The sequence below is a fragment of the Rhizorhabdus sp. GW822-FHT03C02 genome, from assembly GCF_058801765.1.
The window spans coordinates 86,350-142,934 of the sequence record NZ_JBXANN010000004.1; the positions used below are offsets into that span (position 1 = coordinate 86,350).

The following is a 56,585-nucleotide window of genomic DNA, read 5'->3' on the forward strand; positions in this document are numbered from 1 at the left end:
TGTGTATAAGAGACCGCCACAGCGTATCCTGAGTGGGAGGTCGGGCGGGGGAGCGGGCTGGTGCCGCATGCGCCGACAGGCGCATCTCCACGATTACCGGGCCTGGAACTCGTCATAGCTGAGCACGCCGTCATGGTTGCGGTCGAGCTGGTGGAAGGCGGCACGGTCGTTCGGTGCCGACTGGGCGAGCGACGGCGCCGCCGCCCCGATGCCGAGCGCGGCGCCGACGACCCCGGCGGCGACGATCCGCCAGTGCGGGATGCGCCGGCGGGGACGATCGGCGGACGGGGCGATCTGCGCGTCGATGAACAGCCGGATCGCCTCGCTGGCGGTGCGGCCATCCTGCCGGCAATGCGCCATGAACGAGGCCTTCACCTCGTCCGACAGCCTGATCTCGATCGTCTCGTTCTTCTTGGAAGGCCTGGTCGAAGCCATCGGAACTCTCCGCTGTTGCGGGCCGGTTCCTAGCGCATTTGCGGTGCGACGGCTACTCCGTGACGCCGTCTGCCGATATCCCGAGCATCGATCCGGTTGCTACTCTTGCCACGATTCGACGAGCCGCTCTAATTGCGATCATGACCCTCGACGATCTCGGACCGCGCATCTGCATCATCGGGCCGTCGAACAGCGGCAAGTCGACGCTGGCGGTGGCGATCGCGCGTGCCCGCGGGCTGGTGCCGGTTCATCTCGACCAGCTTCACCACAAGCCGAACAGCGACTGGGAGCCGCGGCTGATCGAGGAATTCGTCGCACTGCACGACGCAGCGATCATGGGCGAACGCTGGGTGATGGACGGCAATTATTCGCGCTGCTTTCCGCAGCGCTTCGCGCGGGCCACGGGCATCATCCTGCTCGACGTGCCGACCGCGACCAGCCTGTGGCGCTATGCCCGCCGGTCCTGGCTCGAACGCGAGCGCCATGGCGCGCTGGAGGGCGGCCAGGACAGCGTCAAATGGCTGATGATCCACCATATCCTGTTCGCCACCCGGCAGAGCCGGCGGCGCTACCGGACGATGTTCGCCGACGGCAGCCTGCCGGTGATCCGGCTCGGGACCGCGCGCGAACTGGCGCGCTTCTATCGGGTGGAGGGGCTGGAGCGGTAGCCGCGTGCGGCGCTCGTTAATTCGGTGACAGTGCACTTTTAGCGATGGCGGTCGCTAAAAGTGCACTGTCACCGAATTAAACTGTCACCGAATTAAATGGCCTATCGAGGCATGTGGCCACAAACCCACATTTGTGCTAATGTGTGATCTCACAATCACGCAAGGTGATCCGTGAGCCGCTTGACCATCGACATTACCGACCAGCAGCATCAGACCCTCAAGGCGATGGCGGCGTTGCAGGGCAAGTCGATCAAGCAATATGCCGTCGAACGCCTTTTCCCCAGCCAGGCCGGAGAGGACCAGGCGTGGCAGGAGCTCAAGACGCTGGTGACGCAGCGGATCGCGGACGGGCTGGCGGGGGCGGTTTCCGACAAGGACGTCGATAGCATCGTCGACGAGGAACTGGGGCGGGACAGCCGGGCTTGACCGCCGATTATGTCCTGACGTCCACGGCGGAAGCCGATCTGCGGGATATTGTCCGCTACACGCCCGATCGATGGGGCAGCGCTCGAATATCCGCTGCCATCGAGTTGAGTATAGTGTCCGCGTGATACGTCGCATCAGCGAAGGCTGATGTCATAGCTCTATCCTCGCGCTATACCGCTGGTGACGACAGACATGGGCACCAGCCTTCGCTGGCGCGACGATGTTTCAGAATCGATAGCGCCGCCTGATCCCTTCGAACCGGGCGTGCATCTCGGCGAGCCGGTCTTCGGGGCGTACCGTCGCGCTGTCGGCGGGGAGGGCGGCGGCGAGGGCGGTGCGCTTGACGAGCCGGGAGTCGATCGGCGCCGGGCTGCCGGCGAGCATATGGCGATAGGTGAGGTTGCCGCGTTCGAAGCCCTGGGTGTCGATCCAGTTGGCGAAGCCCGGATCGTCATGGGCGAGCACCAGCCGGACCTTGCCGTCGCTGTCGACCGCGGCGCGGCTCGGGGTGTAGCTGACCGGGCGGTAGAGATAGTCCATGCTGTTGAAGAACACCCCCATGTTCGACAGCATCCAGAGCCCGTCATGCCGGTCGAAGCTGACGATCAGCGCCTCGTCGGGGGCGAGTTGCCAGTGCATGTTGGTCGCCGCGCGGCCGCGCTTGCGGTCATCGTCGGTGTCGGCGCCGGCCGGGAAGCGGTTGGGGTTCGCGGCATCGACCCCGCCATGCGCGAACGGCCATTCGGGCCAGTCGTCCATCAGCCCGGTGACGAAATCGCCCGCCCAGCCCATCGCCTCGATCATCGTCGCAGGCGTCGGCGGCGGCTTGGGACCCTCCATGCCGATCCGCTCGATCAGCATCGTCGCCGGGACTTCGTCCCAACGGTCGAAGCCCTGGCGCAGGAACAGCTTGCGCGTGCCCGGCGTGGTGGGGAGCCAGTTGGGGCCGCGCTCGGGGCCGCCGATGAAGAGCTCGAAACCGCCGTCGGCGTCGGTCTGCAGCTGGTGCCCGAATAGGTTCGCCTCGGGCACGTCGCCGAACGGTTCGTGGAGCGGGGCGAAGCCGCCCGCGGTCAGCGCCGGGCGCGGGCCCTGGACGGTGAAGTTGAGGAAGGGCGCGGTGCCGCGGGTGCCGCTGATCCGATAGGTCGAGCGGCCGTCGATCCACGCCTGGAGATAGACGAAGTCGGCGGCGTCGCCGCCCAGCTTGCGGGTCGGGCCGCAAAAGGCATGGAGCGCGGGATAGCGCGTGTCCCTGGTCTCGAGCGCGAGGTCGAAGGCCTGGCCGAGATTCTGGGTGAGGAAGCGGAAGGCGTCGGCGCGGTGGAGCGGGGTCGCCGGATTGGGATCCTTGAACGCGCGGTCGCCGGCCGCCTGCAGCCGGGTGCAGAAATCGCCCCAGGCCGCGCGCAGCGCCGCGTCGTCACTGCCGTCGCCGAACGCCATCGTCTTTCCTTCCCTAAGCGCCCAATTCGCGCAGCAATTCGCTGACATACAGCCCCGCCCGGCGCACCGCCTCGAACCGGCCCTCCTGGTCGATGCGCGGGCCGAGCAGTTCGAGGTCGAAGCCTCCGGCATAGCCACCGGCGAGCGCGCGGCCGAGGATGTGGCGCAGCGGGATCGCGCCGTCGCCCGGGACCGCGCGCGACGGCAGCGAGCGGTCGCCGAGCACATGGTCGCTGACCTGGATCAGCACGGTGCGCGGCAGTGCCCGGTCCACCAGCGCGTCGAACCCGGCCTCGGTCCAGCAGCCGAACAGGTCGATGCACACGCCGATTCCGGCGACCTCGGCGAGGGTGATGGTGTCGCGCAGGCTGTGGGCCAGATGGATGTCGGCATAGAGGAAGGGCGCATTCTCGATCGACAGGGCGATCCCGGCGGCCTCGGCATGGGCGACGCAGGGCGCGATCGCGGTGGCGAAGGCCTCGGCGGCCTGTTCCCACGGCATCGCGCCGCGGCCGCCGGTCAGCATGTAGATCGACCGTGCGCCGATCGACACGGCGATGTCGATCAGCCGGCACAGCCGGGCGCGGGCCTCGCCCGCATCGTCGCCGCACACCGGCAGCGGCCCGGGGTGGAAGATGTGGGTGAGCGTCTCGACCCGATATCCGTTTTCGGCGATCAGCGCCGCGATCGCGTCGGCATCGCCGTCGAGCAGTTGCGGACTCAGGAAGCTGATCGTCCGCGCGCCCAGATCGCGCCAGTGACCGGCGATCGTCGCGATGTCCGCGCCGGGAAAGCACAGGCTGTTGAACGAGACGCGATCGTGCATCGTCCGGCCCCTATTTGCGCTTTTCGATGTCGATCCCGAACCGTTCGCGGAACGGGGCGAACTCGCGGTGGAGCGTGTCGATATCCTCGCCGATCAGGTCGGTCGAATAGACGAACTTGCCGTGGCGGTCGCCGCGATTGTCGCGCAGATAGGCGCGCATCGCGTCTTCGGCCTCCGCGGTGAAGGGCTTGCCGCTCTTCTCGTAGAAGCCGCGCACCGTGCCGACCGGGTCGGCGACGAAGTCGCTGTAGCGAATATGGTGGATGCGCGGATCGTCGATCAGCGGGTTGGCGAGGGTACCGGCGAAGCTCGCCCGGCTGGCGGCGAGGTGGATCTTCGCCTGTTCGGCCCAGTCGACCTGGCCGGTCATCCCCTCGACCAGGTCGCCCGCCATCTTGATCCGCGACGCGACGATCTGCACCGGGTCGCGGTGGATCCAGGCGATATGGGCGTCGGGATAGGCGTCGAACAATTGCTCGAGGCGCGGGCCGTGGAAGCCCTTGAGCACCCAATATTTCGGTTCGCGCGCATATTGGAACTGCTGAAGCATCATCTTGTGCAGCCGGATCTGCGCCGCGGGATCGATCGGGAGCCCGGCGATCTTCATCCCCATCGGCACCCGCCACCAAGCGGTCGGGGTCATTACCCGGAAATCGAACGCCCAGGTCCGCTCGCATTCGGGCAGGCCGTCGCCGAGCATGTCGTTATAGGGATGGCTGAGCAGCCAGTTGGGGATGGTCGCGATGATGTCGCGCCAGTCGTCGTCGGCCTGCGCGCGGCGCGGATCGTCGGGACCGGCGAGCCCGGGCGGCGGCGACGGGCGCATGATCTCCCAGAAGCGCAGCGAGCGGCCATTGGGATCGACCGACATCAAGGCGTGGAACAAGGTGGTGCCCGAGCGGGGCTCGCCGGTCGCGAACAGCGGCCGGTCGATCACTTCGTCGCCGATCGGATAGCGGTTGCGGTCCTCGAAAAATTCGAGCCGTGAGGTCAGCAGCCCGTGGCAGACCATAGCAGCCTTGCGCTGGCCCTCGGCATCCATGCCGATGCTCTGGAGATAGTCGGCGGCCAGCGCGAAGCGCGCGCGGAAGCTGTCGTCGCCATAATCGTCGAGCCCGGTTTCGGCTTCGGCCGCCGCCAGCATCCGGCCGGCATCGAGGATGTCGCCGCCGATCGTGATGCTCATGCGGCGTCCTCCACCAGCGCCAGCAGTTCGTCTTCGGCCTCGCGGACCTTCGCCGCCGATTTCGCGCTGTAGGCGAGCCCGGCCATGCCGCCATAGTCGAGGATCTTGGGAACCCTGAGCCCGGCGTCGACGAACTGCTTCACCCGCTTTGCGACCTGTTTCGGGGTGCCGTGCGGCAGGATCGCGAGGATCGATTCGGGCACGACCTTGTCGAGCATCGCCAGGATGCGCTCGCGGGTCAGCACGCCGGGGTCGATGTCCTGATAGCCGCGCCAGCTGTCGCCCATCGGATGCTCGTAGCCGAAGGCGCGCATCGTCTCGGCCGAGATCTGCAGCACATAGGCCTTGATCAAGGGCGCCTCGAGGATCTCGGCCAGTTCGGCATCGTCGCCGATCAGGCAGGTCTGGATGAAGGCGGGGACGATCGCGTTGGGATCGCGGCCGGCGCGGTCGGCCGAATTCCTGATGATCTGGAGCTTGCCGGCATAATCCTCGGGGGTCCAGGCGCCCGCCGGCCACCAGCCATCGGCATAGCGGCCGGTGATGTCGAGCATCCGCGGCCCGCCCGCGCCGACCCAGATCCGCGGCGCGCGGCCCTGGTAAAGTTCGGTGTCCATCCGGGCGTGGTGGAGCTTGTAGAACTGGCCCTCGAAATCGACCGGGCCGTCGCTCTCCCACAGCATCCGGATGACCTTGAGCGATTCCTCGAAGCGGCCGACCGGCTTCGAGAAGTCGAACCCATAAGGCACGGTGTTCTCGGTCTCGCCGCTGCCGACGCCGAGGATGAAGCGGCCGTTCGAGAGATGGTCGAGGGTCAGCGCGGTCTGGGCGAGCGAGGCGGGGTGACGGCGCACCGTGTCGACGACGCTGGTCGCGATCGGGACATTCTTCGTCAGCACCGCGGCGGCGCCGGCGACCGCCATCGCGTCGAGATGGCGGTGCGGCGAGGGCGAAAGGGTCGCGAGATCGGTGAATTCGGGGGTCCAGATCGAGTCCGGCCAGAAGCTCACCATATGATCGGGCAGCCAGATCGAATGATAGCGGCCCGAATCGAGATTGGGCAGCGCGGACATGTCGATCGGCAGGGTCGTGCGCAGGAAGGCGGCCGGCTGGACCTTCATCGGGAAACTCTCATCGGCATCTCTCCGGTTCGTGGCGTTTGCCGCCATCCGCCGCGCATGATCGCTGTCGGGATCAGGGCGCGCAGACGGGTGTGGGGGCGGGGGTTGGTTCGGGATCGTCGAGCAGCTTGTAGAGGGTGGTCCGGCGACGCAGCGGCCGGCCGGCCGAGGCGGCGGCGGCGCGCAGATCGTCGACGCTGACCTCCTGGCCATGCGCGGCGCCGGCGGCGCGGCTGATGCTCTCGTTCATCAGCACCCCGCCGAGATCGTTGACCCCGGCGGCGAGACAGGCGGCGGCGCCGTCGAGGCCGAGCTTGACCCACGACACCTGGATCGAATCGATCGCGCCGTGGAGCGCGATCCGGCCGATCGCGTGCATCAGCACAGTCTCGCGCCAGGTCGGCCCGCGCCGCGCCTGGCCGCGCTTGTAGAGCGGCGCTTCCATATGGACGAAGGGCAGCGGCACGAATTCGGTGAAGCCGCCGGTGTCCATCTGCAGCCGGCGGATCGCCAGCAGATGGCGCGCCCAATGTTCGGTGCGGTCGAGATGGCCGAACATGATCGTCGCGGTGGTCGGCAGCCCTACCCCATGCGCGGTGCGGACGACGTCGAGCCATTCGCGGGTGTTGAGCTTGTCGGGGCAGATCAGGTCGCGAACCTCGTCGTCGAGGATCTCGGCGGCGGTGCCGGGCAGCGAGCCGAGCCCGGCGTCCTTGAGCCGCTTGAGATAGTCGCGCACGCTCACCCCGAGGGTCTCGGCGCCCGACGCCACCTCGAGCGGCGAGAAGGCGTGGACGTGCATCTGCGGGCAGGCCTGCTTCACCGCCGCGAGGATGCCGGCATAGGTGTCGCCGGTGTAGCTCGGGTGGATGCCGCCCTGCAGGCAGACCTCGGTCGCGCCCTGCTCCCACGCCTCGACCGCGCGCCCGGCGACCTCCGAATCGGGCAGGACATAGGGCTTGTCGCGGGTCCCGGCCTTGGTCGAGGTCTTCGAGAAGGCGCAGAAGGCGCAGCTATAGGTGCAGATATTGGTGTAGTTGATGTTGCGGTTGACGACATAAGTGACGGTGTCGCCCTTGACCGCGACGCGCAGCGCATCGGCTGCGCGCACCACCGCCTGCGCCGCGCCGTCGCGCGCCGCGAACAGGGTGACGATGTCGGCTTCGGAGAGCTCGTGGCCGTCGGCGGCATGGTCGAGGATGCGGTCGAGCCGGTGATGCGCGGCGAGCGCCGGCGCGCCGAGCGGGCGGCGCGGCGATCCGGGCGCGGGCAGGGTCGTGCCGGGATTCCACTGGCCGTCGCGGGCGAGGCCCTCGGAATCGGCGAGCTTGAGGATCGGGGTGCGGACCGCCGGATCGATCCATTCGGTCGGTGCGGCGACGAAGCGCGGATAGATGGTCAGCCGCTCGACTAGCGGCCGGCCGGCCTCGGCGCAGACCGCCGCCAGCCGCTCGATCTCGGGCCAGGGCGCCTCGGGGTTCACATGGTCGATCGTCACCGGCGAGATGCCGCCCCAGTCGTCGATGCCGGCGTCGAGCAGCGCGTCGAACCGGCCCTCGTTGAGATTGGGGGGCGCCTGCACCGATACGGCGTCGTCGAGGATCAGCCGGGCATAGGCGATCGTGCGGTAGAGCGCGTCGGCGCTCGGCTCGGGGGCGCTCGCCATCTTAGTGCCGGGCTTGGCGCAGAAATTCTGGACGATCACCTCCTGGAGATGACCATGGTCGCGGTGGAGGTCGCGCAGCGCGAACAGCGTGTCGATCCGCTCCTGCTCGGTCTCGCCGATCCCGATCAAGATACCGCTGGTCACCGGGACCCGGGCTTCACCCGCCGCGCGCAGCGAGGCGAGGCGGACGGCGGGCACCTTGTCGGGCGATCCGAAATGCGGGCCGCCGCGTTCGCACAGCCGCTCCGACGCGCTTTCGAGCATCAGCCCGGCCGAGGCCGAAACCGCGCGCAGCCGGCGATAATCGTCGGCGTCGAGGATACCGGCATTGATGTGCGGGAGCAGCCCGGTCTCGCGCAGCACCAGCCGCGCGACATGCTCGACATAGTCGATCGTCCGTTCGAACCCCATCGCCGCGAGCGCCTCGCGTGCCGCGGCATAGCGGCGCTCGGGGGCGTCGCCGAGGGTGAACAAGGCCTCCTTGCAGCCGCGCGACGCGCCTTGGCGGGCGATTTCGAGCACCTGCTCGGGGGTGAGATAGGGCGCCTGGAGCCGGCTCGGCGCCTTGGCGAAGGTGCAATAATGGCAGACATCGGCGCAAAGCTGGGTCAGCGGAATGAAGACCTTGCGTGAATAGCTGGTGCGCGCAGGCCCACGCGCGTCGCGCCGGGCGCGCGCCGCGGCGAGCAGCGCCTCGGTCGGCTGCGCCATGAGATCGCGGCTGATCGCCTGATCGTCGGTCATCGTCTCCATCGCTCCTGTCGGCCGGCACCTGCTGCGCCGTCCGGTTACATTTGCGTACCGGGCGGGTCTTGCATAGAGCGAAGCGGGCGAAACCTCCCATTTGGGAACTATAGCTATCGACAGGGCGAACGATCGGAGCGACGATGCCGGGACATGATCTGCTCGCGCTGCTGCCGGCGCTGTTCGAGGGCGCCTATGAGACGCCGATGTGGTCGGGCTTCCTCGATCGACTGCGCGCCGCGGTCGGCGCCGACTATGCCAGCCTGATCTTCCGCCCGCCGGCGCCGTCGCGTCCGACGCTGGTCCATCTCTATGCGGGCCAGGCCTCGCCCGATGTGCTCGGCCAGCTCTACCGCGACCATCTCCATGAGCGCGACCCGCTGCCCTATCATGAGCTCGAGGAGGGGCGGCTCTACCGGATCGACGAACTGCTGCGCGACGACGATCCGGTCCATGCGGCGTTCCGCGACGACATGCTCGAGCCGAGCGGGATGAACGCGCTGCGGCTGATGCGGCTGATCGAGCCGAGCGGGGTCAATATCTGGCTGACCGTGTCGCGCCGCGAGGGCGATTTCGACCCGCCGCACGACGCGCTGCTCGTCGCGCTGGTGCCCTATGTCCGCACCGCGATGCGCGGCTATGTCGCGCAGGAGCGCCAGCGCTTCACCGCCTCGGTCGCCGAGGAGGCGATCCGCCGGCTCAATTTCGGCTGGATGACGCTCGATACCGCGGGCCGGGTGCTCGACGCCGATCCGCAGGGCGCGCGGCTGCTGACCGGCATGGGGCTGTTGCGGCAGGGGCGGGGCGACCGGCTGGTGATGGCGGCGGCGCCGCTGGGCCGCGAGATATCCGAGGCGGTGCGGCTGCTCGCTGGACGGCCCGAGGCGCGGCCGCGTGCGCTGGTGCTCAGCCGCGATCCCTGGCTCGACATGCTGCTGGTGCCGACCAACCGCAAGTCGGTGGCGGGCGCGCCGGCCGCGGCGGTGGTCGCCTATGTCCATGGCGACAGCTGGACCTCGGCCGATCGCTGCGACCAGCTCGCCGAGCTGTTCGAGCTGCCGGCGAGCGAGGCGCGGCTGGCGCTCGCGCTCAGCCGCGGTATGTCGATCGCCGAGGCCGCGACCGAACTCGGCCTGACCGTCGAGACCGCGCGCAACTATTCGAAGCGGATCTACGCCAAGACCGGCGCGCGCGGGCTGCCCGATCTGGTGCGCTTCATCCACCGCAGCGTGCTGGCGATCGCCTGATTGCCAAGCACCCCTTGCGGGGCGTATCGCGGGACATCGCCGCCAATCAGCCTGCAGGCCGGTCGCGACCGGGCGCCGTCATGCGCTCCGCTTGCCCGTCGGATCTGTCCCGTTCCAGCGACCGCCGACCGCATTCCCGAAGGAAGATGATATGGCCAAGGGTCAGCAGAAGAAGAGCAAGGAAGCCCGCAAGCCCAAGAAGGAGGCGCCGGCCAAGGGCAACGCGTCCAACCCGTCGCTCAAGGGCACGCTCGCGAACATCAACAAGAGCTGAGCGTGAAAAGGGCGCCCCCGGCCGATGCCGGAGGCGCCCTCTCTCACCGGGCTGGTAGGAGATCAGCCCGGGAAATTGCCGGCGAACGCGATCTCGTCGATCGGCTTGCGTGGGCTCGCGGCCTTGTTCTCGCGCTGCTGGAGCTGCTCGGGCAGATTCGAGACGTCGCCCTGGCGGCCGACGACCGCGGCGGCGTCGACACGATAGCCCTCGGGCACGCCCAGTTCCTTGGTCGCGGCGGCGAAATCGACGCCGGACATGCCGTGCGCCTGAAGGCCGAGCCTGGTCGCCTGGAGCGCGAGCGACATCCAGGCGGCGCCGGTGTCGAAGCTGTGGGTGTGGTTGGCGCTGTCGCCCATATGGGTCTTCGACACGAAGAAGATCAGCACGCCCGCGTCCTTCGCCCAGCTCTGGTTGAACGGCACCAGCACGCTCAGGAACCGGTCCCAGTTGGCGTCGCCCTGCTCGGCGTAGAGCAGGGTCCAGGGCTGATGGTTATAGGCCGAAGGCGCCCAGCGCGCGGCATCGAACAATGTGCGCAGCTCGTCCTGGCTGAGCTTGCTGCCGTCATAGGCGCGCGGGCTCCAGCGCTCGAGGAACAGCGGGTCGAGCTGGGTGTCGGTGGTGCGTTCGGTCATGTCGGTCTCCTACAGACGGGAAAAAGGGGTGCCCGGGCCGCCCAAAGGGGAAGGCAACCCGGGCCGGGGGAGGGAATATCAGCGCCGTGCGTCGATGCTGTAACGACCGGCGCCGAAGGCGACAATCTGCAGCAGGCCGCCGGCGATCGCGACATTCTTGAAGAAGTGGATGAACTGGTTCTGGTCGCCGAGATTGTTGTGGAAGGCCAATGCGGTCGCGATCGAGAAGAGCGCGATGAAGCCCGCGACCAGCCGGGTGCGATAGCCGGCGATCAGCGCGAGGCCACCGACGATCTCGACCAGCACCGCGATCGCATAGCCGACCTCGGCGAAGGGCAGGCCGACCGACTTGATATAGCCGATCGTGTAGGCGGGGGCGGCGATCTTCGACAGGCCGCTGAGCAGGAAGATCGAGGCGAGGCCGATGCGGCCGATCAGCGGCAGCGCGGCGGTGGCGGCCGAGCTGTCGAGGCCGGTGCGGGGGGCGGAGGCGGTGATGGACTGGGTCATGTGATGAACTCCCTGACGGCAGTTTCACCACCATGGTGTCGCTGCCTTGCCGGACCTATTTGGACCGTCCGAGGCTCGGCAGGGAGCCGAATAAAATCAAACAAATCTTTCTAATATGTTGAAATGTTGGAGGGCCTCTCCCGTCGCCCCAGCGAAGGCTGGGGTCCATGTCTGTTTCCACAGGCAATGGCCGCGCGAGAGGAGATAGCCATGGGCCCCAGCCTTCGCTGGGGCGACGGATATTGGAAGTCGTTCGTTCCCCTCAATCCCCGTCCTTCTTGACGATGCCATAGCCGTTCGGGCTGAGCTGGAGATCATAGGTCTTGCCATCGATCGCGCGGGCGTCGTCGACCTTCCAGATCGGACCGTCCTCGTCATATTCGATCTTGTTCCAGCTCTTGAAACCCTCGGCGGTGAGCTTGGCGGCGATCGCCTGGGCCTCTTCCTTGCTGGGGCCGCGATCAGCGAAGGCGGGGGTGGCGATCACCAGTGCGAGCAGCGGCGCGCAGGCGAGGATGGGGGTACGCGACATGCGGATTCTCCATGTGGTTCCGCACGTCGAACCGATCATGCCGCGACGCGGTTCCCTATTTCACCGAATAGGGGATCGAGATCGTATAGGAGGACAGCGCCGCCATTGCGCCCTGCGGGCGGAAGCGGATGCGGTTGACCGAGGCCCAGGTCGCGGGTGTCCCGAGCGTCGGATAATAGGTCCAGGTCGTGCCGCCGTCGGACGAGAAATCGACATTGTCGCCGGTGTCGGTGGGCGAGACATAGCTCAACGTCAGCGTCGAGGCGGGCGAGCCTTCGCTGGTCTGGACGACCGCGCCGCCGGTGCCGTCGCCGTCGAGCGCGACGATCATCGTCGACGGGGTGGGCAGCACGACCTTGAGGGTGTTGGCCTCGACCGGAACGATATCGGGGTTGGTGACGGTCAGCCGCAGCCGCCTTTTGCTCAGCGGGATCGCCTTGGGATTGCTGCTGCCCTCGACGATGTTCCAGGTCGCGGTGCCGACATCGACGCTGACCGTCGGCGGCTTGGCCTGGACGACGAGGGTGACGTTGACCGTCACCGACTTGCTGCCCTGGTCGGGCGTGCCGATACAGGCGCCGAGCGCGCCGATCCCCGAGCAGAACAGCCAGTCCCATTTGATCGAGAAGCTGCCGCTATAGGTGCCCGGGGTGACGAAGCCGCTGCTCGCCAGCTTGAAATAGACCGGCACGTCGATCGCCCCGTTGCCGCCGAGGTTGAGCAGGTTGAGTATGGTGCCGTTGATATAATAAGCCGACACCCCCGGCTTGAGCTCGTTGGTGCCGGTGTCGTCGGCGTAGAGCTTGTAAGTGACGACGTCGCTGGTGCCCGCGGCGGTGAGCTGCAGGGTGGTGCCGCTGGCGACGGTCGCCTTGAGGAAATTGCCGCTGAGCAGGGTCAGGATGTTGGTGCTGCTGCAGCTGAACCCGCCCAGGGTCTTGGTATAGGGCACCATTCCGGCTTTGATCGCCGATGGCGAGAAGCTGGTGCCGACGGTGACATTGGTCGGGGTCGCCACGTCGCACGCCAGCGCATTCGCCGACCACAGGGCGGCGAACAGGGCCAGGATCATGCGGACCGCCCGGTCGGCCGATATCAGCCTGCAGGGATTGGGGTTCGACGGCATCGTCGACGGGCATGCCGCGCGACCCTTACCAGCTGTTGAACGTCTGGCCGGATGGTGCCCGATGCTAGACCAATGGATGAGGCTTCGCGTGCTGAGGCGCACTCTCGCGGGTCAATGCCAGCGGCACCACCAACGGACCGTCGCCGTCGCGGTCGATGCGCGCGCGGATGCCGTAGACCGTCGCGAGCCGATCGGCGGTCAGCACCGCGTCGGGGGTGCCGTCGCAGACGAGCCGGCCCTGGTGAAGCAGCAGCAGCCGGTCGCAATGGCGCGCGGCCATCGTCAGGTCATGGAGCACCGCGATCACCAGCGCGCCGGCGCGCGCCTGTTCGGCGAGCAGCTCCATCACCTCGATCTGGTGGCCGGGATCGAGCGAGGCGAGCGGTTCGTCGGCGATCAGCACCGGCGCCTCGACCGCCAGCGCACGGGCGAGATGGACCCGCATCCGCTCGCCGCCCGACAGTTTCGTCGCGTCGCGCTCGCGCAGCTTGCCGACATCGGCGCGGCGGATCGCCCGGTCGATCGCGGCGCGATCGGCGTCCGAGATCCGCGAATAAGGCGCGAGGTGCGGCAGCCGGCCGAGCGCGACCAGCCGCTCGACCGACAGCGGCCAGTGGAGCGACTGGCCCTGCGGCAGATAGGCGATCGTCCGCGCGATCGCCGCGCGGCGCATCGCCGCGACGTCGGTGCCGTCGAGCGTCACCCGGCCCGTAGCGGGCGCGACCAGCCCGAGCATCGCCCGCGCCAGCGTCGACTTGCCGGCGCCATTGGGGCCGATCACCCCGACCAGCGCGCCGGGTTCGAGCTGCGCGTCGATGCCGTGGAGCACCGGGCGATGGCCGAGCGCCACGTCGAGAGCTTCGATGCGGATCGTCACCATAGCCGCCGCTCGCGCATCAGGTGGACGAGAAACACCGGGACGCCCAGAAAGGCGGTGACGACCCCGAGCTTCAATTCGCTGCTCGCCGGGATGATCCGCACCGCGACGTCGGCGAGCGTCAGCAATGCCGCGCCGCCGAGTGCCGAGGGGATCAGGATCGCCGACGGGCTGCGGTCGGTGAGCGGGCGGATCAGATGCGGCACGATCAACCCGACGAAGCCGATCGCCCCCGACACCGCGACCGCGCCGCCGACCCCGATCGCGACCCCGAGCAGCAGCCGCAGCCGGGTCGCGCGCAGATCGGCACCGAGCGCCTGCGCGCCTTCCTCGCCGAGGCTGAGCGCGTCGAGCGCGCGCCCGTCCCACAGCAGCAGGACGAGGCCGATCGCGATGCAGGGGAGCGCGATCCGGACATGGTCGAACGACCGGTCCTCGAGCGAGCCGAGCAGCCAGGTCATGATCTCCATCGCCGCGAACGGGTTGGGCGACAGGTTGAGCGCGAGGCTGATCCCGGCGCCGGCGATGGTCGCGACCGCGATGCCGGCGAGGATCAGGGTGAGCGGGCTTTCGGCGCCGCCCGCCAGCACGAACAGCAGCCCGAGCGCGAGCAGCGCGGCGAGGATCGCCAGCGCCGGCAGCACCGCCGGATGGAGCCCCGCCAGCCCGAAATAGAGCGCGATCACCGCGCCCAGCGCGGCGGCGTTCGAGGCGCCGAGCACCGAGGGTTCGGCGAGCGGGTTGCGCAGATAGCCCTGGAGCGCGGCGCCGGCGAGGCCGAGCATCGCCCCGACCGCGAGGCCGAGGATCGCGCGCGGCAGCCGCAGCTCGAACAGGATGATGCGGGCGATCGGGTCGCCATGGCCGGTCAGCGCTGCGGCGATCCGCGTCTCGCCGAGCGGGGCGGTGCCGATGACGATCGAGAGCACCGCCGCGAGCAGGCAGAGCCCGAGCAGCGATCCGATCAGCAACGGCCGGGACGATGTCATGGGGTCTTGCCCTAACCGGCCGGCCCCGCAATGAGAAGCCATGTTCGCCCGTCTGCTCCTCGCCTGGCTGTCGGCGCTGCTGCTCGCGTCGGCGACGGCGGTACAGGCCGCGCCGCGCCGGATCGTCTCGCTCAACATGTGCGCCGACCAACTGCTGCTGCGGCTCGCCGACCGCAATCAGATCACCGCGCTGACCGATCTTGCCGGCGATCGCTGGATGTCGGCCGAGCGCGACCGGGCGAAGGGGCTGAAGACAATCCATGGCGCGGCCGAGGATGTGCTCGCGCTCGACCCCGACCTGATCGTCGCCAGCCCGGGGCGCTGGAGCGGACCGGTCGCGGCGATGGGCGGGCGGCGGACCCCGGTGCTCGAACTGAATTTCGCCAACAGCTATGGCGATATCGTCGACCAGATCCGCATGGTCGCCAAGGCGGTCGGCCATCCCGACCGCGGCGAGGCGCTGATCGCGCGGATGGCCGCCGATCTCGCGGCGATCCCGCGGACGCGGCGCGCGCCGGTCGCGGCTTATTATCAGCGGCGCGGCTATCTGACCGGGCAGGGAACGCTGATCGACGACCTGATGCGCCGGGTCGGCGTCCGCAACCTCGCGACCATCCTCGGCAAGCCGATGCTGTCGCGGATGTCGGTCGAGGAGATGGTCGCGGCGCAGCCCGATTATCTGATCGTCGAGACGACGTCGGACCATGTCGACGACCAGGGCACCGAAATGCTCCACCACCGCGCGCTCGCCGGCATCCCGCGGCTGCGGGTGCCCGAGGCATGGACGATCTGCGGCGGGCCCGCCTATGTCCTCGCGGCGCGGACGCTCGCCGCCCAGTTGCGGGGACGGTGAGGACCGCTCTGTACCGCAGTCGCCGCCAATGCCATGAAAGTCGCATGACCAGCCCGAACCCGTCCTTCGCCATCACCGCCGCCGATGTCCGCGATGCCGCGGTGCTGCTGCGCGGCCATGCGGTGCACACGCCGCTGCTCGAAAATGCCGCGCTCAACGATCGGATCGGGCGGCGGGTGCTGATCAAATATGAAGGGCTGCAGCACACCGGGTCGTTCAAGTTCCGCGGGGCCTATAACCGGCTGGCGCGGATCGCGCCCGCGGCACGGGCGGCGGGGGTGGTCGCCTGGTCGTCGGGCAATCACGCCCAGGGGGTCGCGGCGGCGGCGAAGCGGCTCGGGATGAAGGCGACGATCGTGATGCCGGCCGATGCCCCTGCGATCAAGATGCGCAACACCCGCGATCTCGGTGCCGACATCGTCACCTATGACCGCGCGACCGAGAACCGCGAGGCGATCGCGACCGCGCTCGCCGCCGAGCGTGGCGCGACGCTGGTGCCCTCCTACGACGATCCGCTGGTGATGGCCGGGCAGGGGACGATCGGGCTCGAGATCGTCGAACAGGCCGGGGCGGCCGGGGCGCGGCTCGGCCAGTTGCTCGTCTGCTGCGGCGGCGGCGGGCTGATCTCGGGGATCGCCACCGCGGTGAAGGACAGGCTGCCCGATATCGCGATCTTCGCGGTCGAACCGGCGGCGTTCGACGACACCGCGCGGTCGCTGGCGAGCGGCGTGCGCGAGGCGGTGGCGACGGGCGCCGCGTCGATCTGCGACGCGCTGTTCGCGCCGAGTCCGGGCGAGCTGACCTTTCCGATCAACCGCGCGCTGCTCGCGGGCGGGCTCGTCGTCGACGACGAGCAGGTCCGGGCGGCGGTGCGCTTCGCGTTCGACACGCTCAAGCTGGTCGTCGAACCCGGCGGGGCGGTCGCGCTGGCGGCGCTGCTGCACGGGGTGGCGCCCGAACCGGCTGCCGACGGCGGCGACGACGTGGCGATCGTGATGTCGGGCGGCAATGTCGATCCGGAGATGTTCGCGGCGATATTGGCGGGCTGAAATGTCGATGCTCCCCATCGCAGATGGGGAGGTGGCGCCGAAGGCGACGGAGGGGGGTCTGCGATCCGCGAGCGCCGCGATCGCCGTACGAAGAACCCCTCCACCGCTATGCGGTCCCCCTCCCCATCTGCGATGGGGAGGATCAGAAGGAAGCCGACGAAACGGATATGCGAATGTCATGAGCGGGCAGGAGAGGGACATGATGACACAGGTTGGCGGGCGGCCGGACGGGACCGCGATCGAGGACAGCATCGTCATCGAGGCATCGGCCGAGGCGGTCTGGGCGGTGCTCGCCGACGTCGACGGCTGGGGGCGATGGAACCCGGTCTATTCCGAGGCGCACGGGACGATGGCGCCGGGCGGGACGATCGCGATGACGATCCGGCTGCCAGGCATGAAGCCGCAGAAGTCGGTAGCGAAGATCTTCCGCTGCGTGCCGGGCCGCGAGGTGCAGTTCGGCGCCAGCGTGTTCGGAGGGCTGCTGCGCGCGACCCGCTATATCGAGATCGCGCAGCAGGCGCCCGGACGCTGCACGATTGTCAATGGCGAGGCCTTTGCCGGGCTGCTCGGCGGGCTGATGGCGCGCAGGATCGGCCCGCGGATCGCCGAGGGATTGCGGCTGGCCAGCGCGGGGCTGAAGCGGGCGGCCGAGGCGCCCTGACCGGCCGCGGCCGATCGCCGATTGTCCGAATGCGTCAAGTATCGTCCGGTCGCCACGCCTAGGGTCCGGGCCTGTCCGACGCCGTCATGGCCGACAATGCCCGTGCGATGAATTGCATGGGGGAGGGCCGGGTGCTTTCCTCCGCGCGACGCATCGGTGATGCTGTCGGCCGGCCAGGAAAAGACTCTCGACAGGAGAAGATGTGTGACGACCCCGACGCTCGACTGTTCCGACATCGATCAATATCTCGGCAAGCCGATGCAGCCCGCCCGCATGGTCGAGCCGATCGCCAACAACGATATCCGCCGCTGGGCGCAGGCGATGCATTATCCCAACCGGCTCCATTATGACGCGGGCTATGCCGCGCAGAGCCGCTGGGGCAAGCTGATCGCGCCGCAGAGCTTCCCGGTGACGATGGACTGCGCGCACGGATCGGCGCCGGCCTGCGTCGGCGGCATCCCCAATTCGCACCTGCTGTTCGGCGGCGACGAATGGTGGTTCTACGGCCCGCGGATGAAGGGCGGCGACCGGATCTGGAACGAGCGGATTCCGTTCGACTACTCGATCAAGGACACCTCGTTCGCCGGCCCGACCTGTTTCCAGCGCGGCGACAATTTCTATTACAACCAGGACGGCGACCTGATCGCCAAGCAGCGGTCGACGACGATCCGCTACAGCCAGTCGGCGGGCAAGGAGAATACCCCGACCGAAGGCCTCGAGGATCCGGAGTGGAGCGACGACGAGCTCGAGAAGCTCGAGGATCGCAAGTTCGAGTGGATCAAGATGCTCCACGACCTCGGGCATGACCGCCGCTGGTGGGACGATGTCGTCGTCGGCGACGCGCTGCCCGAGCGGGTGTTCGGGCTTCACACCGTCGCCTCCTTCGCCACCGAGTGGCGCGCCTACACCTTCACCACCTGGGGCGGCACCCATCGCCGCACCGACCTCGACATGGAGGCGCTCGGCTTCGTCAAGGAAATGGCGGGGCACGAGAACGACCCGGTCATGGAGGCGATCAACCCCGAACTGACCGACGGCGCCTATATCGGGCCGTCGCGCGGCCACCTCTTCCCGCGCTGGGCGCGCTTCATCGGCATGCCGCGGGCCTATGGCTATGGTGCGTCGATGGGTGCGTGGATCACCGACTATTTCACCGGCTGGGCCGGCGAATGGGGCATGCTGCGCCACACCGTCTGTTCGTATCGCGGACCAGCGCTGAGCGGCGACATCACGATCCAGACCGGCAAGATCCTCGACAAATATGTCGACGAGGACGGCCGCCACATCGTCGCGGTCGACTGCAAGATGGTCAACCAGCTCGGCAAGATCCTGTCGACCGCCAAGGCCGAGATCGAGCTGCCGAAAAAGCCTGCCTGATCGACGGGCGATAAGAGCCGGCGCCTCCCAACGGGGGCGCCGGCTTTTTTGCGTCTATATGCCGCTGCGCAGTTCGGTTTCCTCGATCGCGACCACCGGCGGCGTCGGCCCGCGCGGCCCCATCCGGATATAGGGCACGACGAACATCATCCCGGCGGCGAGCGCCGCGAAGGCGAGGAACACCGCATCGTAGCTGCCGGTGACGTCGAAGATCCGGCCGAAGATCGGCGGGGTGGCGAGCAGCGCGCACAGCATCACCATGTTGAGCAGGCCGGAGACCCGGCCGACCACCGCGACGCCGTAGATCTTCGGGATCAGCAGCCCCTGCAGCGGCACCATCAGCCCGCCGAAGCCGCCGACCAGGCCGACGCCGAGCGCGATCACCGCATAGCCGGCCTCGGCGCGGGTCAGGCAGGCCATGCCGGTCGCGAAGCCGACCAGGCTGGCGAACATCAGCACCCGCAGATTCACCCGATCGGCGATAGCGGCGAAGCCGAGTTTGGCGACGAAGCCGCACACCGCGAAGATCGAGATCAGCAGCGCCGCGACATTGGCCTGGATGCCCTGGTCGAGCGCGAGCGGAACCAGGTTGGTGACCATCCCCTTCATCCCCGACAGGATCACCGCGAACAGGGCGGTCGCGCACCAGAAGGTCGGATCGCCGAAGATCATCGCGGTGGTCAGCCGCGGCGCGGGGCCATCGGCGCGGACGATCGCGGGCGCCTCGGCGTCGCCGTCGGGATGGAGGCCGCGGTCGGCGGGCCGGGCGACGATCAGCGCGATCGCCACCACACAGCAAACGAAAATGATCAGCGCGAGCAGCCGCATCGCCTCGCGCCAGGCGAAGTTGTCGAGCAGCGCCTGGATTAGCGGCGGGAAGACGAAGCCGCCGACCGCGACCCCGGTGATCGCGAGCCCGATCGCCGCCCCGCGCCGCCGCACGAACCAGCGCGAGATATGGACCGAGGTCGCCATCGGCCCGGTCAGCACATTGGCGCCGGCCATGAACAGCCCGTAGATGATCAGCACCTGGACGATCGAGGTCGCGAAGGAGAGTGCGAGAAAGCCCGCGACCAGCAAAGCCGCGCCGAGCATCAGCAGCCGTCGCACCGGCACCCGGTCCATCAGATTGCCGACCAGCGGCGACATGATCGCGGTGCCGCCCGACAACAGGGTCATCGCCAGCATCAGCACCATCCGGCTCGGATGGAATTCCTTCGCCAGCGGCACGGCGAGGACGCTGAACGCCGAGGCGATCATCGCCCCCACCGCCAGAAATATCGCGCAGGCCGTCACCTGACGCCAGCCGACCCCGAATCCCGTTGTCATGGCTCATCCTCTCTCTGCTTTTATGCGATCTTATCAACCGAACCGGCCGCCGAGGGGAAGCGGTATTTTTCGCACTGGCGAACGGAAGTTCGGAAATTCTGGAGGGGTGGACGGCGAGGCGGGGGCGCATCGACCCGTCACCCCGGATTTGTTCCCATGGTGCGACTTAACCGCGATGGCGCCTCTTCTGCCCCTCTCCCGCTCTTCGCGTGAGCGTGAGGCGGTCGGTTCTGCCCCCGGCAGAACCTAAGTTATGCCGGGGGCATAACTTACCGCTCACGGGGTGAGGGTCTTCTTCTTCTGCTCACTGCGCCGCGAGGAAGAAAAGCAGAAGAAGACCCTCATCAGCGAGCCGGTACGGGATGCCCCCGGCATCCCGTAGGTTATGCCGGGGGCATGACCGGCCGTCTCGCTCTTCTCCCGTGAAGAACGGGAGAAGGCTCAGAAGAGGTTATGTTCGCGCCTGGAAATGCCCGGCAATCCGGAACAGGATGCGCCATACCGGGTTGACGGGGGCGGGCGCGTGGTGCCCGATCGTGAGGATTCCCCGATGTCCAGCGACCCGCCGGCTTCCGGCCCCGGACCGCTCGCTTATGTCGGCACCGCCGGCTGGGGCATTCCGGGCGCGGCGCGGGCGCATTTCCCGCTGGGGGCGACCGGGCTCGAACGCTATGCGGCGGTGCTGAACGCGGTCGAGATCAACAGCAGCTTCTATCGGCCGCATAAACCGGCAACCTATGCACGCTGGGCGGCGAGCGTGCCCGACGGCTTTCGCTTTGCGGTCAAGATGCCGCGGACGATCACCCACCACAAAAGGCTGGTCGATTGCGGGGCGGAGATCGCGCGGTTCGCAGGCGAGGTCGCGGCGCTCGGCGACCGGCTCGGGCCGCTGCTCGTCCAGCTTCCGCCGAGCCTCGCGTTCGACGAGGCGATCGTCGGCGGTTTCTTCGCCGCGCTCGCCGACCGCTTCGCCGGCGATGTTGTCTGCGAACCGCGCCATGCATCCTGGTTTTCGGCGCCGGTCGACGACTTCCTGGCCGGGCGCCATGTCGCGCGGGTGGCCGCCGATCCCGCGATCATGATCGAGGCGGCGCGGCCAGGCGGGTGGCCCGGCATCGTCTATCACCGCCTCCACGGCAGCCCGCGCACCTACTGGTCCAATTATGAGCCCGAGGCGCTGGCGACGCTGGCCGAAACGATCGATCGCGCGCGTGCAGCCGGCGCGCGATGCTGGACGATCTTCGACAATACCGCGGGCGGAGCGGCGACGCCGAACGCGCTCGATTTCGCCGCGATGGCCGGTGTCCCCTAACGCCGCGTGCTGCGCCGTGCGGTGAGTTCGCCTTCGCAGACATGATGGCCGAGCGCCGGATAGGCTTCGGGGTGGAGGATGATCTCGACGACCTTGTCGATCATCGCGCCGATCGGTTGCGAATAGCTGGTGAGGCTCCACCCGTCCCACGCCGATTCCTCGATATCGTCGAAGCCGGCAATGCCGATCTCGCGCCCGATCTCGAGCCCATATTCGTGGCGGGCGACATCGATCGCGGCGAACGCCATGAAGTCGGTGACGCAGAAGATCGCGTCGGGCCTGCGGGGATTCGCCAGGATCGCCCGCGTCGCCGCGATCGCTGCGGGCCGGTCATAGGGGCCGAAAATGCGCAAAGGCGCCGGCAGCCCCGCCGACAGGATCCGGCGGTTGAAGCCGGCCTCGCGCTCGCGGCTGCTCGACGCCGCCTCGGGGCCGCCGATGAAGGCGAGGTCGCGATAGCCCTGGGCGATGAGATGGTCGGCGATCCGTGCGCCGCCGATCTCGTTGGCGCCGGTCACGCTGGCCGCGCCCTCCGGGTCGTTCGGGCGGCGGTTGAAATAGATCAGCGGGATCGCCTCCTGCCGGCACTGCGCGGTCAGCTCGGGCGAGATGTTCGCCGACATCAGCAGCAGCGCATCGACCCGAAAGGCGAGCAATTCCTCGACCTGGATATCGGCATTGTCGTCGGGCCGCGCGGTGAACACCAGGATATGCTGGTTGGCGGCCGCCAGCCGGGTCGACAGTGCGTCGAGCGCGTCGGGGAAGAAGGGGTTGCGCGAATGGCCGATCACCACCCCGACGATCCCCGACCGACCGGTGATCAGCGAGCGTGCGAGCAGGTTGGGACGGTAGCCGAGCTGCTTGGCCGCCGCCGCCACCTTCGCCCGGGTCGCCGCCGAGATGCTCGCGCCGGGGGTGAAGGCGCGCGACACCGCCGCCTGCGACACCCCGGCCACCCGCGCGACGTCATGGGCAGAGGGCAGGGGCTTGCGCTGGGACATCGATGATCCGTTCGGTCGATCGGCCGGGATCGGCTTGCGGTCGGTTGTTGCATAGCTATACATTCCCGGCAATGCGCATGAGCGCGGCGGGGAGGATCGGATGACGGGCGACGAGCAGGCGATCGATCCGCTGCGGCCGATCATCGATCCGCATCTCCATCTCTGGGATATCCTGCCCGCACCGGGTTCTCCGCAGGCGCCGCAGACCTTCCTGCTGCCCGAGGCGACCGCGACGATCGCGCGCAGCGGCCATGCGATCACCCATACGCTGTTCGTTGAATGCCACCAGATGTACCGTGCCGATGGTCCGCCCGAACGGCGCTCGCTCGGCGAAACCGCGTTCGCGGGCGGGATCGCGGCGATGAGCGCGAGCGGCGGCTATGGCCCCGTCCGGATCGCGCACCGCGTCGTCGGCCATGTCGACCTGCGGCTGGGCGATGCGGTGGCGCCGCTGCTCGAAGCGCACCGCGCGGTCGCCGGCGAACGCTTCCGCGGTATCCGCATGGCCACCGCCTTCAGCCCGGCCGGGCTGTTCGGCTTTCCCTGCGATCCCGGGCTGCGCGACATCCTCGCCGATCCGCGCTTGCGCGCGGGCGCGGGGCGGCTGGCGGCGATGGACCTCAGCCTCGACATCTGGTGTCTCCACCGTCAGCTCGGCGCGGTCGCGGCGCTCGCCGACGCGGTGCCCGCGCTGGCGATCGTCGTCGATCATTGCGGCACCCCCGATCTGCGTTCCGGCGACCATGCCGCGATACTTCGCGACTGGGCGGCGGCGATCGCCGATCTCGCGCGCCGGCCCAATGTCCGGATCAAGCTGGGCGGGCTCGGCATGGACCTGTCGCAGCCGATCGCCGATGCGACCGGCACGGCCGGGTCGGCCGAACTCGCCGCCGCGTGGCGGCCGGTCGTCGAGCGCTGCATCGACGCCTTCTCGCCGGCGCGCTGCATGTTCGAGAGCAACTACCCGCCCGATCGTGCCGCCGGCGGCTATGGCGCGATCTGGAACGCGTTCAAGATCATCGCCGCGGGCCATTCGGCTGCGGACAGCGACCGGCTGTTCCGTGGCACCGCGGCCGAAACCTATCTCATCGATCTGGGGGAATAGGATGGATCTGCAGCTCGACGGCAAATGCGCGCTGGTGACCGGCAGCAGTTCGGGGATCGGCCGCGGCATCGCGTTGGCGCTGGCCGCCGAGGGGGCGACGCTGGTCGTCCATGGCCGCGACGCGGCGCGGGCGCAGGCCACCGTCGATGCGATCGTCGCGGCGGGCGGCACCGCGTTCGTCGCGCTCGGCGATCTCGCCACCGATCAAGGCGCGGCGGCGGTGGTCGCGGCGGTGGCGGCGCGGGCCGCCGCGATCGACATCCTCGTCAACAATATCGGCGGCACCGAGTCGACCGGACCGGGCCCGCTGCTCGGCTGGTTCGACGTGAAGCCCGAACATTGGGCGGGCGCGATGGAGCAGAATCTGATCGCGGCGGTGCGGATGATCCACGCCTTCGTGCCGGCGATGCGCGATCGCGGCTGGGGGCGGGTGATCAACATCGCCAGCGCCGGCGGCACCGCGCCGCCGGCCTCGGTCCCCGAATATTGCGCGGCCAAGGCCGGGCTGATCAACATGACGGTCGGGCTGTCGCGCGAGCTGGCCCGCTCGGGCGTCACCGTCAACACGGTCAGCCCGGGCTGCACCCGCACCGAGATGTTCGAACGCACCCTCGCGACGATGGCGGCGGCGCAGGGCTGGCCCGACGATATCGACGCCCGCGAGGCGAGGTTCATGGACCTCGGCATCTTCCCCTGCGCGTCCGAACGCTATGGCCGGCCCGAGGATGTCGGCGCGCTGGTGGCGTTCCTCGCCAGCCCGCGCGCCGCCTTCGTCAACGGTGCCAATTACCGGATCGATGGCGGCCAGGTGCAGGCGGTGAATTGAGCGATATGATCGAAGGAGGATGCCGATGAGCCTGCCGCAGGATCTGCGCGATGCCCTGACAGTGCCGGTGATGGCGGCGCCGATGTTCCTGTGCAGCGGGGTCGACCTCGCGATCGCCTGCTGTGCGGCGGGGATCGTCGGATCGCTGACCCGCAACCATTGCCGCGACCTCGCCGAGCTCGAGGAGCAGCTCAGGGCGGTGCGCGCCGTGCTGGCGCCGATCGCCGATGCCGATCCGCAACGCGTGATCGGGCCGCTCGCGGTCAATATCTCGCCGACCTTCGGCCAGGATCTGTTCCGCGAGCATCTCGCGGTCTGCCGCCGATATGGGGTGCGGATCATCGTCACCTCGGTCGGCGACCCGACCGTCAACGCGCCGCTGGTCCAGGAGGCGGGGATGCTCCATTTCCACGACGCGACGACGATCCGCTTCGCCGAGAAGGCGGTCAAGGCCGGGGTCGACGGCATCGTCGCGATCGGCGCGGGCGGCGGCGGCCATGCCGGGACGATCAGCCATCTCGCCTTCGTGCCGCAGGTCCGGGCGATGTTCGACGGCATCGTGGTGATGGCGGGGGCGATTTCGACCGGGGCGGCGGTGCGCGCCGCCGAGATGCTCGGCGCCGACCTCGCTTATGTCGGCACCCGCTTCATTGCCACCCGCGAGGCGGCGGCGCCCGATGCCTATAAGGCGATGCTGGTCGATGGCGGGGTGACCGACGTGATCTACACGCGCGGGGTCAACGGCCTGCCGGCAAGCTGGCTCAAGGCGTCGCTGCGCGAAAGCGGCCTCGATCCCGACAATCTGGTGCTGCCCGAAGGCCGCTCGACCGACCATCTGCCCGCGGGCAGGACGCCGTGGCGCGACATCTGGAGCGGCGGGCAGGGGGTCGGCCTGATCGACGACATCCCCAGCGTCGCCGATCTCGTCCACCGAATCCAGGCCGACTATGTCGCGGCCTGCGCGGTGCCCGACATGGCCGAGGCGGCCCGCGCCGCGCTGCGCAGGAACCGGGCATGACCGCCGATCCGGTCGTCCGCGCCGATGCCGCCGGCATCTGCACGCTGACCCTCAACCGCCCCGACAAACTCAACGCGCTCGACACGGCGGCGTTCGAACGGCTCGACGCGCATCTTGCCGCGATCGAGGGCGAGGCCGATGCGATCGGCTGCGTGGTGTTGCGAGGCGCCGGGCGCGCCTTCTGCGCGGGCGCGGACCTCGGCGCGATCGGCAAGGCGCCGGTCGACCCGCGGTTCAAGCCCGGGGTGATTGCGCGGCTCGGCCGGCTGCCCCAGCCGGTGATCGCGGCGGTCCACGGGGTCTGCTACACCGGCGCGCTCGAACTGGCGCTCGCCTGCGACTTCATCCTCGCCGATGGCACCGCGCGCTTCGCCGACACCCATGGCAAATGGGGGCTGGTGTCGGCCTGGGGCATGACCCAGCGGCTGCCGCGCCGGATCGGCGTCGCGCCGGCGAAGCGGATGATGATGACGGGTCGCGTCGTCGAGGCGGCCGAGGCCCATGTCCTCGGCCTCGTCGACCTGCTGGCCGCGCCCGGCGCGCTCGACGCGCTGGTCGCTGGCCTCGCCGCCGACATCCTCGCCCAGAGCCGGCACAGCAACCGCGCGATCAAGCGGATGATGCGCGAAACCGACGGCCTGTCGCTCGCCGAGGCGCTCGCTTATGAGCGCGACCATTATCCCGGCAACGCCCCCGACCACCAGGCGCGGATCGAAGGGTTCCGCAAAGCGAAATCCTAACCGCCCCCGATCGCCCCGATCAGCAGCCCGACCGTCCGCCGCGCATCGGCTTCGCTGTCTTCGGGGGGCTTGCCGATCAGCGCACGCCGCTGCCCCGACAGGAAGCCCGAATAGAGCGCGGCGTCGAGCGGCGAGATCGGGCGGTTGTCGCCGAGCATCGCCTGCAGCGCCGCTCGGCTGCTGCGGCCGCGCAGATAGCGCAACTGCGGCGCGAAGGCGCGCAGATCGGGGTCGCGCGCGACCGCAAGCAGCAGTTCGTCCATTGCCAGCAGGAGCGGGGCGGCGATCTGGACGTCGCCCATGCCGGCCAGCGCGGCCTCGCGGCTGACCGAAGGCGGGCCGCTTTCGGCGCCGGGGACGATCCGGCGATAGATCGTCTCGAAGGCGGCACGCGCGAGATCGGCGCTGGTGCGGAAATTATAGGAGACGACGCCGAGCGTGACCCCGGCGCGGGCCGCGACCGCGCGGTGGGTGAGCCCGGCGACGCCGCCATGTTCGAGCGCGTCGGCAGCGGCGGCGGCGATCGCCGCGGTGCCGCCGCGAACCGGCAGGTCGGGCGTCGTCCGGCCGGCTTCCTCGCGGGCGAAGCGGCGCCAGGGGCCTTCCTCGGCGAGCGCGCCCGACAGCCAGCGCCCCCAGCCGCGGCAAAGCTCGTCGAGCGCGCCGCGATCGACCGGCCGGCGCCAGCGCATCATATGCAACACGCTCTCGCCATCGAAGATATGCGCGGTGGCCGTTGCGAAATCGCCCAGGCCGCAGCGCCCGCACAGCTCGGTCCAGAAGCCCGACCACAGCGCGTGCCAGCTTTCGAGCGCGGGCAGGAAATGCGGATCGCGTGCGGCGAGCATATGGCATTCGCGCCACGCGAAGGCGAGCCGGCGCTCGCCCTGCGACCAGTCGTCGATCATCGTCGCGAGCAAAGGCGCCAGCGCGTCGGCCGACAGCGCATCGGCGCCGGCGAGCGCATCGATCCATTGCGCGCACCAGCGCTCGGCCTGGTCGCGGGCGGCGGCCTGCGCGGATAGAAACAACTGTTCCAATCCACCGAAGTGATGATAGATGCTCGACACCGGCAGGCCGGCCATCTGGGCAAGGTTGCGCGCCGACAGCGCGGCGTGGCCCTGGGTCTCCCATAGGTCGAGCACGGCCGCGGCCAGCCGCTCGCGCGAGGATGGCTGCGAAAATTCCCGCAATTTTCCGCGCTCCGCCATGGTCTCTCCCGTTCGCCTCCGCCCCTGTGTCGGGCTGTTTCCGTTTCCAGGCTTAGCCAATTTCGGGCGGCTGCACAGTAGGGAATGGCTGACTTAAAAGCTAGATACAAGTGTCACAGAGTCGAAATACAACCGTTCTACTCCGCGCCCTGACACACACCAAAAAGGGTCCACCATGACGATGATTTTCGCGCGGCGCATGCGCCGCCATGCCCTTGCGGGCAGCCTTGCCTGCGCCTGTTTCCCATCGGCCGCGGTGTATGCCCAGGCGATCGCCGTGCCGGCGGCGGCAGCGTCAGTGGCGCCTGCCGAAGAGGCGGGCGACGCATCGGGCGGCCTCACCGAGATCGTCGTCACCGCGCAGAAGCGCGAGACCAGCCTGCAGCGCACCCCGATCGCGATGTCGGTGGTCGGCGCCGAGGATCTCGCCAACCGCCATGTCGTCTCGCTCGAATCGCTCGGCGACGGATCGATCCCGTCGCTCAAGGTCGCGCCCTTCTTCTCGCGCAGCTCGGCGCTCAGCATCGGCATCCGCGGCATCGGCACGCTCGGCGATTCGAACCAGCCGAGCCGCGACCAGGGTGTCGGCGTCTATGTCGACGGCGTCTATCAGGGACGCGCGCAGGGGCTGGGTTCGGCGCTCTACGATGTCGAGCGGATCGAGGTGCTCAAGGGGCCGCAGGGCTCGCTGTTCGGCCGCAACACCGAAGGCGGCGCGATCAGCATCGTCACTAAGAAGCCGAGCGGCGAATTCCATCTCGATGCGACCGCCGGGATCGGCAATTATGGCGAGCGCCAGGGCACGGTCCATCTCGACCTGCCGAGCGTCGCCAATATCAGCGTCAAGCTCGACGGGCTGATCCGCAAGCGCGACGGCACCGTCGACAATCCGCTCGCCGGCGCACGGGATTTCCACGCCTATGACAAGAAGGGGTTCCACGCCGCGGCGCTGTGGAAGCCGTCGGAGGATTTCAGCGCGCTCTACGCGTTCGACACCTCGCGCGACGACACCACCCCTTATTATGTCCAGCTGCTGACCAAGGGCGCGCTGCCGCTCGCGCCGCTGATCACGCTCCAGCCCGATCGCGCCACCACCGCCAATATCGGCGTGCCGCAGGCGTGGAACGAAGGGCGCACCCATGGCCATATGCTGACCCTCGACTGGCATGCGTCGCCGGCGATCGAGGCGAAATCGATCAGCGCCTATCGCAAGCTCAGCCAGACCCAGCTCGACAATGGCTCGACCAACATCTCGGTGTTCCAGCCCAACGCCAATTTCAGCCGCTACAGCCTCGCGAACGTCTGGCAGGAGCAATATAGCGAGGAGCTGCAGCTGATCGGCACGCTGCCGCAGCTGACCTTCGTCGCCGGGGCCTTCTATTATCATGAGAAGGTCAACGACGACGCCTGGTCGCCGAACACCGCCAAATGGAATGCCGACGGCACCGCCTATACGATCCTGCCGTCGCCGGTCGGCCAGACCCCGTTCCCCGACCGCGCCAGCCGCGCCGAGACCGACAGCGTCGGCGTCTTCGGCCAGGCGACCTTCACCCCGGCGGCGCTGAACGACATCGCCCATCTGACCGTCGGCGGGCGCTATACCCACGACAAGAAGACCGGCTCGCTCGACAAGGTCAACGGCGCGGTGCCGGTGGTCAACGGGGTGACCGCGATCATCCCGCTCGATGCGCGCTGGAACCGGTTCGATCCGACGGTCAACCTGTCGGTCGACGTCACCCGCGACGTCCATGTCTATGGAAAATGGAGCACCGGCTACAAGGCGGGCGGCGCCAATTCGCGCTCGCTCACCTATCGCACCTTCGATCCCGAGACGGTCTCGACCTTCGAGATCGGCGCCAAGACCGAGCTGCTCGACCATCATGTCCGGCTCAACCTCGCCGCCTATACGTCGCGCTACAAGGATGTGCAGATCGATTTCAACGCGGTGATCCCGGGCAGCAACCGCGGCACGATCGAGACCACCAACGCGAAGGGATCGGGCCGCATCAAGGGGATCGAGGCCGACCTGACGGTGAGCCCGGTGCGCGGGCTCAGCCTGACCGGCAGCTATGCCTATACCGACGTCCGCCTGCCCGAGGCGCCCAATCCGTTCGTCACCGGCAATCCGCTGGTCGCGGTCTATCCGGTGTTCACCCCCGACCATGCCGCCAGCGGCGCGATCGACTATCAGCTTCCGGTCGGCGCGACCAAGCTGATGTTCCATATCGACGCCAATTACGCCGCCGCGCAGCACGCGATGGTCAACGATCCGACCAAGGCCGACAGCTCGTTCCTCGTCAACGGCCGGGTCGCGCTCGGCGACATCCGGATGATGGATACGGGGGCGACGCTCCAGCTCTCGGTCTGGGCGCGCAACCTGTTCGACCAATCCTATGCCTTCGTGAAGAGCTTCAACAGCTCGCTCGGTACCTACGGCATCTTCAACGAGCCGCGGACCTATGGCGTCGAAGCCAATCTGAAGTTCTGATCCTTTCCCGGAGTATCCTCATGTTCCATCGTCCCTTGCTGGGCGCTTTCGCCGCGCTCGCCTTGCTCGCCCCGTCGATGTCGACGGGGGCGGCGCAGCCCCCGCGCCAGCCCGCGGTCGCTTCGACGCACCAGCGGCTGCTGCCGCTCGAAGGCGGGCGCAATTTCCGCGATCTCGGCGGCTATCGCGCCGCCGACGGCCGCAGCGTCAAATGGGGGCTGCTGTTCCGCTCGGGCTCGATGCACGGGCTGACCGCCGCCGACCATGCGACGCTCGGCCGGATCGGCATCCGGGTGGTCTGCGACTTTCGCGACGTGCACGAGCGCGCCGCCGAACCGGTCGCCTGGCCCGCGGGTTCGGCGCCCGCGGTGCTCGCCGAGGATTATGACATGATGCGGGTCGGGCTGATGCCGAAGGGCGACATGGCGCACTGGACCCCGGAGCAGGCGCGCCAGGCGCTCGCCGCCAGCTATCCGCAGATGCTGACCAGCTTCGCCGGCCAATATCGGCGGATGTTCGCCGAACTGCTCGCCGGCCATGCCCCGCTCGCCTTCAACTGCTCGGCGGGCAAGGACCGCACCGGGGTGGCGGCGGCGCTGCTGCTTACCGCGCTTGGGGTGCCACGGGCGACGGTGATCGACGATTATCTGCTCACCAACCGCTATCTCGATCCGCAGGGGCTGCTCGCCAAACAGGCCAAGGCGACCGCCGGCCAGCCCTGGACCAAATTGCCGGCCCCGGTGATGCAGGCGTTCATGGCCGCCGACCGCAGCTATATCGAAGCGGCGCTCGACGCGGTCGATGCCCATTCCGGCGGTGCCGCCGGCTTCTTCCGCGACGAGATGAAGCTTTCACCCGCCGACATCGCCCGGCTGCGCGACCTCTATCTCGAGTGACGGTGGGGCGCGGTCCGGTCGATCGTGGCCGGCCCGCGCCGAAGCTTCATTCCAGCCGCCTGCGGATGAACGCGGCGATCTCCGACTGGAGTTCGACATCCTCGGGCGACGATCCGCCGAGACCGCCATGCGGCATCGCCTCGAACACATGGAGTTCGGCGTCGATCCCGGCACGGCGCAGCGCGCGGTGCATCATCACCGTCGGCGACAGCAGCAGGTCGCGGGTGCCGGTCACCAGGATCGTCGGCGGAAAGCCCCTGGCGAAATCGCCGAACAGCGGCGAGACATAAGGATCGCGCGGGTCATGGTCGCCGCGATAGAGCCGCATCGTCTCGGGCTGGTCGGCGCGCAGCACCACGTCGATCACCGCGTTGGTCGCGAAGCTGTCGCCCGAGGCGGTGAGGTCGACCCCGGCGGTGTGGAGCGAGCAGGCGCCCGGCAGCGGCAACCCCTCGTCGCGGGCGCGCAGGATCGTTGCTGCGACCAGATTGGCGCCCGCCGACGAGCCTTCGAGCGCGATCCGCGCCGGATCGTAGCGATCGAGCAGGAAGCGATAGGCTTCGACGCAGTCGTCGAGCCCGGCCGGGAAGGGGTGGTCGGGCGGCATCCGATAGTCGACCGAGAAGGATTTGAGCCGCGCCCGGCCGGCGATCGGCAAGGCGGTATAGGCCGCCGACCGTCCGCCACCGACGATGAAGGCGCCGCCATGGATGTGGAGGATCGCCTTGTCGCCGTCTGTGTCCGCGACGCCTTCGGGGGTGATCTCGTAGAGGGGGGCCGCCGACAGGCGATGGTCGGCGATCGTCGCCGGAAAGGCCGAAGCACGGGCTTCGGCGCTCTTGAGAATATGCCCTTCGATCGCGCCGATATAAGCGCGCCAGGCGTCCTTGTTCTTGTGATCGATCTCGGGTGGCATGATCGGCAGGCCGCGCGCGAGGAAGGCCTGCGCCTGCGGGCTCACCGATGTCGGCACCGGGACGATGCGCGCGGGTACCGCCAATCCTTCGGACATGTCCGACCTCCTCCCTTCTGTTTCGGCCGGCTGTGTGCGGCTCTTGCAGGGATGGCTAACATGCGTTGCATAGCTATGCAACGATGGGTGGTGGTGGGAAGATGGGAAAGGGGGGCGCCATCCTTATCCGTCGCCCCGCACTCGTTGCGGGGTCCATGGCTATAACCGCATAGACCGCCGCCGACGATCGAACGCAGCATGGCCGGCGCGCCCTTTTTCCGGCCGTCGCGTTCGACGCGCCAGCCATGGACCCCGCAACGAGTGCGGGGCGACAGTAAATTTGGGGCGGGCTGACTCTTTTTCCCGAGCGCCGCCGCCCCGCCTCAGGTCAGCGTGCCGCCGTGCGAGCGTGGCGCGCTGTCCTGGCCGGCGCCGGCCTCGAGTTCGATGCCGGTCGCGTTGAACACCAGCGACAACAGCGAATAGGTGCCGATCACGAACATCAGCTCGAGCAGCTGCTTCTGGTCGAGATGGCGCGCGAGCCCGGCCCAGGTCGCGTCGTCGACGGCATGGGTGGTGAGCATCTGGTCGACCGCGGCCAGCGCGAAGCCTTCGAGCTCGTCGAAGCGGTCGCCATAGTCGCCGGCGCGGATCGCTTCGATCTCGGCGTCGACCATGCCGACCCGCTTGGCGAGCATGACATGCTGCACCCACTCATATTCGGAACGGTGGATCGCCGCGACCCGCAGGATCGCGATCTCGCGCAGCCGCGCGGAGATCAGCGGGTGGGTCAGCAGCTGCTTGTTGTAGGTCAGCCAGGCGCGCGCGAGATCGGGATGGCGGGCGAGCATCATGATGACGTTCGACTTCGATCCGTTCTGGCGGCCATTCTCGCCCTCGTAGATCGCGTAGACGTCGCGGACCTCGTCGGTCCATTCCTCGCGCGGCAACGCCGGAATACGGATCGGCGTCTGGATCATGTCGTCGGGGCTGCTCACGCTCGCTCTCTCCTGCAGGGGCCTCGGTCGAGGCATTGCGGGGATCGGCCGGGCTGTCCACCGCGCCGCCATAATATCGGCGGGGCGGATGTTCTCAGGCGTCGCGCGCGACCGATCCCGCTCCGGCCGGCGGCTCCCAGCCGAACACCGATCGTCCGCCATAGAGATGCGACTGCCGCCGTTCCTCGTCGAGATAGGCTTCGAACGAGATGCCGGTGGCGGTCGCCTCGAGCGCGCGCGCCTGGCTGTCGAGGCGGCGGATCGCGTCGAGCTTCTCGTCCTGGCCGAGGCTCGCCGATGCCACCGCGGCCTTGAGCACGCCGATCGTCCGGTCGTAGACCCGGGTCGGCACCGGAAAGGGATGGCGGTCCTTGCCGCCATGGGCGAGCGCGAAGCGGGCGGGGTCGGAGAAGCGGCAGGGCGCGCCATGGATCACCTCGGCGACCATCGCCAGCGACCGCACGGTGCGCGCGCCGATCCCCGGCACCATCAGCAGCTCGGGAAAATCCCTCGGCCCGGCATCGGCGGCGGCGGCGAGCGCGCCGTGGAGCCGGCGGATCACGACATCCTGCGCGCGGACATCATGATGATCGGGCAACGCCAGATGCGGGAGCATCGGTTCGGCCGGGGCGGCGGGCGCGTCGCCGGCGCGCAGCTTCGCCATTTCGCGAGCGATGCCGTCGGGGCCGATGTCCGCCAGCAGGTCGAGCTGGGCGGCGCGCGAGGCGGCGGCGCGGCGATCGGCGAGGTTGACGATCTCGCCGGTGCTGCGGCCCTCGATCGCGGCATGCGGCGCATCGACGAAGCTGGTCAGCCCCTCGGACAGCCAGTGATAGCGGCGGGCGCGGCGGCTCTCCTCGTTCATGCCCTGCTGGATCACCGTCCAGGCGCCGTCGTCGGCGACGACGAAGCCGTGGAGATAGAGATCGAACCCGTCCTGGAGCGCGGCACTGTCGACCTTGGCGACCAGCTTGCTCGCCTGCGCCAGCGCGGCGCCGTCGAGGCCGGTGCGGTCGCCGACGATCAGCAGTTCGTCGGGGGTGCGCCGCGAATGCCGGCCGCGCCCGCCGCAGACATGGAGGCCGAGTTCGCCGCGCAACGGTTCGAGCCCATGTTTGAGCGCGCCGATCACGCTGGTGGTGATCCCCGACGAATGCCAGTCCATCCCCATCACCGCCCCGAACGACTGGAACCAGAAGGGATGGGCGAGCCGGCGCAGAAACTCGTCGCGGCCATAATGGTGGACGATCGCCTGCGCGATCACCGCGCCGAGCCGGCTCATCCGCTGCCCCAGCCAGGCGGGCACGCGGCCGCCATGAAGCGGAAGATCGGCACTGCCGGCGCGGCGGGACATCGGAACTCCTGTCGGAACGAACGGGGAACATCTAGCAGTATGTCCGGGCCATCGGAAGCGAAAGCACGGTCTGTCGGAACCCGTGACGTCGGGGCCGGTTGATCATAGGATCGAGGGCGGCGGGGAATGGGAGCGGCGGATATGGGCGAGCTGATCATCTGGACCTATGACTGGGTGCCCGAAGGCCCGCGTGGTCTCGTGCGCGATCTGCGGCTGCGCTGGGCGTGCGAGGAGGCGGGGCTGGCCTATACGGTGCGCAGCGTCGCCTTCGACGGCCGCGAGACCAACCATCTGGCGCGCCAGCCCTTCGGCCAGATCCCCTTCCTCGACGATGGCGCGCTGCAGACCTTCGAGAGCGGGGCCGGGCTGTTCCATCTCGCTCGCAAGAGCGAAAGGCTGATGCCGCGCGATCCGGCGGGCGAGGCCGAGACCCTGCAATGGATGATCGCCGCGCTCAATTCGATCGAGATGGTGACCGTTCCATGGTGGTTCCTCGAAATCTCCGGCGAGAAGGACAATCGCCTCGCCGGCTGGTTGGGCAGCCGCCTCGACCAGCTCGAAGGGGTGTTGCGCGAACGAGAATGGCTGGCGGCGGACCGCTTCACCGCCGGGGACCTGCTGATGGCCGATGTCCTGCGCGTCCCCAAGGTTCGCGCCTGGGGCGATCGCCCCGCGACCGAGGCCTATGTCGCCCGGATGACCGCGCGCCCCGCTTTCGCCAAGGCGCACGCCGATCAGCTCGCGCATTTCGCCGCCGCCGATGCGCAGCGATCGGCCGACGGGTAATTCCCTAGAGTATGTCCTGATCGGATTGATCAGGACATACTCTAGATTGTCTTTGTTTTCCGCATTTTCCGAGCCGTCAGGTGATTCCACCTGACTTGAAAACGCTCTAGAAGGGCATATCCTCGACGAAGCCGACCAGTTCGCCGAACGAGACCGGATCGAAGCCGATGCCGTCGGGCTGCTCGCCGAGCGCATGGCGCGCGGCGGCCTCGATCGCGGCGTCGGCATCGGACAGGCTCTCGGGGTCATGCGCCGCGGTCCAACGATCGAGCGCGGCGATGCGGACGGCGAGCGCCTCGACGACCCTCTCTCGGTCGGTGGGCGGGCAGGCGCTCATCCAGGCCATGAGCGCGACGCGACGGGCGCCGGCGCTGTTACGGGCATAGGAGGGCAGACCCCACAGCGCGCCGATCCCGCCGGCGATCTGATCGGCGTCGATCCGGACGGCGTTGAGACGGGCGAGCGCGCGGACCCCATGATCGGGGCATGAAGAAGAGCGATCATGGTCCTCGAAGGGGGCGATCATGCGGGTGATCCGGGGCTGTGGAATGGACCGGGAGTGTATCGAACAAAGAGGGAACATTCAACCGTCGAAGGATCAGATCCGGCTCGCCTTGAGCGTCTCGATCCAGTGCGCGAGCCGGTCCTTGAGCAGCCGCTCGCGGACATGGGCGATGTCCTCCTGGTCGATCGCTTCGACGATCTCGAAGCTGAAATCATCGGCGCCATGCGCATTCCACGCCGCCTGCAGCGCGCGATTGGTCGCGCTGCCATGGCGCAGGGTGAACCAGAGCCGGTTCTGGATCGTCGCCAGGTCGGGCGCCCGGCCGACCCAGATCTCGCCCGAGGGCCGGCAGCGAACCGCATAGATGCCGGCGGCGGTCTTGCGCTCCTTATAGGCCTCTATCGCGGCCTTGCGGTCGTCGCCCTTCATCGCGGCATCCTCCTGTCGAATCGGCAGGCTGCCGACGGTAGCGGCGCAGATAATATTATCCGGGTATATTGACGAGAGATTTTTATACCCGGATATATTGTTCCTCCCAGCGAGGTATGCCGATGTCGAATATCCTGTCGAAACCGTGCACCGCCTTCGCCGGCCATAGGCGGATCGCGAGCGGGCCGCTGATCGACGTCGCGCTGGCGGTGAAGGCGTTCGAAACCGCACAGCCGGGCGAGCCGGTGCTGACCTTCGACGACCGTTCGGGTGCGGTGATCGATCTCGATCTGCGCGGGAGCACCGCCGAGATCGTCACCCGCCTCACCACCCTCGCCGAGCAGGCGGCACTGGCGGCGCGGACGCCGAAGCGGCCGGCTATCGACGCGCCGGCGCGCGGGCGCGGCCGGCCGAAGCTCGGGGTGGTCGCCCGCGAGGTCACCTTGCTGCCGCGCCATTGGGAATGGCTCGCGGCCCAGCCCGGCGGCGCCTCGCAGGTGCTGCGGCGTCTGGTCGACGAGGCGCGCCGCGCCGATGGCGGGGAGAGCCGGACCAAGGCCGCGCGCGAGATCGTCTATCGCTTTCTCGCGGCGCTCGCCGGGGACTTGCCCGGGTTCGAGGAGGCGAGCCGCGCGCTGTTTGCGGGCGACGCCACCGCCTTTGCCGAGCGCATGGCGGCATGGCCCCCCGACATCCGCGCCTATGCGCTCGAACTGCTCGCCGATCATGGCATCGAGGACGGAATATGACGAACGATCACCCCCGCAAGCAATTGCTCGCGGACTTCATCCGACGGGTCTGGGACGAGGGCGATGCCGCGGCCGCCGGCGATTATCTTGGCGCCAGCTATACGATCCATCATGATCCGGGCGATCCCTGGGACGGGATGACCCTCGATCTGGCCGGTTTCCAGGATCGGCTGATCCGGTCGCGGGCGGCCTTTCCCGACCAGCGTTTCGACATTCAGGGCCTGTTTGCCGACGGCGACGCGGTGGTGATGGCGTGGCTGTGGGCGGCGACCCATAGCGGCGATCTTCCGGGCTTTCCGGCGTCGGGTCGGACGATCCTGATGTCGGGGGCGACGGTCTACCGGTTCGACGGCGACGACCGCATCACCGGCCATTGGCAGATCACCGACCGGCTCGGCGTCTATCAGCAGCTTCAGCGGAACAGTGTCGCCGATTGATCGAGATCAAGCGATCGGTCCCTTGTTCGGTATCACAAAGTCCCTATCTATGTTGCAGTGCAGCAACGTCCGACTCAGGCCGTGCGTCCGCCGCCGGACGTCGCCGCATGGGAGACTGGTTTGCGTAATCTTTCGGACACGATGGCGCGCCTCGGCGCGCTCGCCCATCTGCCGTCGGCCGGTCCGGCTTCCGGCGCGGGGGCGCGGCTGATGCCGCTGCGCGATTTCGGCAGCAACCCCGGCAATCTGCTCGGCTGGACCCATATTCCCGCCGATCTCGCGTCGGGCGCGGCGCTGGTGGTGGTCCTGCACGGCTGTACCCAGAATGCCGCCGGCTATGACCGCGGCGCCGGCTGGTCGGACCTTGCCGATCGCCATGGTTTCGCGGTGCTGCTGCCCGAACAGCAGCGCGCGAACAATGCCAATGGCTGCTTCAACTGGTTCACCCCGGGCGACATCGTGCGCGACGGCGGCGAGGCGCTGTCGATCCGGCAGATGATCGCGGCGCTGGTCGCGGCGCAGGCGATCGATCCGGCGCGGATCTTCGTCACCGGCCTGTCGGCGGGCGGGGCGATGACGTCGACGATGCTCGCGACCTACCCCGAGCTGTTCGCCGGCGGCGCGATCATCGCCGGCCTGCCTCATGGCACCGCGCGGACGATGCCCGAGGCGTTCGACCGGATGCGCGGCCATGGCGGCGCGCGCGGCGCCGATCTTGCCGCGCTGGTGCGCGGCGCCTCGGGCCATCATGGCCCCTGGCCGACGATTTCGGTCTGGCACGGCACCGCGGACAACACCGTCGTCCCGGCCAATGCCGACCTGATCGTCGATCAATGGCGCACCCTCCACGGCGTCGCGCGGCCCGACCATGTCGAACGGGTCGATGGCCATGTGCGCAAGCAGTGGCACGACGCGGCGGGGCGAACGGTGATCGAGCAATATCTGATCGACGGGCTCGGCCATGGCACCCCGCTGGCGACCCGTGGCGATACGCCGTGCGGGATCGCGGGGCCGCATATGCTCGAGGCGGGGATCTCGTCGACCCGGCATATCGCGCAAGGCTGGGGGCTGATCGGGGCGGAGAGGCCGGTGGCGTCGGCACCGCCCGAAACCCCACCGCCGCCCGTGGCGCGGCGGCCGCTCGTCGGCGCGATCGATCCGGGCAAGGTCATCAACGACGCGTTGCGCGCGGCCGGCCTGCTGCGCTGACCGAATAGGCATGGGCCCGCATCCCTCGAGGATGCGGGCCCGAACTTTTAGATGACGCTGGTGTCGACCCGGCCGCGCAGGCCGCGTTCGCGCGCTACCTCATGGACATCATAGGCCGGGGCATCGCCGTCGAAGCGGGTCCAGCCGCCTTCGGCATAGACCTGGCCGCGCGCCTCGGGATCGACCACGCCCTTGCGGTCGAGCACCGCCTCAGCCTCGGCGGCGAGATTGCCGGCGACATAGGCGGTGACCAGCGTCCCGCCGCGGCGCACGCCCTCGGCATAGACATGCGCGTGATGCTCGCTGACGCCCTTCGACTGCAGCGCGCCGATCAGCCCGCCGGTGGCGCCGCCCGCGACCGCACCGACGCCCGCGCCGAGCGCGGTGGTGGCGAGCCAGCCCGCTGCGACCACCGGGCCGACGCCGGGAATGGCGAGCATGCCGAGTCCGGCGAGCAGGCCGCCGACCCCGCCGATCGCGGCGCCGATCCCGGCGCCCGCGCCGGCATCCTCTGCGGCCTTGCTGCGATCGTCGTCATGTTCGCCATGGGCGGCGTCGACATTGTTGGCGATGATGCTGATGTCGCTGTGCGGCACGCCGATCCGTTCGAGTTCGAGCACGGCGACTTCGGCATCGGTATAGTCGTCATAGAGGCGGGTGAGGGTGGTCATGGTCGTTCTCCTGTCCGGAAAGGCTTATTTGCTGCTGACGTCGCCCTTGTAGTCGAGCGCGACATGGAGCTTGCGGCCGCCCTTGGTCGCGGTGCCCTGCCACAGCCCGGCATCGTCCTTCTTCAGCGCCGAGACATTGGCGTAGCCGGCCTTGGCGATGCGCTCGCGCGCCTGGCCCTCGGTGAAGCTGTTGGCACCGCTTGCCGGGTGCGCGGTCTTGTGGACGTCGGGATGTTTGACCGCCTCGTTGGCTGGGGCTTGGTGATCGGCCTTCGGCGCCATCGTCTGGGCCGATGCGATCGTCGCGAGGAACAGGCCGGCGCCGAGCGCGGCCGTCAGTTTGATAGGCATCATCTTCTCCTGCTCTTGTCGCCGCTCAACGAGCGATCGCGGCCGGGGAGCCGATCTTTCTCAAATAAAAATAGATGGTTGGCGACGGAACCAACCCGATATGGCGGGCCATCGGCGGCCTGCATCGGTTGCGACGATTTACATCGTTTAACTGCGCGGGCGCCCGGTTCGATCCGATAATCGCGCCTGCGCCGGGCGCGCCGCGACAGGGCGGCCGGCTCCGGAACGCGCGGCAATCATGGAAAGGATGGCATCATGGCAATCGATACGGTCGTTCTCGTGCATGGCGCATTTGCGGACGGGTCATGCTGGGCGAAGGTCATCCCTTTGCTCGCCAAATGCGGGCTCAAGGTGGTCGCGGTCCAGAATCCGCTCAGCGCGCTCGCCGACGACGTCGCGGCGGCGCACCGCGTCGTCGACATGCAGGATGGCCCGGTGCTGATGGTCGGCCATAGCTGGGGCGGGGCGGTGATCACCGAGGCCGGCAACCATCCGCAGGTCAAGGGGCTCGTCTATATCGCCGCCGGCGCGCCCGACAGCGGCCAGTCCTTCGCCGACTGGTGGAAGGATTATCCGCCGGCGCCCGGCGCGGCCGAGATCAAGCCCTATGGCGAAGGCTATGTCGCGCTGACCCCTGCCGGCGTCCACCGGCATTTCGTCCAGGATATCCCGACGGACGAGGCCGATATCGTGCTCGCGACCCAGGGGCCGCTGGCGGTGCGCTGCTTCGGTGACCGTATTGGCGAGGCGGCGTGGCGGTCGAAGCCGACATGGTACATCGTCGCGGCGCAGGACCAGACGATCCCGCCGGCGGTCGAGCGCGACTCCGCGAGCCGGATGGGGGCGAAGACGCTTGTCCTCGAAAGCTCGCACGTGCCGATGCTGTCCCAGCCCGAAGCCGTGGCCGATTTCATCGCCGGCGCGGCGGCGTCGCTGGAGGGTTAGAGCATTTTCAAGTCAGGTGGAATCACCCGACGGCTCGGAAAATGCGGAAAACAAAGATAATTTGGAGCATGTCCTGATCAATCTGATCAGGACATGCTCCAGGACCAGGGCTCGGTGAGCCTGACTCGCCGAGCCCTGATGTCAGCCGGTGCGGCGTTTGAGCAGATCGATCGAGGATGCGTCGGCATCTTCGAGATCGCATATGAGCAGCGCTTTCGAGCATCATCAACGAACGACCGGCGGGCCGGCGGATCCGATCAGGGCAATCGCTGAAGCCGGCCGGATGCGGCGGCAATCGCCGTGAGGTTGACGATGCCACGGGAGGTCGTCGTGGGGACGAGAATATGGATCGGCTGATCGAAGCCGAGCATGATCGGCCCGACGACGAGCCCCCCGCTCGAAGCGGCAAGGGCACCGAGCGTGATGTTGGCCGCATCGAGGTTCGGCATGACCAGAAGATTTGCGCTGCCCTCGAGCGGCGAGTCGGCGACGAGCCGCGCCCGCTGCGCCGACGAAAGCGCGCTGTCGGCGTGCATCTCGCCATCCACCGCGAATTCGACGCCACGCTCGCGCAACAGGCCGAGCGCGGCGCGCATCTTGCGCGCGCTGGCGCTGTCGGAGGCGCCGAAATTGGAATGGGACAGCAGCGCCGCCTTTGGTTCTATGCCGAAAGCCCGCATCGCCGCCGCCGCCAGGACCGTCATGTCGGCGACCTGGGCCGCGGTCGGGTCCGGGATCATGTGGGTATCGGTGATGAAGAGCGTGCCGGCATCGAGGATCAGGCCCGACATGGCATAGATGCGCTCGCGTCCGACGGCGCGGGGAATGATCGGTATGATCAGCTTCGTCTGGCTCCACCATTCCGCGTTGCCGCCGACAAGCGCCGCTTCGACATGACCCATGTGCAACAGCATCGCGGCGGTAACCGAAGGACGCCGATAGATCGCCCTTTCCGCCTCCGCGACGGTGACGCCGCGTCTGGCGACCAGTGCGCGATAGGGCTCGACCAGGCCGGCGAGCAGCGGCCCGCCCGCCATCGGATCGACGATCTCGACATCGCGATCGAGCTGATAGCGAAGGCCCAGCGCGGCGATGCGTTGCTCGGCGATCGCGCGGCGTGCGACGATCACCGGCCTGGCCAGGCCTTCGTCGAGGACCGTCTGGATAGCCCGCAGCACGCGTTCGTCCTCGCCCTCGCCATAGGCGATACGGGGGCGTTTGCTGGCGGCCGCAGCGAAGATCGGCAGCATCAATTGACTCGACCGCCAGCTTCGCTGCGAAAGCGCGCGCTTATAGGCGGCGATGTCGGCGATCGGCCGTCGGGCGACGCCGCTCGCCGATGCCGCCGCCGCCACCGCCGGCGCGATCTCGATGATCAGGCGCGGGTCGAACGGCGTCGGGATCACATAATCGGGTCCGAAGCGCGGCAGCGAACCGCCATAGGCGGCGGCAACGGCCTCGTCGGCGGGCAGGCGGGCAAGGGCCGCGATCGCCTCCGCCGCGGCGACCTTCATCGGCTCGTTGATCTCGGTGGCACCGGCATCGAGCGCGCCCCGGAAAATGAATGGGAAACACAGGACATTGTTGATCTGGTTCGGGAAATCGGAGCGGCCGGTGGCAATGATCGCGTCGGGCCGCCGCGCGCGCACCAGATCCGGGCGGATCTCGGGCTCGGGATTGGCCAGTGCGAAGATCACCGGCCGTTCCGCCATCAGCGGGAGCCATTCGGCCTTGAGCACGGCAGGGGCGGAAAGCCCGAGGAAGAGATCGGCGCCGGGAAGGACCTCGGGCAGGGTGCGTGCATCGGTTCGGCGCGCATAGCGCGCCATATTGGGGGGCATCGACGGGCGACCGGCATGGACGACGCCGTCCTTGTCGGTGAGCGTGACATGATCGATCGGCAGCCCCATCGATACCAGCAGGTCGACGCAGGCAAGCGCCGCGGCGCCGGCGCCCGACGTCACCAGCCGAACCTCGGCGAGCAGCTTGCCCTGCAGATGGAGCGCATTGACGATGCCGGCGGCCACCACGATCGCGGTGCCATGCTGGTCGTCGTGGAAAACCGGGATGTTCATCCGCTCGCGCAGGCGGCGTTCGATCTCGAAACATTCGGGCGCGCGAATATCCTCGAGGTTGATGCCGCCGAATGTCGGCTCCAGCAGCGCAACCGCCTCGACGAACGTGTCGGTGTCGGTGGTGTCGAGTTCGAGGTCGAACACGTCGATATCGGCGAATTTCTTGAAGAGCACCGCCTTGCCCTCCATGACCGGCTTCGAGGCCAGCGCGCCGATCGCCCCGAGGCCAAGCACGGCGGTGCCGTTCGAGATCACCGCGACGAGATTGCCCCGCGCCGTATAGTCGAGCGCGCGATCGGGATCCGCGGCGATCGCCTCGCACGGCGCCGCCACTCCCGGCGAATAGGCCAGCGCCAGGTCGCGCTGGGTCGCCATGCGCTTGGTCGCCTCGATCGCGAGCTTTCCCGGGCGGGGCAGGCGATGATAGTCCAGCGCGGCGTCGCGATAATCGTCTTCCAGCTTCATGATGGACCCTAAAGCTCTGCCTCGTCCCTGGGACGGCCGGTGAGGGCGATGTCGAGCGCGTGATGATCGAGCGCGCCTTCCCATCGCGATACGACCACGGTCGCCACCGCGTTGCCGATGAAGTTGGTGAGGCTTCGGCATTCGCTCATGAAGCGATCGACGCCGAGGATCAGCGCCATCCCCGCCACCGGCACCGACGGCACGATCGAGAGCGTTGCGGCCAGCGTGATGAAGCCGGCGCCGGTCACGCCCGCGGCCCCCTTCGACGACAGCATGGCCACCGCCAGCAGTAGCAATTGCTGCCCGATGCTCAGATCGACGTCGCATGCCTGGGCGATGAAAAGCGCCGCCAGCGTCATGTAGATATTGGTACCGTCGAGGTTGAAGCTGTAGCCGGTCGGCACGACGAGGCCGACGATCGGCTTTGGGCAGCCGGCCTGTTCCATCTTCGACATCAACGCCGGCAGCGCGCTTTCGGACGACGAGGTGCCGAGCACGAGCAGCAGTTCGGCCTTGAGATAGGCGATCAGCTTCAGGATCGAAAAACCGCATGCCTTGCCGACCATCCCCAGCACGACGAGCACGAACAGCAACGAGGTCAGATAGAAGGTCATGACGAGGCCCGCGAGATTGGCGAGCGTGCCGACGCCGTATTTTCCCACGGTAAAGGCCATCGCGCCGAACGCGCCGACCGGAGCCGCCTTCATCAGGATCGCGACGATCCGGAAGATCGCCGCCGAAAGATCGCCGAGCAGCGCCACGGTCCGTTCGCCCCGTTCGCCGATGAGCGCCAGCGCGATGCCCAGCAACACCGCCACGAACAATGTCTGCAGGATATTGCCTTCGACGATTCCCGACAGGAAGCTGTCGGGAATGATGCCGAGCAGGAAGCCGGTCAGCGTCGCCTCATGCGCCTTCGAAGCATAGTCGCTCACCTTCGCGGCATCGAGCGTGGCCGGATCGATATGGAGGCCGGCACCGGGACGGATGAGGTTGGCCACGATCAGCCCGAGGATCAGGGCGACGGTCGAAAAGGTCAGGAAATAGGCGAAGGCCTTGCCTGCGATGCGACCCACCGTCCCCAGATCGCGCATTCCGGCGATGCCCGTGACGATGGAGAGGAAGATCACCGGCGCGATGATCATCTTGACCAGCTTGATGAAGGCATCGCCGAGCGGCTTCATGGCCGCGCCGGTTTCGGGCGCGAAATGGCCGATCACTACGCCGGCGAGGATCGCGGCGAGCACCTGGAGATAGAGATGCGCGTACCAGGGGCGCGCCGTGGCGGCCCCATCCGACGGATGCGCGATAATGATGTCGGTCATGGTCGTTTCCTGCATCAGTAGCGGAATTTGATCGCGCCGGAGAACACGCGGCCGGAATAGGCGGTTTGACCGACGCTGCCCGTCACCGGGCGCTCATATCGCTCGGGCTGGTTGGTGAGGTTGGCCGCCAGCAGCAGCAACTGGACATGCTTGGTCAGTTCGTAGGATGCGTTCACGGTCACGAACTGGTTGGGGGCAAGAAAGCGGTTCGGCGTGAGCCCGCTCGGCCGGAAATAGCCCGAACGATATTCATAGCTGGCCGCGAGCGTCAGCTTGCCGATTTCGTAGCTGCCCTCGACCGACACGACATGCTTCGAAAGCGCCGGGACGCCTGCCGGCGCGGTGAACAGATAGAGCTGGTAGTTGGGATCGGTGTTGCTGGGATCGCCGAATTTGAAGTTGCTGGTGGTATAGGCATAGCTTGCCTTGATCCCCAGCCCGTCGAGCGGCTTGGGCAGGTCGCGGAAGCGATGGGTCGCGCCGACTTCGAGCCCGCGGATATAGGATCCCTTGTGGCTCGCCGCCACCAGCCATGCGGGCAAGGTCGGCCCGCCGGGGATCAGCACGTCGCCCGGCCAGGCCGATCCGCTCAACAGCTTGTAGTTGAACGCGAGCAGCAGCGACGTGTTCTTGTCCGCCTTGTACTCGAACGCCAGGTCGGCGTTCCACGACCGTAGCGGTCGCGGCCGATCCCCATCGGCGGCGGGGCCCTGCAGGATGCGGCGCAGGCCGAGGCCTTCGATGTTGCTGCGTTGGAGCACACGGCCGATTCCGGCCCTGACCCACAATTTCGACGTCGGCATGGCCGAGATGTTCAGGCTCGGCAGGAGATCGACGATCGGTCCGACCTTGCCGTGCACGCCGTCGAGGTCGGCGGGGTTGCTCGTGAAGCGATAGACGCGCGTGTCGGTCTCGGTCCTGACGACGCGGAGTCCGATATCGCCGCTGACGGGCATGTCGGCGACATCGGTTTCGAACGTCCCCATGGCATAGCCCGCGAGGATGCGCTCGCGGACGCTGATGCCGCCGCCGGTACGGCTGCTGAGGGTGGTGTTGGGATCGGTGGTTCCCGCGAAAGCCGAGAACAGGCAGGTCGGATCGAACATCGCCCAGTTCTGGATGGTCGCGAGCGTCTGGGTGGCATAGCCGTCGACGATCGACGAGCCGATCCGGCAACTGGCCATGCCGCGCGCCGCGTTGGCCGGATCGACCGCCGCGCCGGACGCCGTGAACGTCTGCAGCTGCGCGTCGCGACGATGGTCCGAATAGCGGACGCCGAATTTCAGCGCCTTGATCGGCCCGTCGAGCGCATAGGTCGCGTCGAGACGCCCGGCCCGGATCTTGTCGGTCCGGTTCTCCAGGCCGCGTCGGGCGGCCGGGCTCGACGTGAACAGGCTATAGTCGGTGAGATCGATCGGCGACCCGAAGGTGATGGCGGGAATGCCGCCGCGCGATTGATCGGCGGTGTAGGTGATGCGGCCGTTCGTGCCGATCCGGCTGTTGCCGAGCAGCGTCGCCGATGTGTCGTTCTGGTAGCGGAACGTCCGCGAGAAGGAGCCGTCGGCGGTGATCTTCAGCCGATCGGTCGCTTGCAGGTCCATCGTCAGGCCGAGTCCGGTATAGCGTTCGTCGCGCTTGCGGGTGAAGGCATTGAGGTCGAGGCCGGACGCGCCGGCCCAGCGGATCAACTGCCCGCCGGACCCGATTTCGAGTGGTGCGAGACCATAGGTCGTATCGGAAATGGCGAGTTCGTTGCGGTAGCGTGAGGTGATCCGCCGCGAGCGTTCGACATCGAGATTGAAGTCCAGCCTGTCGCTGGGCTGCCATTGGAACGCGCCGTAGAATCCGTTCAGCTTTTCGGTGACCCGCTCCTGCCGGAAAGTGTCGTAGGTCGTGGCGTAATAGAGCTTGTTGGTGGATGCCGGATTGTAGGTGCAGGATCCCCCCGTCGGTGCGCCCCCGGCCGCGCGGCCGGCGTCGATGCTGTTGCACGGGCGATAATTGGTGCCCGCTTCCAGATATTCGCGCGGCTGGGGCGAAAACCTGGTCAGGACGCCCAGCGAAATCCCGAGCCGGCCGATGCCGGTATCGAACTGATCGACATAGGAAGCGGTGACGCGCCGGCCGAACGGCAGATCGAAGCGATCGCCATAAGGCAGGTAGCTCCCGCGCAGCTCGAGCTGGATCCGGCGTTTCTTGAGATCGAGCGGTCTTACGGTGCGGGTTTCCAGGGTGCTGAACAGCGCGCCTTCGATGTCGCTCGCGTCCGAGAAGCGCTGGGTCAGCGTCGCCTTGGTGAGTTCGCCTGGAAATTGCTTGAAGCCGATCACGCGCCAGTTGCCGGCACTCGAAACCTCGCGGCCGTTCAATGTCGCGAAACCGAAAAACAGGCCCATGTCCGCGGCGATGAGGTCCGATGCGGAGCCGACGAAATCGCTCCGCTGGCCCGCGACCCGCCCGGCGGCGGCGCGATCGACCCTCGGCATGCCGGAACTGATCGTTGCCGGCAGCGCGACGGAACCGGGCAGATCGGCGGCGGGAGCCGTTTGCGACGGAACGGTCTGGGCCGAAGCGAGCGCCGGAAGGAGCAGCGAACCGGCCGAGGCGAGCAGGGCGACGCGCAACCGCGAGGACGGGCGACGTTGCCGATCGCGACCCCGATTCGCCGCGGGCATGGACTGCGCATCCGGCGTCCTGACATTCGGTGTCCGTTTCATCGCGCAATCCCCTCATTGATCCGGCCGCCTCTGCGTGCGCTGCGGATTCGCCGTTGATGTTCATGCAACTGTCGCGGAACAAGCTGTCATCGAGCCGTCATTGCGGCGCAGCAAGCGTCGTTTTCGGCGACGGGTGCGGCCGAACATGACGGTGCGCTGAACCAACCCGACATTTCATCGAAATCCGGTCGTCAGCCATGCTGCGTCGCAATGACGGCTTGCCGACAGGTTGTGCTGCCAATGATGGGTCTCGCTCCGCGGAGCACCGGCAAAGGCCAGAGAGCCGATGCCGGAAAGGAGGGCCCTGAATTGACCGCCGAACATCCGGTACTTTCCGCAATCGTCGAGCAGGCACGTGGCGAAACCGCACGGCGCCCGCCACGGTCGGCATATCGCTCGCTTGCGGTTCTGCTTCCGCCGATTCTGGCAGCGGCTCTTCTGAGCGGTTGTAGCGTCGGCAAGGACAAGAAGACCGACAAGGGACCGCCCGAGGTGGGTTATGTCGTGGTCAAGCCGGGCGAGGCGATGCTGACCAGCGAACTCGCCGGGCGCGTCGTCGCCCTCGCGAGCTCGGAAGTTCGTCCGCAGGTGTCGGGGCTGATCCGCCGCCGCTTCTTCGCCGAGGGGGCGCTCGTCACCCGCGGGCAGACGCTCTACGAGATCGATCCGCGCGTCTATGACGCGGCCGTCGACGAGGCCCGCGCCAATCTGCGCAGCGCAGAAGCCAGCGCCCGCGCCGCCAGTGCGCTTGCCGATCGCTATCAGCCGCTTGCCGAGGCGCAGGCCGTCGCACGGCAGGATTATACCAACGCTCGCGCGCAGGCCGACCAGGCCGGCGCGCAGGTCGAACAGATGCGGGCGCGGCTGAAGACCGCGCGCGTGAACATGCAGTTCACCCGCGTCCCTGCGCCGATTTCGGGCCGCATCGGCCGCTCGCTGTTCACCGAGGGGGCGCTGGTCACCGCGGGCCAGGCGCTGCCGCTCACGACGATCCAGCAGCTCGACCCGGTCTATGTGGACCTGCAGCAATCGAGCGCCGATCTCCTCGCGCTGCGCCGCGCGCTTGCCGGCGAGGGCATGAAGGCCGGCGGCGCCACCGCACGGCTGATCCTCGAGGACGGCACGGAATATGATCGCGAGGGCAAGGTCAAATTCTCGGAAGTCGTGGTCAATCCGGTTACCGGCACGGTCAATCTGCGCGCCGAATTCCCCAATCCCGATGGCGTGCTGCTGCCGGGCATGTTCGCCCGCGCCGTGTTCACCAAGGCGATCAATGCCAAGGCCTATCGGGTTCCCCAGCAGGCGGTGCGCCGCGATTCCAAGGGCGTCGCCAGCGTCTTCATCGTCGGCAAGGGCGACAAGGCCGTCCGGCGGGATATCTTCGCGCGCGATACGCAGGAGGACGTGTGGATCGTCACCGATGGTCTGAATCCCGGCGACAAGGTGATCACCCAGGGCCTCGACAATGTGAAGGCCGACAAGAAGGTGAAACCGGTACCCGCCGACACGCCGCAAGCCGTCAAGCCGGACAAGGGCGGCGCCGGCAAAGCCGCCAAGGCGGGGGCCTGATCCATGTCGCAGATCTTCATTCAGCGCCCGATCTTCGCCTGGGTGCTTGCGATCCTGGTGATGCTCGGCGGCATCGGCGCGATCTTCGGCCTGCCGATCGCGCAATATCCCGATGTCGCGCCCCCGCAGGTCAATATCCGGGCGACCTATCCCGGCGCCAACGCGCAGACGGTGCAGGACAGCGTCACCCAGGTGATCGAGCAGACGCTGACCGGGATCGACCATCTGCTCTACTTCAGCTCATCCTCGACCGCCCGCGGCGGCGTGACGATCAGCGCCACCTTCGAAAAGGGCACCGACCCGGACATCGCCCAGGTCCAGGTGCAGAACAAGGTGCAGCAGGCGCTCCCGCGGCTGCCGCAGCAGGTGCAGCAACAGGGCATCCAGGTCACCAAGTCCAATCCCGACCTGCTGATGGTCGTCGCCGTCTATGACGAGACCGATCGCCATACCAACAAGGATGTTTCCGACTTCCTCGCCTCGACCCTGCAGGATCCGATCGCGCGGACGGCGGGCGTGGGCGAACTCGACGTGTTCGGCGCGCCTTATGCGATGCGCATCTGGCTCCGGCCCGACCGGCTCGCCGACTATCAGCTGATGCCAAGCGACGTGATCAATGCGATCCGCCTGCAGAATGCGGAGGTCGCAGCGGGCGAGATCGGCGGTGCGCCGCAGGCGGCCAACCAGATGCTCGCCGCGACGGTGACATCGCAGTCCCGCCTGCAGACCCCGGAGCAGTTCGCCAACATCATCGTCAAGGCCGGTGCCGACGGCGCGACGATCCGGCTCGCCGATGTCGCCCGGGTCGAGCTGGGTTCGGAGAATTATCAGGCGATCAGCCATCTCAACCGGCATCCCGGCGCGGGCATGGCGATCTCGCTGGCGCCTGGCGCCGATGCGCTCGCCACGGCGAAGCTCGTCAAGACGCAGATCGAGCGGCTCTCGCGCACCTTCCCGCCCGGCTATACATATGCGTTCGCCAACGACGCGACGAAGTTCATCACCCTCTCGGTTCACGAAGTCGTCAAGACGCTGCTCGAGGCGATCGTGCTGGTCGTGATCGTGATGTTCATATTCCTGCAGAGCTGGCGCGCGACGCTGATACCCGCGATTGCGGTGCCGGTCGTGCTGCTGGGAACGTTCGCGACGCTCTATGTCGCCGGTTTCTCGATCAACACGATGACGCTGTTCGGGCTCGTGCTCGCGATCGGGCTGCTCGTTGACGATGCCATCGTGGTCGTCGAGAATGTCGAACGGATCATGGAAGAGAATCCCGGCATGTCGCCGCGCGAAGCGACGATCCGGTCGATGGGCGAGATCCAGGTCGCGCTGGTCGCGATCGCGCTGGTGCTGTCGGCGGTGTTCCTGCCGATGGCGTTCTTCGGCGGATCGACCGGCGTGATCTATCGCCAGTTCTCGCTGACCATCATCGCCGCGATGGTGTTGTCGGTTCTCGTCGCGCTGATCCTGAGCCCCGCGCTGACGAGCACCTTGCTGCATCGTCCGCATCGGGACGACGACGCGCCCGGCCGCTTCCCCGCCGCCCGTCGCCTGCTGACGGCTTCGCGCGACCGCTTCAACAATGGTTTCGAGCGCATGACCACGGGCTATATCGGCATCGTGCGGCGGACGATGGACCGCAAATGGATATTCCTGATCGGTTACGGCGTCGCCGCCGCGCTGCTCGTGCTGCTGTTCCTGCGATTGCCGACCGGTTTCCTTCCGGAGGAGGATCAGGGCGTCGCACGCGTCCAGTTCCAGCTGCCGCCCGGCGCGACCCAGGTCCGCTCGCTCGTGGTCGCCGACCAGATCGAGCGCTATTTCGAGAAATATGAGGCGAAGAATGTCGAGAAGCTGTTCCTGACGACGGGCGGAGGCAGTGCCTCGGGCCAGAATACCGGACAGGGGTTCATGAACCTTGCGCCATGGGACCAGCGCGACGGCGCCAAGAACAGCGTCGCCGGCATCGTCAAGCGCGCGACGGGGGCGTTCAAGAATGTCCGCGATGCGAAGGTCTTCGCGCTGGTGCCGGCCGCGATCCGCGGTCTGGGCCAGACGAGCGGGTTCACGATGCAGCTCCAGAATGCCGGCGGCCTCAGCCGCGACGAATTCGTCGCGGCGCGCGACGCGCTGCTCGAACAGGCGAGTTCCGATCCGATGCTGACGTCGGTGCGGCTGACCGAACTCCCCGATGTCGCCACGTTGCGGGTCAATCTGGACAATCAAAAGCTGGCGGTTCTCGGCCTGAACCAGGACGATGCGAATGCCACGCTCGCCGCGGCCTGGGGCGGACGCTACGTCAACGACTTCATCGATCGCGGCCGGGTCAAGCGGGTCTATGTGCAGGGCGATGCGCCCTATCGCGCCAAGCCGGGCGATATCGATCAATGGTATGTCCGCTCGACGGGCGGGCAGATGACGCCTTTCTCGTCCTTCGCGACGACCGGCTGGTCCGTCGCGCCGCCCAGCCTGTCCCGCTTCAACGGGGTCGCATCCTTTCAGTTCTCCGGATCCGCCGCACCCGGCTACAGTTCCGGCCAGGCGATGACGCGGATGGAGGAACTCGCCGCGCAATTTCCGGGCACCACGGTCTCCTGGTCGGGCCTGTCCTATCAGGAGCGGCTGTCGTCGGGGCAGGCCCCGATCCTCTATGGCCTGTCGCTGATCGTGGTCTTTCTGTGCCTCGCGGCGCTCTATGAGAGTTGGTCGATTCCGCTTGCGGTGCTGCTGGTGGTGCCGCTCGGCCTGATCGGCGCGGTGCTGGCGGTGACTTTCCGCGGGCTGACCAACGACGTCTATCTCCAGATCGGGCTGCTGACGACGATGGGGCTCGCGGCCAAGAACGCGATCCTCATGATCGAGTTCGCCGAACAGGCCGAGCGGCGTGGCGCCTCCGCGCTCGACGCCGCGCTCGAGGCGGCACGCATCCGTCTGCGGCCGATCCTGATGACGAGCCTCGCCTTCGTGTTCGGCGTCATTCCGCTGGCGATCTCGACCGGTGCGGGCGCGAACAGTCGGATTGCGATCGGCACGGCCGTGCTCGGCGGCATGGTCACCGCGACCGTCCTCGCGGTCGTCTATATCCCGCTTTTCTTCGTGCTCGTTCGCAAGGCCGCGCGGCACAAGGACCCTGAGACGCCCTCCGTCCCGCGCGCCGAAGCGACGGGAGCAGGCGAATGAAGCGCGCGCTGATGATCTCGCTGGCATCGGCGCTGGCCGGCTGTTCGATGGCGCCGGCCTATATCCGGCCGGCGGCGCCGGTGCCGCCGACATGGCCGGGCGGCCCCGCGGCGGCAGACCAGCCGACTCTGCCGAGCATCGGCTATCGCGACATCTTTCGCGATCCGCGGTTGCGCGCTCTCATCAAACAGGCGCTGGTCAACAATCGCGACCTGCGTGTCGCCGCCGCCAACATCGTCGTCGCCCGCGCCCAGTATCGCGTGCAGCGCGCCGGTCAGTTCCCCCAGATCGACGCCGGCTTGGACGCCAGCCATGCCGATCGCGGCCAGCGCAGCGGCACCAGCAACAGCGTGACCAATGCCTTTGCCGCCGATATCGGGACGACCGCGTTCGAAGCCGATCTGTTCGGCCGCCTCGCTTCGCTGACGAGCGCGCAGCGCAACCGGCTGTTCGCGACCCAGGCAACGGCGCAGGCGGTCCGCCTCGCCCTGATCGGCGATATCGCCGATGCCTGGCTGGCCTATGCCGCCGACGTCAGCCTGTTGCGGATCGCCGAGCAGACCGTCGAGACGTCCGGCAATATCGTCGGGCTCGCCGAACGCCGGCTGCAGGGCGATGTGGCGCCCCGCAGCGACTTGCTTCAGGCGGAGCAGGTCCGCGCCCTGGCCGTCGCCGACGTCGCCGACCAGCGCACCGCCATCGCGCAGGACGTCAACGCCCTGCGCCTGCTGGTCGGCAGCGAGATCGATCCGGCCTTGCTTTCGGCGTCGATCGACGACGCCGGGGCCAGCGTGGCGGCGCTTCCCGCCGGGCTCGATTCGACGATATTGCTGCGGCGGCCGGATGTCGTCGCCGCCGAATATGATCTGCGCGCCGCCAATGCCGAGATCGGCGCCGCGCGCGCCGCCTTGTTCCCGAGGATCAGCCTGACCGGCGCACTCGGTTTTGCCAGCAATGCGTTGGGGACTTTGTTCACCGGCGGCGCCTTCGCCTTCTCCGGGACAGGCTCGGCGGTCTATCCGGTCTTTAGCGCGGGGGCGGCCCGCGCCGACCTCGAAGCGAGCAAGGGGCGCCGGGACGCCGCGCTTGCCGGTTATGAAAAATCGATCCAGACGGCCTTTCGCGAGGTCGCCGACGCGCTTGCCCGCCGCGCCACGATCGCGGATCGCGTCAAAGCGCTGCAGGCGCAGGAGCGCGCCGCGAACGGCACATTGGGGCTCGCCGAGATGCGCTATCGCGGCGGTATCGATTCCTTCCTGACGACGCTCGACGCGCAGCGCTCGCTCTATGCGGCGCAGCGCATGCTGGCCGCGGCGCATCTCGTCGCGGCAAATAATCTCGTCGCCCTCTATCGCAGCCTCGGCGGTGACGTGACGCTCGATGCCGGCACCCAGGGGCCGGTGCCTGCCGGTCCGGCAACCGCCGCGGTCCGGTAGGGCCGCGCCGAAAAGGATGCTTGCGCGGGCTTGCCTATTAGGCTTGAGAATGGCCGCTTGATCTCGATCTTCCGCCTCGATCGGCCCGGCCCGAGCGGGCACCGCCCCCCGGCCCGCCGGGCCGCATCGCTTCGGCTCCGGCTTGGCGCGGGGCTTACCGTGCTGGTCGTGATGGGGATGATCGGGCTGTACCTGGCCGCCTTCGCCTTCGGACGGAATGCCGCCGATCGATCCTATGATCGCCTGCTCGCGAGTGCGACCAGGCTGATGGCCGATGCCTTGTTCGAAACGCGCGACGGCGTCGACATCGATCTGCCCTATTCGGCGTTCGATCTGCTGGATGCCGCTGCCGACGATCGCATCTTCTATCGCATCTACGCCGACGACGGCACGACGCTGACGGGCTATCCCGATCTGCCGCACCCGCCCGCCGCGTCGCCGCATGCGCGCAATCCCTATCGCTCCGATGCGCGTTTCTTCACCGCCGATTATCGCGGCGAGCCGGTCCGCTTCGTCATCATCGGCCGGACGATCGGCGGCGGTGCGTCGGGGCATGCCGCCCAGACGATGTGGGTGGAGACCGGACAGACCCGAAGCGCCCACAGCGCCCTCGTGCGCGAACTCGTCCTGCGGTCGCTGGGGCCGGTCGCGCTGGTGACGGTGCTGGCGATCTGCCTCGCCTGGTTCGGCCTGGGGCAGGCGCTGCGGCCGCTCAAGCGCATCGGCGACGAACTCGCGGCGCGGGGTCCCACCGACCTCGACCCGATCGTCGCCCCGGTGCCGGCCGAAGCCGAGCCGCTCGTAGTGGCGCTCGACGGATTCATGTCGCGGCTGAGCGCGAATATCGCGACGCTGAAGGCGTTCGTCGGAGACGCCGCGCACCAGCTGCGCACCCCGTTGGCGGCTTTGCGCGCGCAGGCCCAGGTCGCCGATCGAAGCGATCCCGAGGATCTGCGCCGCTCGCTCGACGCGGTCGAGCGCAACGCCGACAAGCTGACGCGCCTCGTCAATCAGATGCTCAGCGACGCGACGATGAGCCATCGGCTCGACATGCGCTATACCGTCCCGTTCGATCTCGCCGGGGTCATCCGGGAGGCATTTCATGACGCGACCGCGTTCAAGGACGCGGTCGATTGCCGGTTCGCGGACATGCCCGACGATGCGCCGATGCGCGGCGATCCCCTGATGATCACCGAAGCGATCCGCAACATCGCCGACAACGCGGTGTTGCACGGCGGCGGCCGGATCGATGTCGCGCTCGTGCAGGAACGGGCCGGCCTCTACGCGATCGACATCGCCGACCATGGCCCCGGCATCGCCGAGGCGCGCCGCGGCGCCGTATTCGAGCGGTTCGTGCGCGGCAGCGATGCGCCGCGCGGTGCCGGCCTTGGCCTTGCGATCGCCGCGCGTGCGGTCGAGCGGCATGGCGGCACGATCACGTTGCTGGATCGCGAGGGCGGCGGTCTCCTCGTGCACATCGCTTTGCCGGACACGCCGCCATACGACGCCTGATCGCCCTCCTGGCCATCGCCGCTCTCGCTGCCACTGTCGCGCTGGTCGGCAGGCTCTACGCGCCGCCGCATCCATCGGTGCGCGAGGGCGCGCTCACCATCTACGGCACGAGCAGCGAAGAGGTGCTGCGGCCCGTGCTCGCCGCCTATCGCACCCGATCTCCCGGCCTACGCATAAATTACGTCAGCCGGAACGGCGCCGAAATCTTCCGGCGGACGCTCGCCAGCTTCGCGAGGGGGCGACCCGATGGCGATCTCATCCTGAGCACGGCGATGGATCTGCAGGTCAAGCTGGTGAACGACGGCTATGCGGCGGCACACCACTCGCCTCATGCCAGCGCCCTGCCGCCATGGGCGCGCTGGCGCGACGCCGCGTTCGGCATCGCCTTCGAACCCGCGGCGATGGTGTTCAACCGGCGCCTCATGGCAGGCCACGCCGTACCGCAGTCGCGCGCGGAACTGTTGAGCGCGATCGAGGCGGATCCGGCTTTCTGGCGCGGCCGGGTCGGCACCTACGACATCCGCCGCGAGGGCGTCGGATATCTGCTCACCGCCGAAGAGTCGCGGCAGGCCAGCGACTTCGGCGCACTGATGAAATCTTTCGGTACCGCCGACGTGCGCCTGCAGGCGGGCGGTGGGCAGCTTCTGGCCGCGCTGCAGAGCGGACGACTGATGCTCGGCTATAATCTCCTCGGCAGCACGGCGCGGCGCCTCATCAATCAGGGCGCGCCGTTGATGGTCGTCTATCCCCGCGATTTCACCCTGGCGGTGGTGCGGACGGCGGTCATCCCGCGCAACGCGGCCCACCCCGCCGAAGCGCATGCCTTTCTGGATTTTCTGCTCTCGCCCCAGGGGCAGTCGGTCATGGCGCGACAGGCGGGCTTCGATCCCATCCTGGGGGCGGCGCGACCGCCCGCGGCGGCCCCGGAACGTATCGGCGTCTTTCGCCCGATCCCGCTCGGGCCGCAGTTGCTCGTCTATCTCGATCCGCATAAGCGACGCCGCATCCTGGCGAATTGGCAGGCGCTTGTCGGCAATGGGCAGTTCGCCAGACCGGACTGAACGATGCTGCGCCGCAATGTCAGTTGGATGATAGCTTCGTCTGTCATGATCATCCTGCTCATCAGAAGAGCACGCGAGTCTCCGGCTCGCGCATATGGGAGGATATCTATGCGAGAGGAATATCCGTTGCTCGATCGCGCGCCGGACGGTGCTGTGCGACGATGGGCGGCAGGCCTATTCACCATCATCCACGGCACGACCGGCTCGCGCGGCTGACGCGCCTGGCACCGCTTCACATGTTCCAATCCGTCACCCAGCCCCCTGCTCGGGCGGACTGGCAGACTATTCTAGAAAGGTATCGCGGCATGAAGACTTCCATGGCTGCTCTGATGATGGCGACACTCTCGATCGGGTCGCTCGCTTCCGCACAGACGGCGCAGGCGCCCCAGGGCGAAGGCACGCGTCCCGGCGAATCGACCGGCGGCATGGCGATGCAGAAGGCGCGCGGCGACATGATGACGACGCGCGGCCAGCGCGTCGCCTACACCAAGGTCTTCGATCTCTCGGGGCTGCCCGCCTATTCGCCCAGGCAGAAGCTGAGCGGCACGGTCCGGATCTGGGGCAGCAACTATATCGTCGACGGCATGGTCGGAAAATATTGGGAAGAAGCGTTCAAGCGCTACCACCCGGGAATCAAGTTCGAGTGGAATATGAAGACCACGTCGGCGGCCGTCCCCTCGCTGACGCTGGGTGTCAGCGACATCGGCATGGGCCGCTCGGTGACGTTCAGCGAGCTCCAGATGTTCCAGCGCTACAAGAACCACGATCCGCTCGAGATCGTCATCGCCACCGGGTCCTACGACGTGCCCGGCTGGAATCCCGGCTTCGGCGTCATCGTCAGCAAGGACAATCCGCTTACCCAGATTTCGATCGAGCAGCTCGACGGAATCTTCGGGGCCGAGCGTGCCGGCGGCTGGAAAGGCACCGACTGGCATCCCGAATGGTCGCGTGGGCCCGAGAAGAATATTCGCACCTGGGGTCAGCTTGGCCTCAAGGGCGAATGGGCCAACAAGCCGATCAACGTCTACGGCCTGAACCAGCGCTATCATCAGTCCGCCGAGCTTTCCGACTGGATCCTGAAGGGCAGCGACAAGTGGAACGAGAAGCTGCGCATCTACGCGAATTATGTGACCGCGGACGGCAAGCTCGCCCGAAACATGAACCAGGATCTCGCTGCCGACAAATATGGCATCGGCATCGTCGCCGGCCCGACCACCACCTTGATGGGCGGCCAGGCGATGAGCGGACAGAAGATCCTGCCGCTGGCTCGGACCAATGCGGG

General features: G+C 68.0%; 51 protein-coding genes (1 of these 51 running past the window's edge). 26 read left to right on the forward strand and 25 right to left on the reverse strand.

The features are described 5' to 3' along the window. Positions 1–93 precede the first annotated feature (93 nt). Positions 94–435, reverse strand: a complete 342-nt coding sequence (locus AC1RM6_RS12830; RefSeq protein ID WP_493101748.1) for a hypothetical protein — start codon at positions 433–435, stop codon at positions 94–96. A gap of 140 nt (positions 436–575) precedes the next feature. Here AC1RM6_RS12830 and AC1RM6_RS12835 point away from each other — a divergent pair, with 140 nt between their 5' ends. Both AC1RM6_RS12835 and AC1RM6_RS12840 read left to right on the forward strand, forming a co-directional pair. After that, positions 576–1,103, forward strand: coding sequence for a P-loop NTPase family protein (locus AC1RM6_RS12835; RefSeq protein ID WP_493101750.1), 528 nt, complete (start codon positions 576–578; stop codon positions 1,101–1,103). Positions 1,104–1,274: 171 nt separating this feature from the next. Beyond that, positions 1,275–1,529 carry an antitoxin gene (locus AC1RM6_RS12840; protein ID WP_493101752.1) on the forward strand — a complete coding sequence of 85 codons (255 nt, stop codon included), beginning with the start codon at positions 1,275–1,277 and terminating at the stop codon, positions 1,527–1,529. Between the two features lie 225 nt (positions 1,530–1,754). On the opposite strand, the gene AC1RM6_RS12845 is transcribed toward AC1RM6_RS12840, so the two are convergent. The 5 genes from AC1RM6_RS12845 to cofH all read right to left on the reverse strand — a co-directional run bounded on the left by AC1RM6_RS12845 (position 1,755) and on the right by cofH (position 8,518). Beyond that, on the reverse strand, positions 1,755–2,975 hold the full coding sequence (locus tag AC1RM6_RS12845) for a DUF1214 domain-containing protein (RefSeq protein WP_493101754.1): 1,221 nt from the start codon (positions 2,973–2,975) through the stop codon (positions 1,755–1,757). Positions 2,976–2,988: 13 nt separating this feature from the next. Next, complete coding sequence (locus tag AC1RM6_RS12850; RefSeq protein ID WP_493101756.1) at positions 2,989–3,801, reverse strand: sugar phosphate isomerase/epimerase family protein; 813 nt, start codon at positions 3,799–3,801, stop codon at positions 2,989–2,991. A gap of 10 nt (positions 3,802–3,811) precedes the next feature. After that, complete coding sequence (locus tag AC1RM6_RS12855) at positions 3,812–4,987, reverse strand: sulfotransferase family protein (protein WP_493101758.1); 1,176 nt, start codon at positions 4,985–4,987, stop codon at positions 3,812–3,814. Then, positions 4,984–6,108: an LLM class flavin-dependent oxidoreductase gene (locus tag AC1RM6_RS12860; protein ID WP_493101760.1), complete on the reverse strand. Its 1,125-nt coding sequence runs from the start codon at positions 6,106–6,108 to the stop codon at positions 4,984–4,986. Before AC1RM6_RS12860 ends, AC1RM6_RS12855 begins: the two co-directional genes overlap by 4 nt. 73 nt (positions 6,109–6,181) lie before the next feature. Then, positions 6,182–8,518, reverse strand: a complete 2,337-nt coding sequence (gene cofH / locus AC1RM6_RS12865; RefSeq protein WP_493101762.1) for a 5-amino-6-(D-ribitylamino)uracil--L-tyrosine 4-hydroxyphenyl transferase CofH — start codon at positions 8,516–8,518, stop codon at positions 6,182–6,184. Between the two features lie 143 nt (positions 8,519–8,661). Between cofH and AC1RM6_RS12870 the strand changes: the two genes are divergently transcribed. Continuing rightward, a complete protein-coding gene (locus tag AC1RM6_RS12870; protein ID WP_493101764.1) occupies positions 8,662–9,765 on the forward strand; it encodes a helix-turn-helix transcriptional regulator in 1,104 nt (367 codons plus the stop codon). Positions 9,766–9,916: 151 nt separating this feature from the next. Next, positions 9,917–10,039, forward strand: coding sequence for a hypothetical protein (locus AC1RM6_RS12875; protein ID WP_493101766.1), 123 nt, complete (start codon positions 9,917–9,919; stop codon positions 10,037–10,039). A 62-nt stretch (positions 10,040–10,101) separates the two neighbouring features. Here the strand turns inward: AC1RM6_RS12875 and AC1RM6_RS12880 are convergent, their stop codons facing one another. The 6 genes from AC1RM6_RS12880 to AC1RM6_RS12905 all read right to left on the reverse strand — a co-directional run bounded on the left by AC1RM6_RS12880 (position 10,102) and on the right by AC1RM6_RS12905 (position 14,711). Next, complete coding sequence (locus AC1RM6_RS12880; RefSeq protein ID WP_493101768.1) at positions 10,102–10,677, reverse strand: nitroreductase family protein; 576 nt, start codon at positions 10,675–10,677, stop codon at positions 10,102–10,104. Positions 10,678–10,755: 78 nt separating this feature from the next. Further along, positions 10,756–11,187 (reverse strand): DoxX family protein, encoded by a 432-nt coding sequence (locus tag AC1RM6_RS12885; protein ID WP_493101769.1) that lies wholly within the window; start codon positions 11,185–11,187, stop codon positions 10,756–10,758. Positions 11,188–11,449: 262 nt separating this feature from the next. Beyond that, positions 11,450–11,719 (reverse strand): PepSY domain-containing protein, encoded by a 270-nt coding sequence (locus AC1RM6_RS12890; RefSeq protein WP_493101770.1) that lies wholly within the window; start codon positions 11,717–11,719, stop codon positions 11,450–11,452. 55 nt (positions 11,720–11,774) lie between these two features. Beyond that, entirely contained in the window at positions 11,775–12,791 is a 1,017-nt protein-coding gene (locus tag AC1RM6_RS12895) for a spore coat protein U domain-containing protein (RefSeq protein ID WP_493101772.1), read from the reverse strand. A 118-nt stretch (positions 12,792–12,909) separates the two neighbouring features. Continuing rightward, complete coding sequence (locus tag AC1RM6_RS12900) at positions 12,910–13,725, reverse strand: ABC transporter ATP-binding protein (RefSeq protein WP_493101774.1); 816 nt, start codon at positions 13,723–13,725, stop codon at positions 12,910–12,912. After that, complete coding sequence (locus AC1RM6_RS12905; RefSeq protein WP_493101775.1) at positions 13,719–14,711, reverse strand: FecCD family ABC transporter permease; 993 nt, start codon at positions 14,709–14,711, stop codon at positions 13,719–13,721. The genes AC1RM6_RS12900 and AC1RM6_RS12905 overlap by 7 nt, the downstream gene beginning before the upstream one ends. Before the next feature lie 40 nt (positions 14,712–14,751). Here AC1RM6_RS12905 and AC1RM6_RS12910 point away from each other — a divergent pair, with 40 nt between their 5' ends. The 4 genes from AC1RM6_RS12910 (at position 14,752) to AC1RM6_RS12925 (ending at position 18,651) form a co-directional block, all read left to right on the forward strand. Beyond that, a complete protein-coding gene (locus AC1RM6_RS12910; protein ID WP_493101777.1) occupies positions 14,752–15,564 on the forward strand; it encodes an ABC transporter substrate-binding protein in 813 nt (270 codons plus the stop codon). A 44-nt stretch (positions 15,565–15,608) separates the two neighbouring features. Continuing rightward, the gene (locus AC1RM6_RS12915) at positions 15,609–16,613 is read left to right on the forward strand and encodes a threonine ammonia-lyase (RefSeq protein ID WP_493101779.1); all 1,005 of its coding nucleotides are present in this window, start codon (positions 15,609–15,611) and stop codon (positions 16,611–16,613) included. Between the two features lie 199 nt (positions 16,614–16,812). Next, positions 16,813–17,274, forward strand: a complete 462-nt coding sequence (locus tag AC1RM6_RS12920; protein WP_493101781.1) for an SRPBCC family protein — start codon at positions 16,813–16,815, stop codon at positions 17,272–17,274. 204 nt (positions 17,275–17,478) lie between these two features. Further along, the gene (locus tag AC1RM6_RS12925; protein ID WP_493101783.1) at positions 17,479–18,651 is read left to right on the forward strand and encodes an FAS1-like dehydratase domain-containing protein; all 1,173 of its coding nucleotides are present in this window, start codon (positions 17,479–17,481) and stop codon (positions 18,649–18,651) included. A gap of 54 nt (positions 18,652–18,705) precedes the next feature. On the opposite strand, the gene AC1RM6_RS12930 is transcribed toward AC1RM6_RS12925, so the two are convergent. Beyond that, positions 18,706–19,980 carry an MFS transporter gene (locus AC1RM6_RS12930; protein ID WP_493101785.1) on the reverse strand — a complete coding sequence of 425 codons (1,275 nt, stop codon included), beginning with the start codon at positions 19,978–19,980 and terminating at the stop codon, positions 18,706–18,708. A gap of 550 nt (positions 19,981–20,530) precedes the next feature. On the opposite strand from AC1RM6_RS12930, the gene AC1RM6_RS12935 reads away from it, so the two are divergent. Then, positions 20,531–21,292 (forward strand): DUF72 domain-containing protein, encoded by a 762-nt coding sequence (locus AC1RM6_RS12935; protein ID WP_493101787.1) that lies wholly within the window; start codon positions 20,531–20,533, stop codon positions 21,290–21,292. Here the strand turns inward: AC1RM6_RS12935 and AC1RM6_RS12940 are convergent. Next, positions 21,289–22,293 carry a LacI family DNA-binding transcriptional regulator gene (locus AC1RM6_RS12940; protein WP_493101789.1) on the reverse strand — a complete coding sequence of 335 codons (1,005 nt, stop codon included), beginning with the start codon at positions 22,291–22,293 and terminating at the stop codon, positions 21,289–21,291. The genes AC1RM6_RS12935 and AC1RM6_RS12940 overlap by 4 nt on opposite strands. A 100-nt stretch (positions 22,294–22,393) precedes the next feature. On the opposite strand from AC1RM6_RS12940, the gene AC1RM6_RS12945 reads away from it, so the two are divergent. The 4 genes from AC1RM6_RS12945 to AC1RM6_RS12960 are packed head-to-tail and all read left to right on the forward strand — an operon-like array spanning position 22,394 to position 25,982. Beyond that, on the forward strand, positions 22,394–23,398 hold the full coding sequence (locus tag AC1RM6_RS12945; protein ID WP_493101791.1) for an amidohydrolase family protein: 1,005 nt from the start codon (positions 22,394–22,396) through the stop codon (positions 23,396–23,398). A 1-nt stretch (position 23,399) separates the two neighbouring features. Continuing rightward, positions 23,400–24,224 carry an SDR family NAD(P)-dependent oxidoreductase gene (locus AC1RM6_RS12950; protein ID WP_493101793.1) on the forward strand — a complete coding sequence of 275 codons (825 nt, stop codon included), beginning with the start codon at positions 23,400–23,402 and terminating at the stop codon, positions 24,222–24,224. Between the two features lie 25 nt (positions 24,225–24,249). Next, positions 24,250–25,242, forward strand: coding sequence for an NAD(P)H-dependent flavin oxidoreductase (locus AC1RM6_RS12955; protein ID WP_493101795.1), 993 nt, complete (start codon positions 24,250–24,252; stop codon positions 25,240–25,242). Further along, on the forward strand, positions 25,239–25,982 hold the full coding sequence (locus AC1RM6_RS12960; RefSeq protein ID WP_493101797.1) for an enoyl-CoA hydratase/isomerase family protein: 744 nt from the start codon (positions 25,239–25,241) through the stop codon (positions 25,980–25,982). Before AC1RM6_RS12955 ends, AC1RM6_RS12960 begins: the two co-directional genes overlap by 4 nt. Here AC1RM6_RS12960 and AC1RM6_RS12965 read toward each other — a convergent pair. After that, positions 25,979–27,193 (reverse strand): TetR/AcrR family transcriptional regulator, encoded by a 1,215-nt coding sequence (locus tag AC1RM6_RS12965; protein WP_493101799.1) that lies wholly within the window; start codon positions 27,191–27,193, stop codon positions 25,979–25,981. The genes AC1RM6_RS12960 and AC1RM6_RS12965 overlap by 4 nt on opposite strands. A gap of 175 nt (positions 27,194–27,368) precedes the next feature. Here AC1RM6_RS12965 and AC1RM6_RS12970 point away from each other — a divergent pair, with 175 nt between their 5' ends. Further along, the gene (locus tag AC1RM6_RS12970) at positions 27,369–29,681 is read left to right on the forward strand and encodes a TonB-dependent receptor (RefSeq protein ID WP_493101801.1); all 2,313 of its coding nucleotides are present in this window, start codon (positions 27,369–27,371) and stop codon (positions 29,679–29,681) included. Positions 29,682–29,701: 20 nt separating this feature from the next. Then, positions 29,702–30,577 (forward strand): tyrosine-protein phosphatase, encoded by an 876-nt coding sequence (locus AC1RM6_RS12975; RefSeq protein WP_493101803.1) that lies wholly within the window; start codon positions 29,702–29,704, stop codon positions 30,575–30,577. Positions 30,578–30,623: 46 nt separating this feature from the next. Here the strand turns inward: AC1RM6_RS12975 and AC1RM6_RS12980 are convergent, their stop codons facing one another. From AC1RM6_RS12980 to AC1RM6_RS12990, 3 genes are all read right to left on the reverse strand, one after another. Next, positions 30,624–31,589, reverse strand: coding sequence for an alpha/beta hydrolase (locus AC1RM6_RS12980; protein ID WP_493101805.1), 966 nt, complete (start codon positions 31,587–31,589; stop codon positions 30,624–30,626). Positions 31,590–31,912: 323 nt separating this feature from the next. Then, on the reverse strand, positions 31,913–32,527 hold the full coding sequence (locus tag AC1RM6_RS12985; protein ID WP_493101809.1) for a carboxymuconolactone decarboxylase family protein: 615 nt from the start codon (positions 32,525–32,527) through the stop codon (positions 31,913–31,915). A gap of 94 nt (positions 32,528–32,621) precedes the next feature. Further along, entirely contained in the window at positions 32,622–33,881 is a 1,260-nt protein-coding gene (locus tag AC1RM6_RS12990) for a DUF763 domain-containing protein (RefSeq protein ID WP_493101811.1), read from the reverse strand. A gap of 141 nt (positions 33,882–34,022) precedes the next feature. On the opposite strand from AC1RM6_RS12990, the gene AC1RM6_RS12995 reads away from it, so the two are divergent. Continuing rightward, positions 34,023–34,667 (forward strand): glutathione S-transferase family protein, encoded by a 645-nt coding sequence (locus AC1RM6_RS12995; protein WP_493101813.1) that lies wholly within the window; start codon positions 34,023–34,025, stop codon positions 34,665–34,667. A 106-nt stretch (positions 34,668–34,773) separates the two neighbouring features. On the opposite strand, the gene AC1RM6_RS13000 is transcribed toward AC1RM6_RS12995, so the two are convergent. Continuing rightward, positions 34,774–35,193: a hypothetical protein gene (locus tag AC1RM6_RS13000; RefSeq protein WP_493101815.1), complete on the reverse strand. Its 420-nt coding sequence runs from the start codon at positions 35,191–35,193 to the stop codon at positions 34,774–34,776. Between the two features lie 72 nt (positions 35,194–35,265). After that, complete coding sequence (locus AC1RM6_RS13005; RefSeq protein ID WP_493101816.1) at positions 35,266–35,601, reverse strand: GIY-YIG nuclease family protein; 336 nt, start codon at positions 35,599–35,601, stop codon at positions 35,266–35,268. 122 nt (positions 35,602–35,723) lie between these two features. Between AC1RM6_RS13005 and AC1RM6_RS13010 the strand changes: the two genes are divergently transcribed. From AC1RM6_RS13010 to AC1RM6_RS13020, 3 genes are all read left to right on the forward strand, one after another. Next, the gene (locus AC1RM6_RS13010; RefSeq protein ID WP_493101818.1) at positions 35,724–36,350 is read left to right on the forward strand and encodes a DUF2239 family protein; all 627 of its coding nucleotides are present in this window, start codon (positions 35,724–35,726) and stop codon (positions 36,348–36,350) included. After that, positions 36,347–36,787, forward strand: coding sequence for an ester cyclase (locus tag AC1RM6_RS13015; RefSeq protein ID WP_493101819.1), 441 nt, complete (start codon positions 36,347–36,349; stop codon positions 36,785–36,787). Before AC1RM6_RS13010 ends, AC1RM6_RS13015 begins: the two co-directional genes overlap by 4 nt. Positions 36,788–36,907: 120 nt before the next feature. Beyond that, positions 36,908–37,996, forward strand: a complete 1,089-nt coding sequence (locus tag AC1RM6_RS13020; RefSeq protein WP_493101821.1) for an extracellular catalytic domain type 1 short-chain-length polyhydroxyalkanoate depolymerase — start codon at positions 36,908–36,910, stop codon at positions 37,994–37,996. 47 nt (positions 37,997–38,043) lie between these two features. Here AC1RM6_RS13020 and AC1RM6_RS13025 read toward each other — a convergent pair whose 3' ends face one another. Both AC1RM6_RS13025 and AC1RM6_RS13030 read right to left on the reverse strand, forming a co-directional pair. Beyond that, positions 38,044–38,667 (reverse strand): hypothetical protein, encoded by a 624-nt coding sequence (locus AC1RM6_RS13025; RefSeq protein WP_493101823.1) that lies wholly within the window; start codon positions 38,665–38,667, stop codon positions 38,044–38,046. A 24-nt stretch (positions 38,668–38,691) separates the two neighbouring features. Continuing rightward, positions 38,692–39,018, reverse strand: a complete 327-nt coding sequence (locus tag AC1RM6_RS13030; RefSeq protein ID WP_493101825.1) for a hypothetical protein — start codon at positions 39,016–39,018, stop codon at positions 38,692–38,694. A 255-nt stretch (positions 39,019–39,273) separates the two neighbouring features. Here AC1RM6_RS13030 and AC1RM6_RS13035 point away from each other — a divergent pair, with 255 nt between their 5' ends. Further along, complete coding sequence (locus tag AC1RM6_RS13035; protein ID WP_493101827.1) at positions 39,274–39,963, forward strand: alpha/beta fold hydrolase; 690 nt, start codon at positions 39,274–39,276, stop codon at positions 39,961–39,963. 257 nt (positions 39,964–40,220) lie between these two features. Here the strand turns inward: AC1RM6_RS13035 and AC1RM6_RS13040 are convergent, their stop codons facing one another. From AC1RM6_RS13040 to AC1RM6_RS13050, 3 genes are read right to left on the reverse strand one after another with little or no spacing between them, the layout of a single operon-like run. Next, positions 40,221–42,497 (reverse strand): NADP-dependent malic enzyme, encoded by a 2,277-nt coding sequence (locus AC1RM6_RS13040; RefSeq protein ID WP_493102283.1) that lies wholly within the window; start codon positions 42,495–42,497, stop codon positions 40,221–40,223. A gap of 14 nt (positions 42,498–42,511) precedes the next feature. After that, positions 42,512–43,828 carry a dicarboxylate/amino acid:cation symporter gene (locus tag AC1RM6_RS13045; protein WP_493101828.1) on the reverse strand — a complete coding sequence of 439 codons (1,317 nt, stop codon included), beginning with the start codon at positions 43,826–43,828 and terminating at the stop codon, positions 42,512–42,514. A 14-nt stretch (positions 43,829–43,842) separates the two neighbouring features. Next, positions 43,843–46,314, reverse strand: coding sequence for a TonB-dependent receptor (locus AC1RM6_RS13050; protein ID WP_493101830.1), 2,472 nt, complete (start codon positions 46,312–46,314; stop codon positions 43,843–43,845). Positions 46,315–47,037: 723 nt separating this feature from the next. On the opposite strand from AC1RM6_RS13050, the gene AC1RM6_RS13055 reads away from it, so the two are divergent. The 6 genes from AC1RM6_RS13055 to AC1RM6_RS13080 all read left to right on the forward strand — a co-directional run. Next, positions 47,038–48,114, forward strand: a complete 1,077-nt coding sequence (locus AC1RM6_RS13055) for an efflux RND transporter periplasmic adaptor subunit (RefSeq protein WP_493101832.1) — start codon at positions 47,038–47,040, stop codon at positions 48,112–48,114. Positions 48,115–48,117: 3 nt separating this feature from the next. Then, positions 48,118–51,294, forward strand: a complete 3,177-nt coding sequence (locus tag AC1RM6_RS13060; protein ID WP_493101833.1) for a multidrug efflux RND transporter permease subunit — start codon at positions 48,118–48,120, stop codon at positions 51,292–51,294. Further along, positions 51,291–52,730, forward strand: a complete 1,440-nt coding sequence (locus AC1RM6_RS13065) for an efflux transporter outer membrane subunit (protein WP_493101834.1) — start codon at positions 51,291–51,293, stop codon at positions 52,728–52,730. The genes AC1RM6_RS13060 and AC1RM6_RS13065 overlap by 4 nt, the downstream gene beginning before the upstream one ends. A gap of 159 nt (positions 52,731–52,889) precedes the next feature. Continuing rightward, on the forward strand, positions 52,890–54,242 hold the full coding sequence (locus tag AC1RM6_RS13070; RefSeq protein ID WP_493101835.1) for a sensor histidine kinase: 1,353 nt from the start codon (positions 52,890–52,892) through the stop codon (positions 54,240–54,242). Between the two features lie 77 nt (positions 54,243–54,319). Next, entirely contained in the window at positions 54,320–55,303 is a 984-nt protein-coding gene (locus AC1RM6_RS13075) for an ABC transporter substrate-binding protein (RefSeq protein ID WP_493101836.1), read from the forward strand. A 317-nt stretch (positions 55,304–55,620) separates the two neighbouring features. Further along, on the forward strand, positions 55,621–56,585 hold the 5' portion of the coding sequence (locus AC1RM6_RS13080; RefSeq protein WP_493101837.1) for a PstS family phosphate ABC transporter substrate-binding protein. It continues 241 nt past the right edge of the window; 965 of the gene's 1,206 nt are visible here — the first part of the coding sequence; the start codon lies at positions 55,621–55,623; the stop codon falls past the right edge of the window.

Bases quoted from the DNA above. Each gene is read 5' to 3' on its own strand.
- AC1RM6_RS12830 (WP_493101748.1), bottom strand. From the start codon at position 435: ATGGCTTCGACCAGGCCTTCCAAGAAGAACGAGACGATCGAGATCAGG.
- AC1RM6_RS12835 (WP_493101750.1), top strand. From the start codon at position 576: ATGACCCTCGACGATCTCGGACCGCGCATCTGCATCATCGGGCCGTCG.
- AC1RM6_RS12845 (WP_493101754.1), bottom strand. From the start codon at position 2,975: ATGGCGTTCGGCGACGGCAGTGACGACGCGGCGCTGCGCGCGGCCTGG.
- AC1RM6_RS12850 (WP_493101756.1), bottom strand. From the start codon at position 3,801: ATGCACGATCGCGTCTCGTTCAACAGCCTGTGCTTTCCCGGCGCGGAC.
- AC1RM6_RS12855 (WP_493101758.1), bottom strand. From the start codon at position 4,987: ATGAGCATCACGATCGGCGGCGACATCCTCGATGCCGGCCGGATGCTG.
- AC1RM6_RS12860 (WP_493101760.1), bottom strand. From the start codon at position 6,108: ATGAAGGTCCAGCCGGCCGCCTTCCTGCGCACGACCCTGCCGATCGAC.
- cofH (WP_493101762.1), bottom strand. From the start codon at position 8,518: ATGACCGACGATCAGGCGATCAGCCGCGATCTCATGGCGCAGCCGACC.
- AC1RM6_RS12870 (WP_493101764.1), top strand. From the start codon at position 8,662: ATGCCGGGACATGATCTGCTCGCGCTGCTGCCGGCGCTGTTCGAGGGC.
- AC1RM6_RS12875 (WP_493101766.1), top strand. From the start codon at position 9,917: ATGGCCAAGGGTCAGCAGAAGAAGAGCAAGGAAGCCCGCAAGCCCAAG.
- AC1RM6_RS12880 (WP_493101768.1), bottom strand. From the start codon at position 10,677: ATGACCGAACGCACCACCGACACCCAGCTCGACCCGCTGTTCCTCGAG.
- AC1RM6_RS12885 (WP_493101769.1), bottom strand. From the start codon at position 11,187: ATGACCCAGTCCATCACCGCCTCCGCCCCCCGCACCGGCCTCGACAGC.
- AC1RM6_RS12890 (WP_493101770.1), bottom strand. From the start codon at position 11,719: ATGTCGCGTACCCCCATCCTCGCCTGCGCGCCGCTGCTCGCACTGGTG.
- AC1RM6_RS12895 (WP_493101772.1), bottom strand. From the start codon at position 12,791: ATGATCCTGGCCCTGTTCGCCGCCCTGTGGTCGGCGAATGCGCTGGCG.
- AC1RM6_RS12900 (WP_493101774.1), bottom strand. From the start codon at position 13,725: ATGGTGACGATCCGCATCGAAGCTCTCGACGTGGCGCTCGGCCATCGC.
- AC1RM6_RS12905 (WP_493101775.1), bottom strand. From the start codon at position 14,711: ATGACATCGTCCCGGCCGTTGCTGATCGGATCGCTGCTCGGGCTCTGC.
- AC1RM6_RS12910 (WP_493101777.1), top strand. From the start codon at position 14,752: ATGTTCGCCCGTCTGCTCCTCGCCTGGCTGTCGGCGCTGCTGCTCGCG.
- AC1RM6_RS12915 (WP_493101779.1), top strand. From the start codon at position 15,609: ATGACCAGCCCGAACCCGTCCTTCGCCATCACCGCCGCCGATGTCCGC.
- AC1RM6_RS12920 (WP_493101781.1), top strand. From the start codon at position 16,813: ATGATGACACAGGTTGGCGGGCGGCCGGACGGGACCGCGATCGAGGAC.
- AC1RM6_RS12930 (WP_493101785.1), bottom strand. From the start codon at position 19,980: ATGACAACGGGATTCGGGGTCGGCTGGCGTCAGGTGACGGCCTGCGCG.
- AC1RM6_RS12935 (WP_493101787.1), top strand. From the start codon at position 20,531: ATGTCCAGCGACCCGCCGGCTTCCGGCCCCGGACCGCTCGCTTATGTC.
- AC1RM6_RS12940 (WP_493101789.1), bottom strand. From the start codon at position 22,293: ATGTCCCAGCGCAAGCCCCTGCCCTCTGCCCATGACGTCGCGCGGGTG.
- AC1RM6_RS12945 (WP_493101791.1), top strand. From the start codon at position 22,394: ATGACGGGCGACGAGCAGGCGATCGATCCGCTGCGGCCGATCATCGAT.
- AC1RM6_RS12950 (WP_493101793.1), top strand. From the start codon at position 23,400: ATGGATCTGCAGCTCGACGGCAAATGCGCGCTGGTGACCGGCAGCAGT.
- AC1RM6_RS12955 (WP_493101795.1), top strand. From the start codon at position 24,250: ATGAGCCTGCCGCAGGATCTGCGCGATGCCCTGACAGTGCCGGTGATG.
- AC1RM6_RS12960 (WP_493101797.1), top strand. From the start codon at position 25,239: ATGACCGCCGATCCGGTCGTCCGCGCCGATGCCGCCGGCATCTGCACG.
- AC1RM6_RS12965 (WP_493101799.1), bottom strand. From the start codon at position 27,193: ATGGCGGAGCGCGGAAAATTGCGGGAATTTTCGCAGCCATCCTCGCGC.
- AC1RM6_RS12970 (WP_493101801.1), top strand. From the start codon at position 27,369: ATGACGATGATTTTCGCGCGGCGCATGCGCCGCCATGCCCTTGCGGGC.
- AC1RM6_RS12975 (WP_493101803.1), top strand. From the start codon at position 29,702: ATGTTCCATCGTCCCTTGCTGGGCGCTTTCGCCGCGCTCGCCTTGCTC.
- AC1RM6_RS12980 (WP_493101805.1), bottom strand. From the start codon at position 31,589: ATGTCCGAAGGATTGGCGGTACCCGCGCGCATCGTCCCGGTGCCGACA.
- AC1RM6_RS12990 (WP_493101811.1), bottom strand. From the start codon at position 33,881: ATGTCCCGCCGCGCCGGCAGTGCCGATCTTCCGCTTCATGGCGGCCGC.
- AC1RM6_RS12995 (WP_493101813.1), top strand. From the start codon at position 34,023: ATGGGCGAGCTGATCATCTGGACCTATGACTGGGTGCCCGAAGGCCCG.
- AC1RM6_RS13000 (WP_493101815.1), bottom strand. From the start codon at position 35,193: ATGATCGCCCCCTTCGAGGACCATGATCGCTCTTCTTCATGCCCCGAT.
- AC1RM6_RS13005 (WP_493101816.1), bottom strand. From the start codon at position 35,601: ATGAAGGGCGACGACCGCAAGGCCGCGATAGAGGCCTATAAGGAGCGC.
- AC1RM6_RS13010 (WP_493101818.1), top strand. From the start codon at position 35,724: ATGTCGAATATCCTGTCGAAACCGTGCACCGCCTTCGCCGGCCATAGG.
- AC1RM6_RS13015 (WP_493101819.1), top strand. From the start codon at position 36,347: ATGACGAACGATCACCCCCGCAAGCAATTGCTCGCGGACTTCATCCGA.
- AC1RM6_RS13025 (WP_493101823.1), bottom strand. From the start codon at position 38,667: ATGACCACCCTCACCCGCCTCTATGACGACTATACCGATGCCGAAGTC.
- AC1RM6_RS13030 (WP_493101825.1), bottom strand. From the start codon at position 39,018: ATGCCTATCAAACTGACGGCCGCGCTCGGCGCCGGCCTGTTCCTCGCG.
- AC1RM6_RS13035 (WP_493101827.1), top strand. From the start codon at position 39,274: ATGGCAATCGATACGGTCGTTCTCGTGCATGGCGCATTTGCGGACGGG.
- AC1RM6_RS13045 (WP_493101828.1), bottom strand. From the start codon at position 43,828: ATGACCGACATCATTATCGCGCATCCGTCGGATGGGGCCGCCACGGCG.
- AC1RM6_RS13050 (WP_493101830.1), bottom strand. From the start codon at position 46,314: ATGCCGAGGGTCGATCGCGCCGCCGCCGGGCGGGTCGCGGGCCAGCGG.
- AC1RM6_RS13060 (WP_493101833.1), top strand. From the start codon at position 48,118: ATGTCGCAGATCTTCATTCAGCGCCCGATCTTCGCCTGGGTGCTTGCG.
- AC1RM6_RS13065 (WP_493101834.1), top strand. From the start codon at position 51,291: ATGAAGCGCGCGCTGATGATCTCGCTGGCATCGGCGCTGGCCGGCTGT.